Genomic DNA, 55,884 nt, shown 5'->3' on the forward strand with positions numbered 1-55,884 from the left:
ACCTCTGCTGGGGGGCGTCGTCGGCGGGTTTGCTCTTTGCCCCGCCGCCCCCCCCCCCTGACCCCCACCATCTCCACCGGGGGCGCCGCCCGCCCCGGGGGGGGCCCCCCCCCCCCCTGCCGGTGTCTCCAGTCTGCGCCCGGACCGGGGCGCGGTCACCTAGGGTGTCCGCGCCCCGGACCGCTCCGCCGGGACTCAGCCGGGGCTCAGCCCTGGGTGCGGGCCACCCCGATCGGGCAGGAGGCGCCGGTGCCGCCCAGGCCGCAGTAGCCGTTGGGGTTCTTGGCGTCCGACAGGTACTGCTGGTGGTACGGCTCGGCCGGGTGGAACGGGCCGGCCGGGGCGATCTCGGTGGTGATCGGACCGTGACCGAGCGCGGTCAGCGCGGGCTGGAAGGCGTCCCGGGTGGCGAGCGCGGCGGCGGCCTGGGCGGGGGAGTGGGTGTACACCGCGGAGCGGTACTGGGTGCCCACGTCGTTGCCCTGGCGGTTGCCCTGGGTCGGGTCGTGGGCCTCCCAGAAGGTCTTCAGCAGCCGCTCGTAGGAGATCACCGCGGGGTCGAACACCACCCGCACGGCCTCGGTGTGCCCGGTCAGGCCGCTGCACACCTCCTCGTACGTCGGGTTGGGGGTGTGGCCGCCCTGGTAGCCGACCAGCGTCGTCCAGACGCCGGGCAGCCGCCAGAACGTGCGCTCGGCGCCCCAGAAGCAGCCCAGCCCGAAGTCGGCCACCTCCAGCCCCTCCGGGTACGGGCCGGTGAGCGGGTGGCCGAGCACGGTGTGCGGCTCGGTCAGGGTGAAGGCCGCGGCCGGGCGGCCGGGCAGCGCCTGGTCGGCGGGAACGAGCGAGGTCTTGTGGCGGCGATCGAACAGCACGGCCTGCTCCAGCGGGGTAGGGAGGGTTGCCCCGTCTTCAACGCACCGGGCGGTCCGCGGATTCCGGCGGTGCCGGTTCGCGGCGGGCGACGGCGGTTTACGGCCGCCGTTCCGGTTCCGGCGGGCGCACCGCCGTACGGCCGTTAGGCTCGGAGCCATGACCGAGCACCAGCTTCCCCAGGGCTTCGAGACCCTCGCCATCCACGCGGGTCAGGAAGCAGACCCCCAGACCGGGGCCGTCGTCACGCCGATCTACCAGGTGTCCACCTACAAGCAGGACGGGGTGGGCGGCCTGCGGGGCGGCTACGAGTACAGCCGCAGCGCCAACCCGACCCGCACCGCGCTGGAGGAGTGCCTCGCCGCGCTCGAAGGCGGCGCCCGCGGCCTCGCCTTCGCCTCCGGCCTGGCGGCCGAGGACACCCTGCTGCGCACCATCCTCAAGCCGGGCGACCACATCGTGATCCCCAACGACGCCTACGGCGGCACCTTCCGGCTGTTCGCCAAGGTGCTGACCCGCTGGGGCGTCGAGTTCTCCGTCGCCAACACCCAGAAGCTGGACGACGTCCGCGCCGCGCTGCGCCCCAACACCCGCGCGGTGTGGGTGGAGACCCCGTCCAACCCGCTGCTGGGCATCACCGACCTGGCCGGGCTGGCCGAGGTCGCGCACGGCGCCGGGGCGCTGCTGGTGGTCGACAACACCTTCGCCAGCCCGTACCTGCAGCAGCCGATCGCGCTCGGCGCGGACGCGGTGGTGCACTCCACCACCAAGTACATGGGCGGCCACTCGGACGTGGTCGGCGGTGCGCTGGTGCTGGCCGAGGCGGGCCTCGGCGAGGAGGTGGCGTACCACCAGAACGCGATGGGCGCGGTCTCCGGGCCGTTCGACGCCTGGCTGGTGCTGCGCGGCATCAAGACCCTGGGCGTCCGGATGGACCGGCACAGCTCCAACGCGGAGAAGGTCGCCGAGCTGCTGGCGAGCCACCCCAAGGTCAGCCAGGTGCTCTACCCGGGCCTGCCCGAGCACCCCGGCCACGACATCGCGGCCAAGCAGATGAAGGCCTTCGGCGGCATGGTCTCGTTCCGGGTCGCCGGTGGCGAGGAGGCGGCGGTCGAGGTCTGCAACCGCGCGCAGCTGTTCACCCTGGGCGAGTCGCTGGGCGGCGTGGAGTCGCTGATCGAGCACCCGGGCCGGATGACCCACGCCTCGGCGGCCGGTTCGCCGCTGGAGGTGCCGGCCGACCTGGTGCGCGTCTCGGTCGGCATCGAGTCGATCGACGACCTGCTGGCCGACCTCAAGCAGGCGCTGGGCTGAGGGAGTTGCCGGTCACTGCCCCTGCTGGTCCGCCGTGTACGACTCCATCGCGAGGTTGAAGCGGGCCAGCAGGGCGCAGAACGCCTGCTGTTCCTCGGGTGGCCAGCCGGCCACCAGGCGGCGGGTCAACTCGGCCCGGCCGTCCCGGACTTCGGTGAGTCGGCCGGCGCCGCAGGAGGTCAGTGCGAGCCGCACCGCGCGGCGGTCGGCCGGGTCCTGGACCCGGCCGACCAGCCCGGCCGCGACCAGCGGGGCGACCTGCCGGGTCACCGTGGAGGAGTCCACGCCGAGCGCCTCGGCCAGCGCCTTGACGTTGGCCGGCCCGTGCCGCTCCAGGCGGTCGAGCAGCAGGTAGGCGGCCCGGTCCAGTGCGGCGACGCCGCCGCCGGAGGTCCGGACCTGTTCCATCCGGCGGGCGAACAGCGCCAGCTGGTACTGGAGTTGGGTGTGCACGGGCTCGGTTCGGTCGGTGGCCTGGGGCGAGGTCGTCGTCATCGCGGCTCACGATCGTCATGCGGTGAGAGAAGCTCAGAAGCAGCAGCGTACGCGGGCGGGGCGGGCCCGGGAACAGCGCGGACGTCCCGGATTGCCGGTGTCGCGCGCCGGGGGGTACCCCCGCCTGACGGGCCCTAGGCTGGGATCATGCACAACTGGCCGATCACCCTCGACGACGTCCGCGGCGCCCAGAAGATGCTCGCCGGGGTCGCCCGGGTCACCCCGATGGAGGGCAGTCGGCACCTGTCCGGGCTGATCGGCGCGCCGGTCCACCTGAAGTGCGAGAACCTGCAGCGCACCGGCTCCTTCAAGCTGCGTGGGGCGTATGTGCGGATCGCGGGCCTCTCGCCGGTGCAGCGGGCCGGCGGGGTGGTGGCGGCGAGTGCCGGGAACCACGCCCAGGGGGTGGCGCTGGCGGCCTCGCTGCTGGGGGTGCGCTCGACCGTGTTCATGCCGGTCGCGGCGCCGCTGCCGAAGGTCGCGGCCACCCGGGAGTACGGCGCCGAGGTGCGGCTGCACGGCGCCACCGTGGACGAGGCGCTGCAGGCCGCGCAGCGGTACTCGGAGGCGACCGGCGCGGTGTTCATCCACCCCTTCGACCACTGGGACGTGGTCACCGGCCAGGCGACCGTCGGGCTGGAGATCCTGGAGCAGTGCCCCGAGGTGCGCACCATCCTGGTCGGGGTGGGCGGCGGCGGGCTGCTGGCCGGGATCGCCGCGGCGGTCAAGCCGCTGCGGCCGGACGTCCGGGTGGTCGGGGTGCAGGCGGCGGCCGCGGCCGCGTACCCGCCCTCGCTGGCGGCCGGGCGGCCGGTCTCGCTGGAGCACTTCGCCACCATGGCCGACGGGATCATGGTCGGGCGGCCCGGGGACATCCCGTTCGAGGTGGTGAACACCCTGGCGGACGGCATCCGGACGGTCTCCGAGGACGCGCTGTCCCGGGCCCTGCTGCTCGGGCTGGAGCGGCTGAAGCTGGTGGTCGAGCCGGCCGGGGCGGCGCCGATCGCGGCGCTGCTGGAGCAGCCGCACTCCTTCGAGGGGCCGGTGGTGGCGGTGCTGTCCGGCGGCAACATCGACCCGCAGCTGATGCAGCGGGTGCTGCGGCACGGGCTGGCGGCGGCCGGGCGCTACCTGTCGCTGCGGGTGCGGCTGGCGGACCGGCCCGGCGCGCTGGCGGACCTGCTGGGGGTGCTGACCAGGGTGGACGCCAATGTGCTGGACGTCGCGCACGTGCGGATCGACCCGCGACTGGGGCTGACCGAGGTCGAGGTGGACCTGCACCTGGAGACCAAGGGGCCGGAGCACTGCGCGCTGGTGACGGGCGAGCTGCGGGAGGCGGGGTACGTGGTCTCCGGGTGAGGGCTTCGGGCCGTCCGCCCCGGTCCGCCGAGGGCCCGTCGACAAATCCCCTTGACGCGATGTATCGCGAGTTGCCAGACTCGCGATACATCGCGTTCTGTGTCGGTGCTGGGAACCGAGTCGCCCACGTGCGCCCATGGGGGGCAAAGTGGGACAGATCGCTCACATTCGTCCAAGGAGATGAGGCAGGCCATGGCGCCAGCCATCCAAGCCGAGAACCTGGTGAAGACCTTCGGCGACGTACGGGCCCTGGACGGCGTCAGCCTCGACGTCCCCGAGGGCACGGTGCTCGGGCTGCTCGGCCCGAACGGCGCCGGCAAGACCACCACCGTGCGCGTCCTCACCACCCTGCTCCGCCCCGACTCCGGCCGCGCGGTGGTGGCCGGCGTGGACGTCCTCAAGCACCCGAACCGGGTCCGCAGCCTGATGGGGCTGTCCGGCCAGTACGCGGCGGTCGACGAGTACCTGACCGGCTTCGAGAACCTCACCATGGTCGGCGAGCTCTACCAGATGCGCACCCGGGACGCGAAGGCCCGCGCGCTGGAACTGCTGGAGTGGTTCAACCTCACCGAGGCCAAGGACCGCACCGCCAAGACCTACTCCGGCGGCATGCGCCGCCGCCTCGACCTCGCCGCCGCGCTGGTCGTCCGGCCGCCGGTGATGTTCCTGGACGAGCCGACCACCGGGCTCGACCCGCGCAACCGGATCGCGCTCTGGGAGGTCATCGAGACCCTGGTCGAGCAGGGCACCACGCTGCTGCTCACCACCCAGTACCTGGAGGAGGCCGACCGCCTCGCCCACGACATCGCGGTGGTCGACCACGGCCGGGTGATCGCCCGCGGCACGGCCGACCAGCTGAAGGCGCAGATCGGCGGCGAGCGGATCGAGGTCGTGGTGCACGACCCGGGCCTGGTCGCCGACGCGGTCGCGGCGCTGTCCGGGTACGCGCTGGGCGAGCCCGCGGTGGAGCGGAACACCCGGAAGATCACCGTGCCGGTCAGCGGCGGCGCCCGGATGCTCGCCGACGCGATCCGCGAACTGGACGGCCGGGGCATCGAGATCGACGACATCGGCCTGCGCCGCCCGACCCTGGACGACGTCTTCCTCACCCTCACCGGCCATGTCGCCGAGACGGCCGAGGAGGGCGACGGCGCCGGCGCCAAGGGCCGCGGCCGGGGCGGCCGGGGCCACGGGCGGTCCGGCGGCGAGGGCGACGGTCAGGATCCCGACCAGCAGCAGGCCGTCACGGCCGGAACGGAGCGCTGAGATGACCACCGCCACCGAGCACGCCATCGGCCCGGCGATGCCCACGCAGCGCCGGGGCCTGTCCGCGACCCTGCACGACTCCTGGGTGGTCGCCAAGCGCAACCTGCGCCGGATGTCCCGGATCCCCGAGATCGTGGTGTTCGGGCTCATGCAGCCGGTCATGTTCGTGCTGCTGTTCTCGTACGTCATGGGCGGGGCGATCAAGATCCCCGGGACGAACTCCAGCTCCCACACGTACATCCAGTTCCTGATGGCCGGCATCTTCGCCCAGACCGTCACCTTCGCGGTGGCCGGCGCCTCGGCCGGCATCGCGGAGGACATGACCAAGGGCCTGGTGGACCGCTTCCGCTCGCTGCCGATGGCCCGCTCGGCGGTGCTGGTCGGCCGCACCCTCGCCGACCTGTGCCAGACCGCGTTCACCCTGGTCGTGCTGGCCCTGGTCGCGCTGCTGGTCGGCTGGCGGATCCACGAAGGTCCGCTCAAGGCGCTCGGCGCCTTCGCGCTGCTGCTCCTGCTCGGCTACGCCTTCTCCTGGATCGGCGCGCTGATCGGGCTGTCGGTGCGCAGCCCCGAGGCGGCCACCTCGGCCGGGCTGATCTGGCTGTTCCCGCTGACCTTCATCTCCAACGCCTTCGTACCGGTCAGCTCGATGCCGGGCTGGCTGCAGGGCGTCGCGTACTGGAACCCGTTCAGCGCGACGGTGCAGGCCTGCCGGGACCTCTTCGGCAACCAGGTCGGGCCGGTGGACAGCGCCTGGCCGATGCAGCACGCGGCGCTGGTGTCGGTGCTGTGGTCGGTGGTGATCACGGCGGTGTTCTCCTGGCTGTCGGTGCGCAAGTACCGCTCGGCCGCGGGCTGAACCGTTTCGGCCGCCGTTTCCGCTGGCGTTTCCGCCGGAAACGCCCGAGGGCGGTCGCCCGGTCCCAGGACCGGGCGACCGCCCTCGGCGGTGTCATGCGGTGTCGTGCGGTGTTCGGGGGCCGGTCAGCCGGCGTGCGGGACGACCTTGACGATCTTCACCATGGCCGGCTTGCCGTTCGGCAGCTCGTAGGTGGCCTCGTCGCCGATGGTCTTGCCGTCGATCGCGCGGCCCAGCGGCGACTGCGGCGAGTAGACGTCCAGGTCGGCGGCGGACGCCACCTCGCGGGAGGCGAGCAGGAACTCCATCAGGTCGTCCTCGTCACCGTCGAAGGCGACCGTGACGATCATGCCCGGGGCGACCACACCGGAGTCCGCCGGGGCCTCGCCGACCTTGGCGCGCTCCAGCAGCTGGTTCAGCTGGCGGATGCGGAGCTCGTACTTGCCCTGCTCCTCCTTCGCCGCGTGGTAGCCGGCGTTCTCCTTGAGGTCGCCCTCCTCGCGCGCCGCCTCGATCTTCTGGGCGATCTCGATGCGCCAGGGCCCGGTCAGGTGGTCCAGCTCGGCCTTGAGCTGGTCGTAGCCGGCCTGAGTGAGCCAGGTCACGTTCTCACTGGTCTGGGTCACAGGTGCTCCTCGTAGGTGCTGGGGCTGTGCTGAGGGTGTGAGTCGTCAGCAGGGTCGACGGTGATGACGGTGATAACGGTCTTAACTACAAAGCAACGCCCGCTCCCGTGCCATCCGGTACGGAAGGGGCGAAACCACGAGCCTAACAAGTCCTGCCGACAAGCGGGAGAGGTGTTGTCGCGCCATTGACGCGGGCGTTACGCCACGGTGTACGGCAACCGGGTACGGGACTCCCTACGGATGCCCGTTCTGCCGAACGAGTATGCGCCCTCGGGGCGTTCCCCGGTGGTTTCGCCGTGGTTCTCCGGCGGGTTCCCGGTGGTTCTCCGGTCGCGGCCGCGCCCCGCGCGTCACTTCGCCGGGGTGCAGCCCAGCAGCTCGGCGGTGGTGCCCCGGGCGGTGGTGCGCAGGGTGACGGTGGCCTCGTAGCTCGACCCGGCCGCCGGAACGGGGAAGTCGGCCACCCCGACCACCGCGTGGTCGTCGCTCTGCGAGCGGACGGTGCAGGTGCCGGCCGTCCCGTCGCTCTTGCGCACGGTCAGGTGCAGCTGCACCTCGGAGTCGGAGAGCACCTGGAAGGTCGGCACCGAACCGTTGATCTTCGACTCGCGGAGGATGTAGGAGCCGCCCAGCCAGGCGACCAGGCCCAGGCCCAGCACGCCGCAGACCGCGCCGATCACCTTCAGCCGGCGGTCCGACTCGCCGTTGCCACTGCGGCCGTAACGGCCCGCGGGAGGCTGCGTGGCGGTGCTCTGTGCGGTCATCGGACTCCGTCCTTTCCTGGGGAGGGGCCGTGCGGGCGGTGCGGGGAATGCGACGGTCCTCCAGTCCGTCACTATAGGAGGGGCACGCCCGCGGCCGGTCCGGCGGGGGCGGGGCCCGGCCGCGCCGGAGACCGGCGCGAGCCGGCCTCGCGGCGACGTGGTCCCGAAGTGAGCGGTTCGTACGGTGGGCAGACCGGACTTCGCGGAACGCCCGACAATGTGGAAGGAACGCAAGGCGTTGACTGAGCAGTTGCGACTGATGGCGGTGCACGCTCACCCGGACGACGAGTCCAGCAAGGGCGCGGCCACCATGGCCATGTACGTCGAGCAGGGTGTGGACGTGCTCGTGGCCACCTGCACGGGGGGCGAGCGCGGGTCGGTTCTCAACCCCAAGCTGCAGGGGGACCCGTACGTCGAGGAGAACATCCACGAGGTGCGCCGCAAGGAGATGGACGAGGCGCGGGCGATCCTCGGCGTCGAGCAGGCCTGGCTGGGCTTCGTCGACTCCGGCCTGCCGGAGGGCGACCCGCTGCCCCCGCTGCCCGAGGGCTGCTTCGCCCTGGAGGACGTCAAGGAGGCGGCCGAGCCGTTGGTCCGGCTGATCCGCGAGTTCAAGCCGCAGGTCATCACGACCTACGACGAGAACGGCGGCTACCCGCACCCGGACCACATCATGACCCACAAGATCACCATGCTGGCCTTCGACGCCGCCGGTGACCCGGACGCCTACCCCGAGGCCGGCGAGCCCTGGCAGCCGCTCAAGCTCTACTACAACCACGGCTTCCCGATGGGCCGGATCCGCGCCCTGCACCAGTACCTCACCGAGCACGGCCACGACTCCCCGTACGGCGAGTGGATCGCCGGCTGGGAGAAGAGCGGCCGCACCGAGCGCGAGATCACCACCCGGGTGCGCTGCGACGACTGGTTCGAGACCCGCGACCGCGCGCTGATCGCCCACGCCACCCAGATCGACCCGGACGGCCCCTGGTTCCGCGTCCCGCTGGACGTCCAGCGCGAGGTCTGGCCCACCGAGGACTACGAGCTCGCCCGTACCCTGATCGATGTGGACCTCCCGGAGGACGACCTGTTCGCCGGACTGCGCACCCCCACCCTGGCGGCCGAGGCCGCCGACACGCGCGACTGACCCACCCCCGACGGTCCGGCTCGGCGTGAGCCGGGCCACCATAGAGATATGAGCGCCCCCGTGAACCTCATCCACCTCGCCGCTGACCTCGCCGTCGACGACGCCAAGGTCACCCCCGGTCTCCTCGGCTTCGTCGTCTTCGCCGCCCTCGGCGTGGCGACGTGGTTCCTGGCCAAGTCGATGAACCGGCAGTTCAAGAAGGTCGACTTCGCCGAGGAGCCGGAGGCACCCAAGGAGTGACCCCACCCGCCCGCGGGTGAGGACACGAGGGCCCGACGACCGCCGGACCGGCTTCCCGTGAGCCGGTCCGGCGGTCCGCGCGCCCTCCCGGGTCCCGGCTCGGCCGGCGGGCCCCGCCCGGCGCGTGCGGGCGCCCGACGGACCGTCCGATGCGGGAGGATGGGCGCATGCCGAACCGTCTCGCGGACGCGACCTCGCCGTACCTGCAGCAGCATGCCGAGAACCCGGTCGACTGGTGGCCCTGGGGGGTGGAGGCCTTCGAGGAGGCGCGGCGGCGGGGGGTGCCGGTGCTGCTGAGCGTGGGCTACGCGGCGTGCCACTGGTGCCATGTGATGGCGCACGAGAGCTTCGAGGACGCCGGGCTCGCCGGGTACCTGAACGAGCGGTTCGTCGCGGTCAAGGTGGACCGGGAGGAGCGGCCGGACGTCGACGCGGTGTACATGGAGGCCGTGCAGGCGGCGACCGGGCAGGGCGGGTGGCCGATGACGGTGTTCCTGACGCCCGAGAAGGAGCCGTTCTACTTCGGGACGTACTTCCCGCCGGAGCCCCGGCACGGGATGCCCTCGTTCCGGCAGGTGCTGGAAGGGGTGGACGCGGCCTGGCGGGACCGGCGGCAGGAGGTCGGGGAGGTCGCCGCGCGGATCAGGGCGGACCTGGCCGAGCGGGCCGCCGTCTACTCGGCCGGCGCCCACCACCCGCCCGCCGACGGGGACCTGCACCAGGCACTGGTCACGCTCAGCCGGGACTTCGACCAGACCCGCGGCGGCTTCGGCGGGGCGCCCAAGTTCCCGCCGGCCATGGTGATCGAGTTCCTGCTGCGCCACCACGCCCGGACCGGCTCCGAGGCGGCGCTGGAGATGGCCGTCCGCACCGGCGAGGCGATGGCCCGCGGCGGCATCCACGACCAGCTCGGCGGCGGCTTCGCCCGGTACGCGGTGGACGCCGGCTGGGTGGTGCCGCACTTCGAGAAGATGCTCTACGACAACGCCCTGCTGCTGCGCGCCTACCTGCACCTGTGGCGGGCCACCGGGACCGGCCTGTGGCGGCGGGTCGCACTGTCCACGGCCGACTTCCTGCTGCGCGAACTCCGCACGCCCGAAGGCGCGTTCGCCTCCGCGCTGGACGCCGACAGCCTGGACGAGGAGACCGGGGCGATGGCCGAGGGCGCGTACTACGCCTGGGAGCCCGGCCAGTTGGTCGACCTGCTCGGCCCGGCCGACGCGGCCACCGCCGCCCGGCTGTTCACGGTGACCGCCACCGGGACCTTCGAGGACGGCAAGTCGGTGCTCCAACTCCTCGCCGATCCCGAGGACTTCGCCGAATTCGAGGAGCTCCGGCGACGGATGTCCGAGGCCCGGGCCGCCCGCCCCGCACCGGCCCGGGACGACAAGGTGGTCGCCGCCTGGAACGGCCTGGCCATCGCCGCCCTCGCCGAGACCGGCGCCCTGCTGGAGCGCCCCGACCTCGTCGAGGCCGCCGAACGCGCCGCCGACCTGCTGCTCGCCGTCCACCTCACCCCCGACGGCCGGCTGCTGCGCACCTCCCGGGACGGCCGGGCCGGCACCAACGCGGGCGTGCTGGAGGACTACGCCGACACCGCCGAGGGCTTCCTCGCGCTGTACGCCGTCACCGGTGCGCCGGAATGGCTCCAGCTGGCCGGCGGCCTGCTCGACACCGTCCTCAAGCACTTCACCGACGAGGCCTCCGGCGCCCTGTACGACACCGCCGACGACGCCGAGGAGCTCATCCGCCGCCCCCAGGACCCGACCGACAACGCCACCCCGTCCGGCTGGACCGCCGCCGCCGGCGCCCTGCTCGGCTACGCCGCGTACACCGGCTCCGAGCGGCACCGCAGCGCCGCCGAACGCGCCCTCGGCGTCGTCGGCGCGCTCGCCGGGCGGGCCCCGCGGTTCATCGGCTGGGGCCTCGCCGTCGCCGAGGCGCTGCTGGACGGGCCGCGCGAGGTCGCCGTCGTCGGCCCGGCCGGGGACCCGGCCACGGCGGCGCTGCGGCGGGCGGCACTGCTGGGGACGGCGCCGGGGGCGGTCGTCGCGGTCGGCGAGCCGGGGCGCGAGCCGGGTGGGGAGCTGCCTGACGGGGACGGTGCCGAGGTGCCGCTGCTGGCGGACCGGCCGTTGGTCGGCGGTGCGGCGACGGCGTACGTGTGCCGGCACTTCGTCTGCGAGGCGCCGACCACCGATCCGGGGGTGCTCGGCGAGCGGCTGGGGGTCGTGGTCGAGTGACCCGGTGTGGGCGCGCGGTCGGTGTGGCCTGCGTGGTCGGGGCGGCCTGCGCGGCCTGCGTGGTCGGTGCGCTCGGATAATCGCTGGCGGGCGGGCGGCGCGTGGGGCGACGATGGGCCATGACCTGGACCTTCAGCACCTCGCTCGACGAGTTCCGGGCCCGGACGGGTCGCTTTCTGGCCGCCCGCCCGGCCGAGAACACCGTGCTGCTCACCATCGCCCACCGGCTCGCCGAGGCCGGGCTGGACGTGTTCGGGCAGCGGCCGCCGGTCTTCGGCTGGTGGCAGGCCGAACCGGGCGGCCCGATCGGCGGCGCCTTCCTGCGGACCCCGCCGTACGCCCACCGGCTCTCCTGCATGCCGGAAGCCGCGGCCGCCGAACTGGCGGCCCGACTGGCCACCGCCGAGGGGGAGTTCGCCGAGGTGACGGGCGTCGGCGGCGAAGCCGGGGTGGTCCGGGCCTTCGCCGCGGCCTGGACGGCCGCCACCGGGGCGGTCCGGGTCGACAGCGTCGAGGAACGGCTCTACCGGCTGGGCGAGTTGGCCAGCCCGCCGCGCCCGCCGCGCCCGCCGGCCGGCCGCCACCGGCTCGCCGAAGCGGCCGACCGGGAGCTGCTGATCCGCTGGTACCAGGAGTTCGCGGCCGAGGCGAGGGTCCCCGAACTCGCCGACGTGGCACGGGTGGTGGACGACCGGATCGCGGCCCGCGGCCTCCACCTCTGGGAGGACGGCGGCCGCCCGGTCGCGATGGCCGGCGCCAGTCCCGTCCTCGCCGGGATGTCCCGCATCGGCCCGGTCTACACCCCGCGCGAGAACCGCGGCCGGGGCTACGCGAGCGGCGTCACGGCGGCGGCGTCCGCCCACGCCCTCGGGCTCGGGGCGGCGGAGGCACTGCTCTACACCGACCTCGCCAACCCGACCAGCAACTCCATCTACCAGCAGATCGGCTACCGGCCGGTGGAGGACTGCCTGGTGCTGGACTTCCGGGAGGGGGAGGAGGGGTAGGGCGGTCAGGCATCCTTGGTCAGGTGGCCGCCGGTCACACCGACCACCTTCGTCCCGAAGGGGTCGGAGACCGTCCTCGCGGCGGTCGGCGCCGGCAGGTGGTCGGCGTTCTGGTAGCCCTGCGCGCAGGTGATCAGATTGCCCCCGGCCGTCTTCAGGTCCGTGGCGAGCCCGTCGAGCAGCGTCTTCCACGCACTGCTGCACCCCGTCAGCGCCGCCCCGCTCTGCCAGCCGGCCAGGCTCCCGGCGGCCGCACTGCTGGGCTCCGCCAGCTTCGCGGTCTCGTCGGGGATCTTCCCGGCGACCGTCAGCGCGTTGTTCCCGGCGGCGGTCAACTCGCCCGGCTTGACCGTGAATCCCTTGCCGTCCGCCATCATGTCCCCCCGGTGCCGTCGTGGCAGTCGTGGGCTATGGTAGCGCCGAGTAGTGGGGGGAACACTCATGGCAGATCCGGACCAGAAGGCGGGACTGGGCCGCCTCGACTTCGCCAGCCTGAAGAACGCCAAGCCGGCGGACCTGCATGCGGCGGGGGACGCCTTCGACGCGCTGCACAAGGCGTACGCGCAGCACGCCGCGGACTGGAAGAGCGGCACCACCGACCGGGTGCACGGCTCCGGCTGGAGCGGGCCGGCCGCCGATGCCGCGATCCCTTCGCTGGACGCCACCACCACCCAACTGCACGCCGCGGAAACGGAACTGGCCGCGATCGGCCAGACCGTCCGGGACTACGCGGACCTCTTCGCGCTCGCCCAGTCGAAGCTTCGGCAGGCCGTCGAGGACGCCGGTGCGAAGGGCCTGACGGTCGGCGACGACGGGGCGGTCGGCTGGCCGGCGGCGAGCGGTCCGGTGGACGCGGGCTGGGAGGCGCGACAGAAGTCAGCGGCCGACGAGATCTCCAAGCGGATCGGCGCCGCGATCACCGAGGCGGGCGCGGCCGACCAGGCGCTGGCCGGACTGCTCAACGGGTTCACCCGGCACGCCACTGACAAGTCCGGGCTCACCCTCGCGGTCGCCGAGGCCGATCAGAAGGCGGCGAGCGGGGCGAACGCGCCGTACCTGAAGGACATGCCGGCGGTGGGGGCACCCCCGACCGAGGTCAACAGCTGGTGGAACAGCCTCGGGCCGGACGGCCGGCAGTGGTTCATCGACCAGCACCCGGAGAAGATCGGGAACCTGGACGGGATTCCGGCGGAGGTGCGGGACCAGGTCAATCGGAAGTACCTGGACAGGCGGATCTCGGAGCTTGAGAAGCATCCCCGGAGTGCGGCGGAGGACGCCGAGTACAAGAAGCTGAAGCCGATCCAGGATCGACTCGACCAGGATTCCAGGGCGTCGGACGGCCGCCCTCACACCTACGTTCTCGGTATCGGCGCCGAAGGCCAGGGACGCGCGATCCTTTCCTTCGGCAACCCCGACACCGCCACCGACATCTCGTCCTACGTCCCCGGAATCACCACCGATGCCAGCTCACTCGGTAAGGCCGCTTCCGGTGACACGCCTGGCACCAACGAGTCGGAGAACGCGCTGAACGTCTGGCGGGAGGCCAACAAGAGGGTCAAGCCGGGTGGGTCGGTGGCTTCCATCGTCTGGCTGGGGTACGACCCGCCCGGGGTGGACACGCGCACGGCCTCACCGGAGCAGGCGATCAAGGGTGCGCCCGACTACGCGAGATTCGTGACCGGGCTCCGGGCGACCAACGCGAGCGGCCAGTGTGCCCACATCACGTCGATCGGGCACAGCTACGGTTCCGTCGTGGTCGGGCAGGCCACGAAGCTGGCCACCCACCAGGGGAACTACCAACTGCCGGACGATGTGGTGCTCATCGGCAGTCCTGGCGCCGGCGTGGACCGCGCCGCAGACCTTCGGCTTCCGGGTCACGTCTGGGCGGCAGCGGCGGACAACGATCCGGTCACCCACATCGTGTCGGGTCGGGGCATCATTCCCTGGCCTCTCGGGGCCCATCCGGACGAGAACTGGTTCGGACGGGATCCCGCGAGCGAGTCCTTCGGCGCCAAGCGCTTCACGGTCTCCGACTACAGCCAGGGAGCAAACCTCCTGGGAGCGCACACCAAGTACCTCACCCCGGAGTTCGGTGGTCCTTCGCTGGGCAACATCGCTTCCATCGTCACGGGCAAGGACAGCGACGTTCACCTGACCGAGGGCCGATGAGCGCCCGCTGGAAGGTGGCCGGTTCGATCGTCGTGGCCTCCGTCGTTCTGGTGGCCGTCGGCACGGCCTTGTTCTTCAACGGCTACGGGCCGCTCGCTCTGGCCGATCGTCGGGGTCGGGTGAATGCCGGTGAAGCGAAAGGCCGGATCGACAACGCCCTGCGCACCACGATGGGGGCGATCTCGCCGTCGTTGACGTATGCGGGTGCCGACTTCGAGGTGGAGCGGGAGCGTGACCGCTGGGACGGCGAGCCGAGCATGGTCTCGGACGTCACCGAGATCGTCACGGTTCGGACCACGATCTCGAAGGCGAAGCTGCCGGCTCTGATGGATCAGGTGACTCAGGCCTGGACGGCACTCGGAAGCCGGTCCGTCGACAGGTCGGACCCCACGGATGACACCGGGGAGCTGCGGGGGGTGGGACAGGCGGGGGGTGAGACCTACCTGACGTTCTATGCGAGGGCGCAACAGGACTCGACCTACCTGGTGACGTTCAGGGCGGAGGCCGGTGGAGTGCTCTACCGGCCCGCCCACGAGTACCAGCCCGTGCCCCCGCTCGCCAGAGCACCGTTCGGCGCCAAGTTCGACCCCCTCGACGATCCGTACTGGTCGCACTGACCGCCCCACGCCTCACTCCCAGTCCCACCGGATCCCCAGGATGCACGGCCGTAGGGCCGTCGCCACCAGGTGTACGCAGTGGTGTCCGTCGAGGGTCAACTCCTCGGTCTCGTAGGGGGCTTCGCCCGGGGAGTGGAGGGCGAAGCGGTGGCAGCGGACCGGGAGGGCGGTGGGGTGGAAGGTGATCTGGAGGACGTACTGGCCGGCGCCGGAGTTGAAGCCGCGGACGTATTCGCAGCTGGGTTCGGGCGAGGGGGCGTCGTCGAAGCCGTAGCCGAGGAGGTGGGTGTCGCCGGCGCGGAGGCGGCGGTCGAGGAGGAGTTCGGCGGCGAGCAGGTGGTGGGTGTGGTCGCGGCGGATGCGGCCGGGGCGGCAGTTCTCCTCGGCGCGGACGCCGACGCGGGTGATGTCGCTGCCGGGGTCGCCCTGGTAGAGGGCGAGGTAGCGGTCGATGCCGTCCCGGTGGGCGCGGAGGGCGTGTTGGGAGTCGCGGCGGGTGAGTTGGCGGTCGGGGCCGATCCGGATGCGTTCGATGTGGGTGATGGTGTGCAGGCCGGTGTCGCGCGGGCCGGCGAGGGTGGCGAGGAGGTCGTCGACGGCGGTGGGCGGGGAGATCAGGTCGCGGTAGGGGCGGACGGGCGGTCCGGGGGTGGGGGTGGTGGCGGTGCGGCGGGGGCCGAGCAGTCGGGTGAGGGAGTGTTCGGGGAGTTCGAGGACGTCTTCGAGGGCGGCGACGGCGCGCAGTGATTCGGGGCGTTCGGGGCGGCGTCGGCCCTGTTGCCAGTAACTGAGGCTGGTGAGGCCGACGTTGACGCCGCGCAGGGCGAGGCGGCGGCGGATGCGGTGCAGGGCGAGGCCGCGGGCGGTGATGGCGGTGCGCAGGGCGAGGTGGAAGGGGCCGGTGCGCAGGGCGGCGGCGAGGTCGGCTGGGTCGCTTCGGTGGATGGCGGCCTCCTGGCTGGTACCGGCCGGTCGCGGACCGGGTTTTGACCGTGAATATTCACATCCGTACGGCGGTTTGTCACCGGTCCGGGCAGCTCGCGCGGTGGTTTCCGGGGTGCCGTTCACATTCACGCCGTCGCGTTCACACCGTGTTCCGGCCCGTTCCGGGGCCGTTGACCAGCCTCCGTCAACGGCGCGATGCTCGGGGCGCGATCCGGACCGCGTCCCCCACACGGCACTTCGCTCCACTCGTGCAAGGAGGCATTCCCCCATGCCAGTTCCACGGATACGGACCCGGGCGCGGACCGCGCCCGGGGTCCGGCTGCGCCGCGCGGTCTCCCTGCTGGCCCTCGGTGTGCTGGGCCCGGCGCTGACCGCCGCGACGGCCACCCCGGCGCTCGCCGACCCGGCCGGCGCCCAGGGGCGACCCGCCCAGGTCCGCCCGGCGGCCGCGCCCGGCAGCACGGCCGACCTGGCCGGCACGTTCAAGAAGCTCAACATCACCATGCAGCAGCAACAGCAGACCAACTGGTGCTGGGCGGCGAGCGGGAACACCATCGCCACCTGGTTCGGCTACAACTACAGCCAGAACCAGTTCTGCAACGCCGCGTTCGGCCGCTCGGTCGACTCCAACTGCCCGAACAGCCAGGCCTCGCTGGCCGATGTGCAGAACGGGCTGAGCTGGGTGGGCATCACCCCCGGCTCGTACGTCACCGGCTACCTGCGCTACAGCACCGTGCAGTCCGAGGTGGACGCCAACCGGCCGGTGGAGACGCGCATCCAGTGGAGTTCGGGCGGCGGGCACATGCACGTCCTGTACGGCTACGACACCGGCAACAACTGGGTCTACTGGGGCGACCCGTGGCCGTCCAACTACCGCTACAACTGGGCGGACTACTGGTACTACGTGAACAACGACACGTTCTCCTGGACCCACTCCCTGTACCGGATCGGCGCGTGAGGACGACCATGACCGAGCTCAGCAAGGCCCGTCGGGCCGCCGTCACCGTCCTGCTCGCCGCCGGCCTCGGACTGGGGCTCGCCCCGGTCGCCCAGGCCGACGCCCGAGCCGACGCCCAGGCCGCGCCGGGTGCCCCGGTACCGGTGCCCGCCGGTGAGCTGGCCCAGGCCCGCAGCGCGGTCCAGGACCCGTCGGTGCTCGACAAGGTGGGCCACTTCTTCGCCCGCAAGGGCGTCCCGCCGACCCAGCAGCTGACCATCGGCGCCGCCGAGGAGGCGAAGGCGGCCGGTGACGCGGCGCCTCGGCTGGCCGGGGACACCGTGCCGGTCTACACCCTGGACGCCGGTTTCGTGGCCGGCACCCCGGGCGCACCGGTGGCCGAGGCCGAGTTCACGGCGAGCAAGGTGGTCGCGGCGGACGGGCAGAGCGCCTCGGTCTGGACGGTCCGCCAGGGTGACGCCTGGCGGGTGGTGAACATCGCCTCCGGCGGCGACGAGAGCGACTACGCGGCGAAGGCGGCGGACGGCGGCGGTACGGCCTTCCGGGAGCCGCAGGTCAACGCCTGGTACGTGCTGCGGGACGGCCGGGTGCTGCCGCTGGACGACGAGGCCCGGCGCTCGGTGGGCGCGGGTGGGGTGTCGCTGGCCGCGTACCAGAAGCTGGTGCACCAGCGGTACGGGGACAAGCTGCCCGGCTCGGCGTACGACCGGGCGGGCAAGGGCGGCGGGTACGACGTGAACGCCGCCGGGGAAGCCGGGCAAGCCGGGCAGGCCGCGAACGCCACGGTGACCACGGCGACCGGGTCGGGCAGGTCGGACGGAGGCTCGACGCTGCCGGCCGTGACGGCGGCCGCGGCGCTCGGGGCCACCGCGCTGGTCGGCGCGGGGGCGGCGCTGCGGCGCAGGCGGAGCGCCGGCTGACGGACGGAGCACCACGCAGGGGCCCGGCTCACCAGAGCCGGGCCCCTGCGGCGTCCGGGGCGCCCCGATAGGGCCGACCGAGCGATCACGCTCCGTGATGTGTCCTGGAAGTGCGGCTTCCGCACAAGGAATTGACGCAACGTTGATCTGTCGTTCGCCGCCCCGGGGCGGTGACGGGTGACTGACGGTAGATAGCATGTGGCAATCGGTCAGTGCTGACCGGACGCGTGCCGAGAGCGGAGAAGGGGTGGGGCGGCAGGAGCCGACCACGAGCCCGGCGCCGGGAAAGGGGAGCCGAAGTGGCCGACAGTGACGACAGGCAGGCGATGGCCCAGATGTGGGGCGCGGTCGTGGTGGTGGGGTCCGCGCTGGCCGTGGTCGCGGCCTATCTGATCAAGGGTGCGCCGCTGGTCCTCGCGGTCGCCGGGGTCGAGACGCTGCTGCTCATGGTGTACGTCGGCCGGCGTTGGCGGGCGATGCACCGGCAGGCCTCCCCGGCCGGGCACCGGTCCCGGCGGGGCATCCCGGACGCCGCCCACTGCGAGCGCTGCCGCCGGGCCCGCGAGGCGCTGGACGCCCGGCAGGCGCGCGGGCGGGGCGGGTCGGCCGCCCGGGCGGTGCGTCCGGAGATCGAGTCGGAGCTGCCGGAGGCGTTGGAGCCGCTGGAGTCGGCCGACGCGCTGCACTTCCCGGATGCCCGGTCGTCGGCGCGGTCGGTGCAGTCGGCCTCGGACGGTGCCGAGCACCCGTCCCTCCCGTACCGCCCGCAGGGCCGGGCCGGGTACGAGCGGCCCTGGACGGCGGAACGGGCGACCGCCCGGTCCGTGGACCGGACGACCGCCCGTCGGGGTGCGCCGGGTTCAGCCGGTCGCGCTGTACGCCACCAGTGAAACGCCGACGTACTGCACGATGAAGGCGCCGAGGGTGAAGGCGTGGAACACCTCGTGGAAGCCGAACCAGCGCGGTGAGGGGTTGGGCCGCTTGAGCCCGTACACCACGCCGCCGATGCTGTAGAGCACCCCGCCGACGATCATCAGCACCAGGACGGCCACCCCGCCGGTGCGCAGGAAGTCCGGCAGGAAGAACGCGGCGGCCCAGCCCAGCGCGATGTACACGGGGGTGTAGAGCCAGCGCGGCGCGCCGACCCAGAACACCCGGAAGGCTATGCCGGCCAGTGCTCCGCCCCAGGCGACCCAGAGCAGGATCTGCTGGTCGGCGCCCTTGAGCAGCAGCATCGTGAACGGCGTGTAGGTGCCCGCGATGATCAGGAAGATGTTCGCGTGGTCCAGCCGGCGCAGCACGGCGTCCCCGCGCGGGCCCCAGGTGAAGCGGTGGTACACCGCGCTGACGCCGAACAGCAGCCAGGCGCTGACCGAGTAGATCGCGCAGGCGATCTTGGCCGGCGTGGAGTCGGCCAGGCAGATCAGCACGATCCCGGCGGCGACGGTGGCGGGGAACATCCCGGCGTGCAGCCAGCCGCGCCACTTCGGCTTGTCCTCCCGGTGTCCGGCCGGGCCCTCCCCAGTGCTCTCCGCGAGCGCAGCAGCAGTCATGGGCAGCATGCTACCCGTGACCTACGGAACCGTAGGTTACTAGCGCGTAATGAAGTGGCGCTCATCACTCTTAGACGTTTTGGAGCAATTGGAGTGTGGCGCCGCGCACTCTGGCTCCGGTGCGGACGGCTGGTTACCGATCAGTAATCGTACTTAGTGTAGTAAAAGATGCGTCAATTTCGCCGCAGTGCCGCGTTGAGGGCTCAGACCCGGAGCTACGCTGCAAGCACCCTCAGACCCCCGCAACGCCATCTCCCCGCCGGGATGGCGTGAAACGGAGCGATCGTGTCGTACGAGATCTCTGCTCTCAGCGCATCCGCGCCCACCCGCCACAAGCAGCTGCTCGCTTGGGTGAGCGAGATCGCCGAGCTCACCCAGCCGGCCCGCATCGAGTGGTGCAACGGTTCCGACGAGGAGTACCAGCGCCTCGCGGACCTGCTGGTGGCTCAGGGCACCTTCAGGAAGCTGAACGAGGAGAAGCGCCCCAACTCCTACTACGCCGCCTCGGACCCCTCGGACGTGGCGCGCGTCGAGGACCGCACCTTCATCTGCTCCGAGCAGGAGAAGGACGCCGGCCCGACCAACCACTGGAAGGCCCCCGCCGAGATGCGGGAGATCTTCCGTGGCGAGCAGGGCCTGTTCCGCGGCTCGATGAAGGGCCGCACGATGTACGTCGTGCCCTTCTCGATGGGCCCGGTCGGCTCCCCGCTGGCCGCGTACGGCGTCGAGATCACCGACTCCGCCTACGTCGCGGTGTCGATGCGCGTGATGACCCGGATGGGCCAGGCCGTGCTCGACCAGCTCGGCGAGGACGGGGAGTTCGTCAAGGCCGTGCACACCGTCGGCGCCCCGCTGGCCGACGGCCAGGCGGACGTGCCGTGGCCGTGCAACAGCACCAAGTACATCTCGCACTTCCCGGAGACCAAGGAGATCTGGTCCTTCGGCTCGGGCTACGGCGGCAACGCCCTGCTCGGCAAGAAGTGCTACGCGCTGCGCATCGCCTCGACCATGGCCCGCGACGAGGGCTGGCTGGCCGAGCACATGCTGATCCTGAAGCTCACCCCGCCGTCCGGCGAGGTCAAGTACGTCGCGGCGGCCTTCCCGTCGGCCTGCGGCAAGACCAACCTGGCCATGCTCCAGCCGACCATCCCGGGCTGGAAGGTCGAGACCATCGGCGACGACATCGCCTGGATGCGGTTCAACAAGGGGGACGGCCGCCTCTACGCGATCAACCCCGAGGCCGGCTTCTTCGGCGTCGCCCCCGGCACCGGCGTGGACACCAACGCCAACGCCATCGACACCCTCTGGGGCAACACCGTCTTCACCAACGTCGCCCTCACCGACGACGGCGACGTGTGGTGGGAGGGCCTCACCGAGGAGCCCCCGGCGCACCTGACCGACTGGCGCGGCAACGACTGGACCCCCGAGTCCGGCACCCCGGCCGCCCACCCGAACGCCCGCTTCGCCGTCCCGGCCGCGCAGTGCCCGACCATCGCCCCCGAGTGGGAGGACCAGGCGGGCGTGCCGATCTCGGCGATCCTGTTCGGCGGCCGCCGGGCCACCGCCGTCCCGCTGGTCACCGAGTCCTTCGACTGGCAGCACGGCGTCTTCCTGGGCGCCAACATCGCCTCCGAGAAGACCGCCGCCGCCGAGGGCACGGTGGGCGAGCTGCGCCGCGACCCGTTCGCGATGCTGCCGTTCTGCGGCTACAACATGGGCGACTACTTCGCCCACTGGCTGAAGGTCGGCGCCGAGGCGGACGCCGCCAAGCTGCCGAAGATCTACTACGTCAACTGGTTCCGCAAGAACTCCGAGGGCAGCTTCGTCTGGCCCGGCTACGGCGAGAACAGCCGCGTGCTCAAGTGGATCGTCGAGCGCCTGGAGGGCACCGCCGAGGGCGTCGAGACCCCGATCGGCGTCCTGCCGAAGGTCGACGGCTTCGACCTGGGTGACCTGAAGCTGTCCGAGGAGGACCTCGCCCTGCTCTTCACCGTGGACGCCGACATCTGGCGCCAGGAGGCCGCGCTGGTGCCGGCCCACCTGGAGCTGTTCGGCGACCACACCCCGAAGGAGCTGTGGGACGAGTACCGGAGCCTCGTCGCGCGCCTCGGCTGAGCCTGAGCCTCAGTCGAGCGAGAGGTCGGCGCGCCGCACGAACGGCGCGCCGACCGAGTGACAGGACGGCCGGAGTTCCGCCGGGCGGTCTTTCCCCGACCAAGGAGACCGCCCGGGCCGGGACTCCGGCCGTAGTGCTTTCCCCTGGACCCTCGCCGGGTGTTCCCCCTCCGGCGAGGGGGTCAGGGCTGGGTGTAGCCGCTGAGGAAGTCGCCGATCCTGGTCACCGCGTCGGTGATCTCCTCCGGCCGGGGCAGCGTGACCAGCCGGAAGTGGTCCGGCTCGGGCCAGTTGAAGCCGGTGCCCTGGACCAGCAGGATCCGCTGGGAGCGCAGCAGGTCCAGCACCATCTGGGCGTCGTCCTTGATCTTGTAGACCTTCGGGTCCAGCCGGGGGAAGGCGTACAGCGCGCCCTTCGGCTTGACGCAGCTCACCCCGGGGATCTGGTTCAGCAGCTCGTACGCCGCGTCCCGGGAGGCCAGCAGCCGGCCGCCGGGCAGCACCAGGTCCTTGATCGACTGCCGTCCGCCGAGCGCGGCGGCCACCGCGTGCTGGGCGGGCATGTTGGCGCACAGCCGCATCGAGGCGAGCACGGTCAGGCCCTCGACGTAGCTGCGGGCGCGCTGGCGGTCGCCGGAGAGCACCATCCAGCCGGAGCGGAAACCGGCGACCCGGTAGGACTTGGACAGTCCGTTGAAGGTGACGCAGAAGAGGTCCGGGGCCAGGGTGGCCAGCGGGACGTGCTCGGCGTCGTCGTAGAGGATCTTGTCGTAGATCTCGTCCGCGTAGACCACGAGTTGGTGCCGGCGGGCGATCTCTGCGATGCCCTCCAGCACCTCGCGCGGGTAGACCGCGCCGGTCGGGTTGTTCGGGTTGATCACCACGATCGCCCTGGTCCGGTCGGTCACCTTGGACTCGATGTCGGCGAGGTCCGGGTACCACTCGGCCTGCTCGTCGCAGCGGTAGTGCACCGCGGTGCCGCCGGCCAGTGAGACCGAGGCGGTCCACAGCGGGTAGTCCGGCGCCGGGACGAGCACCTCGTCGCCGTCGTCCAGCAGCGCGGTCATGGCGAGCTGGATCAGCTCGGAGACGCCGTTGCCGAGGAAGACGTCGTCGACGGAGAGCCCGTGCAGCCCGCGGTCCTCGTAGTGCATCACCACCGCGCGGCGGGCCGAGAGCAGACCCTTGGAGTCGCCGTACCCGTGCGCGTTCGAGAGGTTGCGGAGGATGTCCTGGAGGATCTCCGGGGGCGCCTCGAAGCCGAAGACGGCCGGGTTGCCGGTGTTGAGCTTGAGGATGCGGTGGCCCTGTTCCTCCAGCCGCATCGCCTCGTCGAGCACCGGGCCGCGGATGTCGTAGCAGACGTTGGCGAGCTTGCTGGACTGGATGACCTGCATGCCTGCCTACTTTAGGGGCACCTTGGCACCCCGCGCGGGGAGTCCGGGAGGGTGGCTCGCCGGGCCCGGAAGGGCCTCCTTGGATCGACAGGTGGGGGCGTCGAACCGCCTTCCAAACCGCTGGCCGAATGTCCGGAATGCTCATGTATGTGAGGAAGGCCGGCGAATCCTCGGATGGAATCCGGCCCCGAACGAGACGGACGGCACACCGTCCGTCCGGACGGGACGGGAAGATGGGGCCCGGTGCGTCGACGAGGAGGGGGTGCGCCGGTGGTGGTCGTGGTGGTGACCGGGGCGGTGCTGGTCGGGCTCCTGCTGGCTCCGCTGCTGCGCGGACTGATCGCCCGCTTCGCCGTGCCCGAGGGCGAACCCCGGTGCGGGGCATGCCCGTTGTGCGACCGGGCGGTCGGGTTGCTGCTGCCGCCGAGCGGTCGCTGCCCGGGCTGCCGGGGGCGGCTGGGCGCGGGCGCGGGAACGGTGGAGGCGGTCACGGCGGCGGTCGCGGTCGGGGTCGCGTACGCGGCGGACGGGGCGGTGGTGGCGGCGCTCGCCTGGGCCGGCGCGCTCGGCGTGGCGCTCGGCTTCACCGACGTCCGGGTGCGCCGGCTGCCGTACCGGCTGACCGGGCCGCTGCTGGCCGGGGTGGCCGTGCTGCTGACGGCGGCGGCGCTGGCCGAGGGGCGCCCGGGCGTGCTGCTGCGCTGCCTGCTGGTCGCGCTGGCGGTCGGGGCGCTGCTCGAAGTCGCCGTCCAGATCGGGGCCCTGGGGCCCGGCGACTCCCCGCTCGGGTTCGTCCTGGGCGGACTGCTCGGCTGGTACGGCTGGTGGGTCGCGATCGGCGGGCTGGTCGCCGCGGTGGTGCTGGCCGGGCTGTGGGGCACCCTGCGGGCGCTCGCCCTGCTGGTCCGCCGCCGCCCGTGGCGGGGGCTCGACGTTCCGGTCGGCCCGTTCCTGCTGCTCGGCGCCCTCACGGCGGTGCTGGCCCGCTGACGCGCAAGGGGCCGCTGACGCACAAGGGCCCGCTGACGCACAAGGGCCCGCTGACGTGCAAGGGTTCGCCGACACCCAAGGCCCGTTGACGCGGAAGGGGCCCGCCGTACCGGTTCCGGTACGACGGGCCCCGCCGTCGGCGCGCGAGCCCCACCCTCAAGGAGCGGCGCGCCGAAGGGAGTTGCGGATCGGGGAGCGGGTTACGGCATCTTGTGGACGAACGGGCCGACCGCGTTGGAGAACGCGTTGCCGTTGTTGGCGTCCCAGTTGGTGGACCAGGTCATCGCGCCGCGGATGGTGGGCCACTTGGCCGGCGGCACGAAGCTGCCGCAGTTGTTGCCGGTGGCCAGGCAGTTGAGCGCGTTGTTCACCACCGAGGGGTCGACGTAGCCGCCGCCCGCCGCCTTGCCGGAGGCCGGGACGCCGATGCCGACCTGGTCGGGCCGCAGGCCGCCCTGGATGTGGGTGCAGACCTGGGAGGTGATGAAGTCGATCGTGCCCTGGTTGTAGACCTTGCCGTCGCAGCCGTTCATGCCGCCCGAGTTGTAGAACTGGGTGTTGACGACGGTCAGGATGTCCTTGGTGTTCAGCGCCAGCTGGAAGTAGGCGCCGGCGGTGCTGTACATCCCGATCGTCTCGGGGGCCATGGTGAGCACGAAGCCGGGGCCGACCTTGGCCTGCAGGGTGTGCAGTGCGTCGCCGAGCGGGCCGGCCTGGACGCCGTTCTCCAGGTCGACGTCGATGCCGTCGAAGCCGTAGTCCTTGATGATCGAGTAGGCGCTGTTGGCGAAGTTCGCCCCGGCGGTGCCGTCGCCGACGCTGATCGCGCCGTTCTGGCCGCCGATGGAGAGGACGACCTTCTTGCCGGCCGCCTGCTTGGCCTTGATGTCCGCGCGGAACTGGGCGTCGGTGTAGCCGCCGAGCGCCTTGGACAGGCCCGGGTCCAGGGTGAAGCTGATCGCGCCGGTCTGGGTCGGCACGGCGTCGGCGAAGGAGACCGCGATGATGTCGTACGCGTTCTGGACGTCGCTCAGGCGCTGCGGGGTGGAGCCGTTGTCGAAGTTCTGCCAGTAGCCGGTGAGCGCGTGCGCGGGCAGCCCGGTGGCCGGCGGGGTGCCGGTCGGGGTCGCGGTCGGGGTGGCCGTGGGGGTCGGGGTGGAGGTCGGCGTCTGGGTGGGCGTCGCCGTGGGGGTGACGGTGGGGGTGACCGTCGGGGACGGGCTGGCCGTGGCCGTCGGCGTCGGGGTGGAGCTGGGGGTGGCCGTCGGCGAGGGCGTGGAGCCGCCGCCGCCCGGGCCGACCAGCGCGACGTCGTCGGCGAGGTAGGCGCTCTGCCCGTACCAGCCGTGCAGGTAGACCGTGACGCTGGTGGTGTTGGCCCCGGTGGTGAAGGTGCTGGACAGCTGGTTCCAGCTGCTCTGGTTCGACCAGCTGGACGGGTCGGTGCCGCCGGTGCCGCGCGCGCCGAGGTAGACGTACGGGCCCTGCACCCAGGCGCTCAGCGAGTAGCTGGTGTTGGGCAGCACGCTGACGGTCTGGGTGCACTCGGCGGTGTCGCCCGCGCCCGGGGTGGCCTGCAGCGCGCCGCTGCCGGAGTGTGCCGGCGAGGACACCGCGGCCGCGCCGCCGGTGCAGGACCAGCCGCTCAGACCGGACTCGAAACCGCCGTTGGTGACCAGGTTGCCGTCCGCCGCGCTGGCGCCGCCGGCGAAGAGCGCGAGGCCGCCGCCGGCCAGGGCGAGGGCGGTGGCACCGGCCGCGAGGGCCGGGAGGGGGATGCGCCGGCGCCGGTGCGCGGGCTGGTTCGGCGTACGGGCCATGGGGTGACGCTCCTGGGGAAGGAGCGGCCGCCGCGGTGGGGGGCGCGGCGGCCGCGTGTGGGGGAGGGGTCCGCAGGTGACTCACGGGGCGGTTCGGGTTTCGTTCCGCCCCGGGTCAAAAGCTGGACTAGACCATTGCCGGCCGTCAAGCATCGGTGGACCGGTTTACGGCTCCCTTAAGGAACCGGAGACCGTTCCGTGTCCACGACAGGAGCCCCGCCCCGGAGGCCCGGACACGCCCGTCGGGACAGACTTCGTACAGGACCGTGACCAGACCGCTACCTGCTGCTTTACCCAGTACCCGCACGCGGGAGTAGGCTGCGCCGGGGCGGTGCCGCACCAGCCCGAACGAGCACGGAGGGGCCGGGAAAAGCATGGGTCTGCGCGATGTCGCCGAACGGACGCCGGGGCTCCGCACCCTGCTGGGCGGGATGTACGGGCTCTACGGCCGCCGGGTCGAGGTCCACCTCGCGCGCACCCCGCACCACATCGGCGTGATCCTGGACGGCAACCGCCGCTGGGCCAAGGCCGCCGGCGGCTCCACCGCGTACGGCCACCAGCGCGGCGCCGACAAGATCAGCGAGTTCCTCGGCTGGTGCGACGAGACCCACGTCAAGGTCGTCACCCTGTGGATGCTCTCCACCGACAACCTGGACCGCCCGGCCGACGAGCTGGTCCCGCTGCTCGGCATCATCGAGGACGCCGTCACCGGCCTGGCCGCCGCCCGCCGCTGGCGGGTCAACCCGGTCGGCGCGCTGGACCTGCTCCCGCAGCACACCGCCGACGTGCTCAAGCGCGCCGCCGACGAGACCGCCGGGATCGACGGCATCACCGTCAACGTCGCGGTCGGCTACGGCGGCCGGCACGAGATCGCCGACGCCGTCCGCTCGCTGCTCCAGGAGCACGCCGGGCGCGGCACCGCGATCGAGGAACTGGCCGAGATCCTGACCGTCGAACACATCTCCGAGCACCTCTACACCCGCAACCAGCCCGACCCGGACCTCATCATCCGCACCTCGGGCGAGCAGCGGCTGTCCGGATTCCTGCTCTGGCAGAGCGCCCACAGCGAGTTCTACTTCTGCGAGGCGTACTGGCCGGCCTTCCGCAAGGTCGACTTCCTCCGCGCGCTGCGCGCCTTCGAACAGCGGAACCGGCGGCTCGGCCTCTGACCCGGGGCGCCCGTCCGGGCATTCCGGGCGGCGCATCCGGGTGGAATGACCGCCGTTGGGATGGCCTACCCGGGCCCCGCGCGAGGCCAAACGTTCACCGGCAATGATCCGTCAGTTCGCCGGGGGCGCGAATGCACCGCCCCCCGCCTGGGAATACTCCAGTCAGTCCGGTCCCGAGGCCACCGGGGCAGCGGGGGCCGGCATGCCGCGGATGACGCAGGGTCATCCGCTCTGGAGGCCTAGTGGTCAGTTCCAAGAGCCGCCGGACACCAGACCGGCGCACGTACGTTCTCGACACCAGCGTGCTGCTGGCGGACCCGCTCGCCATGACGCGCTTCGAGGAGCACGAGGTCGTCCTCCCGGTGGTGGTCGTCACCGAGCTGGAGGCCAAGCGCCACCATCCCGAGCTGGGCTACTTCGCCCGCCAGGCGCTGCGCCTGCTCGACGACTACCGCATCCGGCACGGCCGGCTCGACGAGCCGATCCCGGTCGGCGAGCTGGGCGGCACGATCCGGGTCGAGCTCAACCACTCGGACGTCTCGATACTGCCGGTCGGCTACCGGGCGGGCGGCGGCGAGGCGGACACCCGGATCCTGGCGGTCGCCCGCAACCTACAGGCCGAGGGGTACGACGTCACCGTCGTCTCCAAGGACCTCCCGCTGCGGATCAAGGCCAGCTCGGTGGGCCTGCTCGCCGAGGAGTACCGGGCCGAGCTGGCGATCACCTCCGGCTGGACGGGGATGTCCGAGCTGCACGTCGCGGCGGACCAGGTGGACGCGCTGTTCGCGGCCGGCCACGACGCCGCGGTGGACGTCGAGGGGGTCGAGGAGCTGCCGGTGCACACCGGACTGGTGCTCACCTCGGAGCGCGGCCGGGCACTCGGCCGGGTGACCGGCGACGGGCGGGTCCGGCTGGTGCGCGGTGAGCGCGAGGCGTTCGGGCTGCGCGGTCGCAGCGCCGAACAGCGGGTGGCGCTGGACCTGCTGCTCGACCCGGAGATCGGCATCGTCTCGATGGGCGGTCGGGCCGGCACCGGCAAGTCGGCGCTGGCGCTGTGCGCGGGACTGGAAGCGGTGCTGGAGCGGAGGCAGCACCGCAAGGTGATGGTCTTCCGGCCGCTGTACGCGGTCGGCGGCCAGGAGCTCGGCTACCTGCCGGGCTCCGAGGCGGAGAAGATGGGCCCCTGGGCGCAGGCGGTCTTCGACACCCTCTCGGCGGTCACCACCCCGGACGTGATCGAGGAGGTCATCGCCCGCGGGATGCTGGAGGTCCTGCCGCTGACCCACATCCGGGGGCGCTCGCTGCACGACGCCTTCGTGATCGTGGACGAGGCGCAGTCGCTGGAGCGCAACGTCCTGCTGACGGTGCTGTCCCGGATCGGCCAGGGCTCGCGGGTGGTGCTCACCCACGACGTGGCGCAGCGGGACAACCTCAGGGTCGGCCGGTACGACGGCGTGGTGGCGGTGGTGGAGAAGTTGAAGGGGCACCCGCTCTTCGCCCACATCACCCTCACCCGCTCGGAGCGTTCGCCGATCGCGGCGCTGGTCACGGAGATGCTGGAGGACATCAACCCGTGAACTGCCCCTGATCGGGGCATAGTCGGACAATAGGGTCAACTCGCGGCGCGGGGCCTGCTCCTGACGGGGCAGGCCCCGTCCCTTTCATCACATCGAGTGCTTTCTGTCCGGAGAACTCCCGCACGGTGAATGTGACATGCGCCACGCAGGCGGGAATTGCGTCGACAGTGCCCGGTGCGGCATGGTGAGGGTTCTGTCAGGCCCCGCGTACGGCGCGGCAGGGCTTCCGGACTCCGGGAGTCCGGCCCCGGAAGGTCCGCCAACTCCGGTCGGTGGACGCACAATTGAAGACCGAGAGCCGTACGCCGCCCGATTCCAACGCCCGGTCGCCTCAACCGACCGGACGCCGGGTCAGCACCTCCCGTGACCAGAGCACCTACGGAGGTCCGTGCCAAGGGGCATGTTGCGTCCGCACGGTCACGCGTGGGCGATGCTGGAAGGAAACCATGTGACTCGGATCTCGGTCCGGGGAGTTGCTGTGGCCTCCGCCACCGCCGTCACCGCTGTCGGTGCCGTCGTGGGTATGGCCTCGGGCAGCGAGGGCAAGACCACGCAGACGGTCGACGTCGCCGGCGCGACCCTGCTCGCCGAAGTCCCCTCAGGCGCCCAGGCACAGACCGCCAGTGACAACATCGGACAGCAGGCATCCGCCCAGCAGGCTTCCGCCGACGCGGCCGCCAAGGCCGCCGCCGAGCAGAAGGCCGCCGAGGAGGCCGCGCGCCAGAAGGCCGCCGCGGACGCCCAGGCCAAGGCCGACGCGCAGGCGAAGGCCGACGCGGACAAGGCCGCCAAGGCCGCCGCCGACCAGCGCGCCGCCGCCGACGCCGCCGCCAACCGCTCCAAGGCGCGTTCGGCGATGTCCGCGGTCGACAACAGCGCGCCGCCGGTCTCGGTCAGCCCCGGCTCCGTCCAGGACATGGCCCGGCAGATCGTCGGCAACGACGCCCAGTTCCAGTGCTTCAGCCAGATCGTGAAGCGCGAGAGCGGCTGGGACTACACCGCGACCAACAGCGGTTCCGGTGCCTACGGCCTGGTCCAGGCGCTGCCCGGTTCCAAGATGGCCTCGGCCGGTGCCGACTGGCGCACCAACCCGGCGACCCAGATCAAGTGGGGTGTCGGCTACATGAACAGCCGCTACGGCAGCCCCTGCGGTGCCTGGTCGTTCTGGCAGGCCCACAGCTGGTACTAGGAGGGACCGCCGCCCCCGGGCGGCGCACCCTTCCGCACGGCCCCCGGCCGCTCGTCCCGTTCGACGGGCGGCCGGGGGCCGTGGCGTTCTCCGGCGGACGCCGGAGCAGGGCGGGCCGCGCCGCCCGGGCTGCGCTGACCAGTGCGCCCGCGGGCGGTGCGGTCCTGGGTGCGGACGCGGGGCGCGGGAAGGGGTCCTGGATGCTTCCCGCACCGGCCGGTCCGCCGACGGTTGGTCCGACGGGGACGAGTGGTTCCGCAGGAACGACTCGTCGTCCCGTTCGGACTCCTCCCCAGCGAAACCTGGGCGAAACCATCGTGAATCCGGCGATTTGTCCCACTTTGTGGAAAGAACCCGTCGAGTCGAACACCCCTGGCGGGCGGACTCGCCCCACCCCTGCCGGGTAGCGTCATCCCTGACGGCCGTGGCGGGACCCACGGCGTACCGCCGGACTCGGCGGGTCCGGCAGGGAAGCGGTGGTAGTGCGGATGGCGCGGGGCGGAAAGGCCTTGAAGGCCGTGGCCAAGGGCATGGCCGTGGTGGCGAGCGCGGCCGCCGTGATCGAACGGCGCCGACGCGCCGGGATGGCGGCCGATCCGCACGAGCTCCCGGTTCCCGTCCACGCGGAGGTGCCGGGCCCGGTGCCGGTCCCGCGCGCCGACCCGGCTCCCGCTCCCACTCCCGTCCCTGCCGCCGTCCCCGCCACTCCCGTTCCTGTGCCGGTCGCCGACGCGGCCCCGGCGCCCACGGCCCCCGCACCCGCCGCGCCCGGCGGACTCGGCCGGGAGCACCACCCCGGACGGCCCGCCACCCCCGCCGAGGCGGTGCCCTGGGGCCTGCGGGTGGCCGCCGAGTCGACCTGGCGACTGCTGCTGCTCGGCGCCGCGCTCTACGTCCTCTTCTACGTCGTCGACATGCTGCGCCTGGTCGCCTTCTCGGTGCTGGCCTCGCTGCTGATCACCGCACTGCTGGAGCCCTCGGTCTCCTGGCTGCGCCGGCGCGGGGTGCCGCGCTCGCTGGCGGCCGGCGGGGTGTTCCTCAGCGGTCTGGCCGGGATCGGGCTGGTCGGCTGGTTCGTGGTCTGGCAGGTGTCCACCAACCTGCCGGACGTCACCAACCAGGTGAAGACCGGCGTCAACCAGCTGCGCGACTGGCTGATCACCGGGCCGTTCCACCTGACCCAGCAGCAGATCACCGACTTCGCCAACCAGATCACCAAGGCCATCACCACCAACACCGACCAGATCACCTCGGCCTCGATCACCGGCGCGCAGATCGCCGTCGAGATCCTGACCGCGCTGCTGATGACCTTCTTCACCACCTTCTTCTTCCTCTACGACGGCGCGAAGATCTGGAACTGGGCGCTGCGCGGCCTGCCCCGGCAGTCCCGGTTCGCGATGGCCGGGGCCGGCCCGAAGGCCTGGATCACGCTCACCGCGTATGTGCGCGGCACCGTCTGCGTGGCCTTCATCGACGCGGTCTGCATCGGCGTCGGCATCGACCTGCTGGGCGTGCCGCTGGCCATGCCGCTGGCCGTGATCATCTTCCTCGGCGCCTTCGTCCCGCTGGTCGGCGCCCTGGTCACCGGAACGGTCGCGGTGCTGATCGCGCTGGTCACCCAGGGGCCGTGGACGGCGCTGATGGTGCTGGTCGTGCTGATCGCGGTGATGCAGGTGGAGAGCCACATCCTCCAGCCGCTGATCCTCGGCCGGGCCGTCCGGGTCCACCCGCTCGGCGTGGTCCTCGGCGTCGCGGCCGGCGGCATCATCGGCGGCATCGGCGGTGCGGTGGTCGCCGTCCCGCTGATCGCCGTCATCAACACCGTGGTCGCCCATCTGCGGCGCCGCAACGAAGCCGGCCAGGCGGTGTTCACGGCCCTCGAAGCCGCCCGCGAGGCCGCCGAACGCACCGCCGCGGCCCAGCCGACACCGGCGACAACGGCCCAGCCAACGGCGGCCCAGCCGGTGGTGGACTAGGGCGTCGGTCCGTCACCGGGGGTCGTCCGGGCTGATCCGGTCGCCGTGGCCGCTGACGATCCGGCCGATGTTGTCGATCGAGGTGCGGTCGTCGCCGGGGCCGTCGTCCCAGTAGGACGAGTGCGCGGTGAAGTCGGGGGAGCCGCCGTCCACGGCGAAGCGGCGGGCGCCGAAGTCCGCGCCGGCCGGGTCCCGGGCGTACCAGCCGAGGTGCGAGACGTGGTCCCAGGCGGCGGCGCCGACGTAGGTGTGACCGGCGCCCACCGAGAACTCCGAGGCGTGCGACGCGTCGGTGCCGGGGCTGCCGACCAGGATGACGTCGTCGGCCGCGATCCCGACCGGTCCCCGCGCGGCGAGGCCGACCAGCAGCGAACCGAAGCTGTGGCCCTGGGCCGTGACGTGGGCCGGCGGACCCCGGTGGGTGACGCGCTGTCCGTCGAGGAACCTGCGGTAGGCGTCGACGCCGCCCCGGGCGCGGGCCCGGTCGCCGGCCTCCGGGAAGGTGAGCGGGGCGTCGTAGCCCAGCCAGGCGATGGACGCCGTGCTGCGGGTCGGGTCGGCGCGCCGGGCCGCGTCGTACACGGCCTTCGCCCGGTCGGCGTCCCCGCCGCCGATCCGCCGCAGTGTGGTGCCCAGGCCGCCGACCAGGGTGGTGACGTCGTCGGCGGTGTCCGGGTCGCCGAAGGAGATGATCCCGCGGCCCTGCCCGCGCCCGCCGATGCCGAGCAGCAGGACCGGCGGGTCCGTCCCGTCGGTCCGGCGCAGCCGTTCGGCGATCCGGCGGTACCCGCTCAGCTTCAGATCGCCGTACGGGTCGGACGACGGCCCGCCGGGCCGGTACCCGGCGATGAGTCGCGGCAGGAGGATCCGGTTGGCCCGGTCCCGGGCCGCGGCGGGGACGCCGTCGCGGTCGCCGACCAGGTCCGGGTGCTCCTCGATCAGCCAGCGCTGCCGGTCGACGGGCAGCGCGTTCCACCAGGCGTTCACCTCGACGGGTGACGCTCCGTCCGCCGGGACGCCGCCGAGCAGCAGGTTGTCCGGGGCGAGGCCGAGGTCGAGCCGGTCGCCGAGGGCGCGGTGCGGGTCGAGGCCGGTGCCGTCGCGGGCGCGGGCGGTGTAGTGCCGGAGCCGGGCGGCGAGGGCCCGGTCGACGGTGTCGGCCTCGGTGAGGGCGGTGCCGATGCGGGCGGCGAGGGCCTCGGCGGTCCGGGCGCGGGCGCCCTCGTCCGCGGAGTCGTGCCGGTCGGCGGGGGAGGCGGCCGCCGGGTCGACGGCGCCGTGTTCGTCGACCGCTATGCCCGCGGCCCGTACGTCCTCCAGGGCCTTGCGCAGGGCCGACTGGGCGAGGACGAGGGCGTCGGCACCGGTCCGGAGGGCCTGGCCGATCTGCCCGAGTTCGGTGCGGGCCGCCGTCAGTCCGCCGGTGGTGCGCCGGAGGGCGGGGGCCGCCGCGTCGGCGGCGGGGCCGGTCCAGTCGGCGGCGGTCAGCCGTCGCTCGACGCCGTCGCGCCAGTTCTCCAGGTGCCGTCCGAAGTCGCCGCGCAGTCGCTCGTACGCGTCGGCGGTGTCGTGCAGCAGGGCGAAGTCGGTGTCGCGCAGCGTCGCGAGGTCCATGGCCGTCGGCCCCCTGCCCGCAGTGGTGTCGTGCACGGATCGCCTTGCACTGTAGCGGAGTTGGGCCCGCCCGCGGCCTGCGGAAACGCCGACGGGCCCCTCCGGCAAGCGGAGGGGCCCGTCAGGGAGTGCGGGGTGCGTCAGGCGCCGGCGGCGGCGAGGGCGGCCTCGGAGTCGAGGACACCGGCCACGGCCTGCAGGACGGCGGCGATCTTCATCGAGGCCTGGACGACCTCGCGCTCGACGCCGGCCTTGCGCAGCACGGCCTCGTGCGAGTCGAGGCACTGGCCGCAGCCGTTGATGGCCGAGACGGCGAAGCACCAGAGCTCGAAGTCGACCTTCTCGACGCCCGGGGTGCCGATGATGTTCATCCGCAGACCGGCCCGCATCGTGCTGTACTCCTTGTCGGAGAGCAGGTGCAGCGTCCGGTAGTAGACGTTGTTCATCCCCATGATCGCGGCCGCGCCCTTGGCGGCGGTGTACGCCTCCGGGGAGAGGTTGGCCTTGGCCTCGGGCTCCAGCTCGCGCAGCAGGCCGGGGCTGCGGGTGGCCATCGCGCAGGACAGCACGGTGCCCCAGAGCTGCTGGGCGGGGAGGTCGGAGTTGCCGATGACCGAGCCCAGGTTGAGCTTGAGGTCCTTGGCGTAGTCCGGGAGGGCGGCCTTCAGGTCGTCGAGGGCCATGGGTCAGCCCGCCAGCAGGGCCTGGGCGTCGAGGGTGTCCTCGCCCTTGGTCCAGTTGCACGGGCACAGCTCGTCGGTCTGCAGGGCGTCCAGCACCCGCAGGACCTCCTTGGGGTTACGGCCGACGGAGCCGGCGGTGACCATGACGAACTGGATCTCGTTGTTCGGGTCGACGATGAACACGGCGCGCTGGGCGGTGCCGTCCTCGCCCTCGACGCCGCAGGCGCGCATCAGGTCGTGCTTGATGTCGGCCAGCATCGGGAAGGGCAGGTCGCGCAGGTCCTTGTGGTCCTTGCGCCAGGCGTGGTGCACGAACTCGGAGTCGCCGGAGACGCCGAGGATCTGGGCGTCACGGTCGGCGAACTCGTCGTTCAGCTTGCCGAACGCGGCGATCTCGGTCGGGCAGACGAAGGTGAAGTCCATCGGCCAGAAGAAGACGATCTTCCACTTGCCCTCGTAGGTCTTGTGGTCGATGTCGGCGAAGGCGCTCGCGGCATCCAGGTCGACACAGGCCTTGAGGTCGAACTCGGGGAACTTGTCACCGATCGTGAGCACGTTCGCTTCTCCTGAAGTGAGACTGAGGGGAGTTTTGTCCGGATTCCGGACACCACCCACAATTCCACATCGTGGACTGATCAGGGAAATAGCTAGACTGGATGTGTCTGATCGGAGATTGCTATCAGTACCGAACCGCCCACGTCCCGTCCCCGCCCCCGCAGGGCCGCCGCCGGCAAACCCGAGCCGACTGTGGGGAGCGCCACATTCCGCAATCCGCGCACCCCGACGGTGGCCCAGCTCAGGGCCTTCGTCGCGGTGGCCGAGCACCGGCACTTCCGGGAGGCCGCCGCCGCGACCGGGACCAGCCAGCCGGCGCTGTCCGGGGCGGTCGCGGCGCTGGAGGAGTCGCTGGGCGCGCAGCTGGTCGAGCGTACGACGCGCAAGGTGATTGTCACCCCCCTGGGGGAGCGTGTGCACGCTCACGCGCGCCGGGTGCTCGCCTCCTTGCAAGCCCTCACCGAGGAGGTCGAGGCCGCCCGCCGCCCGTTCACCGGGCCGCTGCACCTCGGGGTGATCCCCACCGTCGCACCGTACCTGCTGCCCACCGTGCTGAGGCTGGTCCGCGACCGCTTCCCGGAGTTGGAGCTGCACGTCCACGAGGAGCGCACCCCCTCGCTGCTGGAGGGCCTGGCCGCCGGACGGCTGGACGTCCTGATGCTCGCCCTGCCGGCCGGCGGCTCCTCGCCGACCCGGGACATCCCGCTGTTCGACGAGGACTTCGTGCTGGTCACCCCGGCCGGGCACGCGCTCGCCGGGCGGGTCGACGTCCCGCGCGACGCGCTGCTCGACCTGGACGTGCTGCTGCTGGAGGAGGGCCACTGCCTGCGTGACCAGGCGCTGGACATCTGCCGCGAGGTCGGCGCCGACCCGGCCGGCTCCACCACCCGGGCGGCGGGGCTGTCCACCCTGGTCCAGCTGGTCGCCGGCGGCCTCGGGGTGACCCTGCTGCCCGCCACCGCGCTGGACGTCGAGGCCGGACGCGCCGACCGGCTGGCCGCCGTCCGCTTCGCCGCCCCGGCGCCCGGCCGCCGGATCGGCCTGGCCACCCGGCCCGGCTCGGCCCGCAGCGCCGAGTACGAGCGCTTCGCCGCCGCGCTGCGCGAGGTGCTGGCCGAACTGCCGGTCCGGATCGTCGACGGCGGCGAGGACCGGGGCGCGGATCAGGACCGGGCCGCGGACCAGGATCGGGCCGCGGACCAGGATCGGGCCGCGGACCAGGATCAGGACTGAGGACTAGGGCTGGGCCCGGGGTGCGGACCGGGCCCGGCCCTGGGCCTGCGGCCGGTCCTCGGCCGCCGGTTCGCCGAGGCAGAGCCCGACCGTGCTCGCCACCAGCAGGTCCAGCGCCTCCACGGTCTCCCGGTCGGGCTGTTCGCCGGGCTGCCGGCGGATCAGGTGGCGGGCGGTCAGGCCGTCGAAGCCGCTGAGGAAGTGGACGGCGATCCGCTCGGCGGGCAGTGCCGGGGTCAGCCCGTGGGCGGCGGCGAGGGTGGCGAGCATCTCGGTGGCGGTGCCCTCGATCGCGCACTGGAGCCCGAGCATGATCTCCCGGACGTCCGGGTCGCGCATCGCCAGCGTGCCGAACTCGCTCAGCAGGACGCAGCGCCCCTCCTCGCCGGTGGCGGCGTCCCAGAGCGCGTGCACCAGGGTGCGGACCTGCTCGCCGAACGGGCCGTCGCCCGGGGAGGCGGCGCGCACCTGGCCGATGAACTGGGCGGCGACCTCCTCGACGACGGCCCGGTAGAGGTCCTTCTTGGTGCCGAAGGTGTAGTGCACCGTCGCCTGTGCCACGCCCAGCTCGGCCGCGATCGCGCGGGTGCTGCCGGCGGAGACCCCTTCCCGGGTCATCAGGTCGATCGCGGCCCGGACCAGTTGGGGTCGGCGTTCGGAGGCGGGGACATGAGCCATTGGGCCAGGGTAGCGCCACGATCGGACAACTGTGTCGGTCGATCTTGTCACCCAACTTTGTCACCCGACAAACTTAGGTCTACCGTGGGAGGGGTTCGCTCAGGCATCCGCCTGTCCGCCGACCGCACCGCGAGGGGTCAGACCTTGGCCACGTACCTGTACCGACTGGGCCGCCACTGCTTCCGGAGAAGGCGCGCCGTGCTGGCCGTGTGGGTCGCGCTGCTGATCGCGATCGGCGGGGCCGCGGGCGCCTTCGCGGGCAAGACCAGCGACGAGTTCAAGGTCCCCGGCACCGAGGCGCAGGCCACCCTGGACCGGATCAAGGGCACCTTCCCCGAGCAGGGCCACGGCTCCGCCCAGGTGGTCTTCGCCGCCGACGCGCCCGGCGGTATCACCTCGCCCGCGTCGGCCAAGGCGGTCGGCGAGGCCGTCGCCCGGATCGCCCACGTCCCGGGCGTGGCCGCGGCGCCCGACCCGTACGCCACCGGCGCGGTCTCCCCGGACGGGAAGGTCGCGATCGCGCTGGTCTCCTTCGACCACAAGCTCGCCGAGGTCACCGACCAGCAGCGGGACGCCGTCCGGGCCGCCGCCGAACCGGCCCGCGCGGCCGGGCTGGACGTGGCCTTCGGCGGCGACGCCTACAACCGGTTCGCCCAGATCGAGGGCGGCTCCGAGGCGATCGGCCTGGTGGTGGCCGGGCTGGTGCTGGTGATCACCCTCGGCACCCTGGTCGCGGCCGGGCTGCCGCTGCTGACCGCGCTGATCGGGGTGGCCGTCGCGATGGCCGGACTGCTCGCGCTGACCGGCTCGTTCGAGATCATCACCACCGCGCCGGTGCTGGCGCTGATGGTCGGCCTCGCGGTCGGCATCGACTACGCGCTGTTCATCCTGTTCCGCTACCGCCGCCACCTGGACGAGGGCCTGGAGCCCGAGGAGTCCGCCGCCCGGGCCACCGCGACCGCCGGCAGCGCCGTCGTCTTCGCCGGGCTGACCGTGGTGGTGGCGCTCGCCGGACTCGCGGTCGCGGGCGTCCCGTTCCTCACCGTGATGGGCCTGGCCGCCTCCGGGGCCGTCGTGGTGGCCGTCCTGGTCGCGATCACCCTGCTGCCCGCGGTGCTGGGCTTCACCGGCCGGGCGATCGACCGGCTGCCGATCTGGAAGCGGGCGCTGACCACCAACGGCAAGGTCACCCTGGGCGAGCGCTGGGCCCGCTTCGTGGTCCGCCGCCCGCTGCCCGTGCTGCTGGTCGGCCTGGCCGGGCTGGGTGCCATGGCGGTGCCCGCCGCGAGCCTCGACCTGGGTCTGCCGGGCGGCGGTTCACAGGCCGTCGGGACGGACGCCCGCAAGGCGTACGACCTGGTCAGCGACGGCTTCGGGCCCGGTTTCAACGCGCCGCTGGTGGTGGTCGTGGACGCCCACGGCGCGCCGCACCCGGAGCAGGCGGTGAAGGAGACGGCCGGCCGGCTGCAGGGCCTGAAGGGCGTGCAGACCCTGTTGCCGCCGAAGGTCGACCAGGCCAGCGGCACCGCCCTGCTGCCCGTCATCCCGAAGACCGGCCCGGACGACCAGGCCACCGTGGCGCTGGTCGGCGAGATCCGCGACCAGCGCGCCGCGATCGAGTCCGCGACCGGCGCGAGCATCGCCGTCACCGGCACCGCCGCCGCCAACATCGACGTCTCCGACAAGCTCGGCCAGGCCCTGCCGCCGTTCGTCGCGGTGATCGTCGGCATCGCCCTGGTGCTGCTGGCGCTGGCCTTCCGCTCGGTACTGGTGCCGCTCAAGGCGGTGCTGGGCTTCCTGCTCAGCATCCTGGCCTCGCTCGGCGCGGTGGTCGCGGTCTACCAGTGGGGCTGGCTGGACGGCCTGATCGACGTGCCCAAGGTCGGCCCGGTGGTCAGCTTCGTGCCGATCCTGCTGATCGGCGTGCTGTTCGGGCTGGCCATGGACTACGAGCTGTTCCTGGTCTCCGGGATGAAGGAGCAGTACGTCCACGGCAAGGCGCCGCGCGAGGCGGTCGTCGGCGGGGTGAAGGGCGGCGCCCGGGTGGTGACGGCGGCCGCGCTGATCATGATCTCGGTGTTCGGCGCCTTCGTCCTCGGCCACGACCCGATCGTCCAACCGATCGGCTTCGCCCTCGCGGTGGGCGTGCTGGTGGACGCCTTCGTGGTGCGGATGGCGCTGGTGCCGGCCGCGATGGCGCTGTTCGGCCGGGCCGCCTGGTGGTTCCCGAAGCGGCTGGAGAAGGTCGTGCCGAAGGTCGACATGGAGGGCGAGCAGCTGATCGCCCGGCTGGAGCAGGACCGGGCCGAGGAGCCGGTGAAGGTGTGACCGGCGGCGGGCCCGGCGCACCCCGCCGGGCCCGCTCCGCTCCTGCGTCGGGCGCTGCGCGAAGCTCCCGCTCGTAGCTACTGCGGCAGCCGCTGCTCGAACCAGACCACCTTGCCGGTACCCAGCCGGGTGGCGCCCCAGCGGTCCGCGCACCGGGCCACTATCTGCAGCCCGCGCCCGCGTTCGTCCTCCGGACCGGTACGGCGCGGGCGCGGCAGCAGTGGGCTGTCGTCGCCCACCTCGCAGCGCAGCCGGGCGGTGCGCACCAGGCTCAGGGTGACCGGCCGGGTCGCGTGCTGGACGGCGTTGGTCACCAGCTCGCTGACCATCAGCTCGGTCGCCTCGCTCAACTCGTCCAGCCCCCACCGGCGCAGCGTGTGCGCGGCCAGCCGGCGGGCCCGGCCGGGCGTCTCGTTGCGCGGCTGCAGGTACCAGTGGGCGACGTCCCCGGCCGGGATGCCGTCGAAGCAGGCGCCCAGCAGGGCGATGTCGTCGCCGCGGTCCCCGGGCGGCAGGATCCGCAGCGCCTCCTGGCACAGCTGCTCGGGGGACTGCCAGCGGGCGGCCTCGATCCGCGCGCGGAGCACCTCCAGCCCGTCGCTGAGCGGGCGGGTGCGGGTCTCCACCAGGCCGTCGGTGAACAGCAGCAGCGCCGAGCCGGGCGGCGCGGGCAGCTCGACCGAGTTGAAGTCCACCCCGCCGACCCCGATCGGCGCCCCGGAGTCCAGCTCCACCAACTCGGCCGTGCCGTCCGGGCGGACCAGCACCGGTGGGACATGCCCGGCGTTGGCCAGCACCACCCGGTTGGCGATCGGGTCGTACACCGCGTACACGCAGGTGGCCAGGTGCTGTTCCCGGCCGAGCCGTTGGGCCTGTTCGTCCAGGTGGTAGAGCACCTCGTGCGGTGGCAGGTCGAGGGCGGCCAAGGTCTGGGCGCTGGTGCGCAGTTGGCCCATGATGGCGGCCGAGGTGAGCGAGTGGCCCATCACGTCGCCGACGATCAGGGCGACCCGGTTGCCGGGCAGCGGCACCGCGTCGTACCAGTCGCCGCCGACCTGGGCGCCGCGCTCACCGGGCAGGTAGCGCTGGGCGAGTCGGACGCCGTGCGACTGCGGCAGGCGCAACGGCAGCATGCTGCGCTGGAGTTCGTTGGCTATCTCCCACTCGCGGGCGTACCGCAGCGCGGTGTCCACGGCCAGTCCGGCCTGGGTCGCCAGGTGCGCGGCGGTCGCGGTGTCGGCCGCGTCGAAGGCCGGGCGGCCGGTGCGTTCAGGGGGACGGCGGATCAGCACCAGCAGGCCGAGGACGGCCTTGCGGCCGCGCAGCGGCAGGGCCACCACCGAGGTGCCGGCGGCCAGCCGGGCCAGCCCGCGGGTGCCGTACAGCTCGCGCAGCAGCGCCTCGGTGCGCTCGGCGGCGGGCGTGCCGAGGACGGCCGACTCGGCCGGGCGGCGGCTCAGCAGGATGTGCGCCAGCGGCCCGCCGCGGGTGACCGGGGTGGCCGGGCCGGTGTCGGCGGTCGAGCGGGAGCCGAACCGGGAGCGGTGCCGGTCGTCCGCGCCGCTCTTGCGGCCGCGCCGGCCGATCCGGGTACCGGTGCTGTGGTGGATCCGCAGCTCCTCCGGGAAGCCCGGCTCGCGCTCGACGTTGGGCAGCGGGTCGCGCAGATGGACGACCGCGGCGTCGGCGAGGGTCGGGACCAGCACCCGGCCGATGTTGCGCAGGGTCGCGGCCAGGTCGAGGGCGCTGTTGATCCGCCGGGTCGCCGCGTCGAGGTAGGCGAGGCGGTCAGCCACGCCCGCGGCCGGCTCCGCCGCCGACGCGGCCTGGTCCGGCCGGGCGGCCGGCGGCTTCACCGGGGCGTGCGCCCGGAACGGGACCGCACTGCGCTGGCCCGGGACGGCGGGCGGCTGCTCCGCCTCGGTCTTGAGCTGGTCGCGCACGGCTGCCTGTCCTGGATTCGGTGTGGTGGTCGGGCGGTCTGGTCGGTGGGCCTGCTGGTCGTGCGGCGGTCCTGCGGTCGGTCAGCCGACGCGTCGACAGCACAGGAACAGCTGTTCCTCCGGCGGCAGCGTGGTACTGGCCGGCGCGTACGGATGCCCCGAGCACTCCTCGACGGCGAAACCGGCCGCGACCAGAACCCGCTCCAGATCCTCCCTCAGATACCCACTGATCCGCAGCTCTCTGCCAAGGAACGGAAGCGGAACGTGATCCAGGTCCGCCTCGACCATACCGAGCACCAGCAGTCCGCCGGGCCGCAGGAGCTCGCGCAGCCGCCCGAGCACGGTCGGGATCTCGTCCTGCGGCAGCAGGATCAGCGAGAAGAACGCGGTGATCGCGGCGAACCCGCCCCGGCCCGTCGGGCCCAGCCCGGGGGCTCCCCAGACCCGGTCGGCCCGCTCGGTGGCCAGATCGTACAGGTCGATGCGGTGGAACTCGGCCGGATGCGGGCCGTCGATCCGGGCCTGCCGGGCCAGGGTGAGCATCCCGTCAGAGAGGTCTATCCCGGTCACCCGCAGTCCGCCGGCGGTCAGCTGGCGGACGGTCGGCTCGCCGGTGCCGCAGCCCACGTCCAGCACCCGGGCCCCGGGTTCGAGCTCGGCGAGCAGTTGCCGCCCGCACTCCAACTGGCCGTCCTTGGCCGGGAACGCCTCGCCGTAACAGGCCCCGATGGTGTCGAAGGCGACCGCCTGCAGGGCCCGGGCCGCCCGGCGTCGTCGCACGTCGGGGCCGTCGTCGCCGGCGTCCTCGCCGACCGGGAAAGCGTCGGATATCTGTCCGGTCGTCACGTTGAGGGACACCCTTCCACCCGTGGCCTCCGGTCGGCTCCTCCGCAGCCTCCTGGGCCGCTGCCGGTGGCGGTACGTCACGCTCCCCGCATCACACAGACGGCCTGCACCCCGACACGTTGCCGGCAGACACTCGTGTGCGTACTGGCATCTGAGAATATGCGTGATCACTGCGCCATGGGGTGCCTTTCCGGCCAACTCGTCATGCTTGGGCCGATCTGGACCGGGTCCGCGGAAGCACGGGGGTGCGGGCCGGGTGGTGCGTCCGGCCGCGCACGCCGCAGGGCGCGCCGGGGTGGCGGCGCTGACCTGCGGTTTCACCGGTCCGCGGGCTGACTATCGGACGTTTATCGAACGTCAATCGGCACGGTGCACAGTGGAGCCCAGCGCCGGGGAAGCGTTGAGGGCGCTCCCGCAGCCGGGGGGCTGCGGGAGCGCCGACGCGCGGATCGGGGGAGGTGCTCCGAGGGGGAGCGGAGGCCTCAAGGCGCGGGGGGAGATGAGAAGGGCTCGGTGTGCTGTCGGGAGATGAGGTCCGCTACGGGGGAGGCCTCCGGCACACCGAGCCGCGTGAAGATGGCGTGCGCCTCCTGGAGGCAGGCCAGGCCACGGGCCGGCTGCGCCAGGGCGAGCAGCGCCTCGCCGAGGGCGGCGTTGGCCAGGCCCTGGCAGTAGGCGGAGTCCATGTCCTGCCCGATCGCGAGTGACTGGCCGGCGGCCTCGGCGGCCTCGGCGTGCTCGTCGGCGGCGAGCAGGGCGGAGGCCAGACGAGCCAGGGTGTAGCCCTCCCAGAGGGAGTTCTGCTGGGCGTGGTACAGCTGGTGGGCCTCCTGGAGGTGGGGGACGGCCGCGCCGCCGGAGAGCACCACGCCGAGCTGGTAGAGGGTCTGGGCGAGCAGCGGCCCGTTCTCGGACGCCCGGGCGGCGGCGACGCCGTCGTTGGCGGACTTGATCGCCGTGTCGATCATGCCGAGCCGGTGCTGGACCCGGGCGATGTTGCTGACGATCCGTGCTTCGCTCATGGCCGTGCCGACCGCTCGGCTGGTGGCGCGGACCTGTTCCAGGACCGGCAGGGCCTCGCCGGGACGGTTGCCCATGCTGAGGATCACGCCCAGTGTGTTGGCCGTGGCCAACAGCAGGACGGTCGGCTTGTTCGGTGCCTGGTGGTCGAGGCTGCGGCGGAGCGACTGCTCGGCGCCCTGGAAGTCGCTGGTCACGTAGTGCAGGGCACCGAGCGCGAAGTGCACGCGGGCGAGAACGGCGGAGTCGCCGCGACGCTCGGCCTCGCGTCCGACGGTTTCCAGGATCGGGCGCACCCGGGGGCCGTGGGCGGGGACCGGGCCGATGCCGTTGAGCAGGATCAGCAGGTCGATCGCCGCGTGCTGCGAGGCGTGGGGCCCGTTCGCCGCCGCGGCGATGGCGCTCAGCAGCAGGGCGCCTTCGGTTCGGAGCCAGCTCTGAGCGGAGACGCTGGTCGGCAGGCCGATCCCCGGGGAGGAGGGCGTGGTCAGCAGCTCCGGCTCCGCGTCGTCCGGTTCGATGGTCCGGGACGCGTTGCGGACGGTCGGGATCAGCAGGTCGAGCAGTCGCAGGACGGCTTGTTCCTGCTCCTCGGTGTCCCCGATCCGCTCGTTCTTCCGCTGGGCGTAGAGCCGGAGGAGGTCGTGGTGGCGGTACCGGCCGGGCGTGAAGCACTCCAGCATGTTCGCTTCGACCAGCGACTCGGCGAGGTCCTCGGCGGTGCCCTCGTCCACGCCGAGCAGCGCCGCGACAGCTGCCAGCGGGACGTCCGGGGAGTCGATCAGGGCGAGCAGCCGAAAGGCACGGGCCTCGGGGCCGGACAGCTGTCCGTAGCCGAGCCCGATGGTGGTCTCCACGGCGAGGTTGCCCAGTTGGAGTTCGTCCAGCCGTCGGCGCTGGTCCGCTAACCGGCTGGCGAGATCGGAGACGCTCCAGCGCGGGCGGCTGGCCAGGCGGGCGGCGGCGATGCGGACGGCCAGCGGCAGGAAGCCGCAGGCGGTGATCACCTTCATGGCTGCCTCGGGCTCGGCGGTGACCCGGTGTTCGCCGACGATGGCCGCGAACAGCGCCAGGGCTTCGTCCGAGGTCAGCTCCTCGACGTCGAACAACTGGGCGCCCGGGATGCCGGCGAGTCGGGACCGGCTGGTGGCGAGCACGGCACAGCCGGAGACCCCGGGGATGAGCGGCCGGATCTGCTCGGCGTCGCGCGCGTTGTCGAGCAGGATCAGCATGCGTCGGCTGGCGAGCAGGGAGCGGTAGAGCGCGGCGCGCTGGTCGAGCGAGTCGGGGCTCTCGGTGACCCCGAGCGCGTGCAGGAAGTCACCGAGGACGGCCACCGGGTCGGCCGGGGAGACGCCGGCTCCGCGCAGGTCGACGTACAGCTGCCCGTCCGGAAACTCGGACCGGACGCGGTGGGCGACGTGCACGGCGAGAGTGGTCTTGCCGACGCCGCCGATGCCGGCCAGCGAGGTCACCACGACGGCCTGGCCGGTGGCGTTCATCAGGACCGCGGACAGGTCGCCCACCAGGTTCGAGCGACCGCTGAAGTCCGATACGTCGGCCGGGAGTTGAGCCGGAGCTGGCGGAGTGGCCGGGCCGTCCTCATGTGCCGCGAGAGCCGGGACGGCGGGGAGGGTGAGCGCCGGGTCGGCCGCGAGGATGCGGTTGTGCATCGAGGACAGGCCCACGCCCGGTTCGACTCCGAGCTCCTCGATCAGGAGCTTGCGGGTGTCGGTGTAGACGCCGAGTGCCTCCGCCTGGCGTCCACAGCGGTAGAGCGCCAGCATCAGCAGCTCACGCAGGCGCTCGCGCAGCGGGTGTTCGGTCGTCAGGTTGTTGAGTTCGACGACGATCTCGGCATGCAGGCCGATGTCGAGGGCGGCGGCGCACAGCTCTTCGGCGGCGGCGACCTGGCGCTCGGCCAGCCGCAGCCGCTGGGTATCGGCGTACGGACCGGGGATGCCGGTGAGCGGACGGCCGCTGAACAGGTCCAGCGCTTGGGCCAGCAGCCGGTGCGCCTCGTGCTTGTCGCCCGAGGTGCGGGCGGCCGCGGCTTCGGTGGAGAGCCGCTCGAAGACCGACAGGTCGAGGGCCTCGCCCGGGATGCGCAGGGCGTAGCCGTCGGCGACCGAGACCAGCAGCTCGGCGGGCCGGCGCACCTCCCGCCGGGGCTCGATGACCGAGCGCAGCCGGGAGACGTAGGTGCGCAGCGCCGCCACGGCCTGGGTCGGCGGGCGCTCGCCCCAGAGCGCGTCGACCAGGTCCTGGGTGGTCACCGGGCGCCCGGAGTGCAGCAGAAGAGTCGTCAGAACGGCCTGCTGCTGGGGGGATCCGAGGGAGAGGGGCTTGCCGTCGAGCCAGGCCTGGACCGGACCGAGGACTTGGAAGCGCAGCGCAGGGGTCTGCGGCGTCTCCCGAAACTGCATGAAGTCCCCCGATGGCCTGTGGTGTCGATTCCGCGAAAAGGGCGCTCGGCGGTCCGCCGTAGTGGTCCAGCTTAGGCGGACGTCCGACTCTGTCGGATCGCCTCGCAAGCCGCACGATGTTTATCGGACATTTAATCAACCCTACGATACTGTCGCCGCGCCCGCGCCACGGAGGTCGGGCCGAACACATTTGATGACCGAAAGGCGGCCGCCCAATGGCCAATGACCAGAGCGAGACCCCGGTGCCGTCGACGCCGCAGAACGCGACGCAGGCCGACACCCCGGCCGTCGCTGTGGAGGCGGGCAAGGCTGTCGAGGGTGCGGTGGCCGTGTCCTCGAACCCCTCCGAGTACGCCGCGCCTTCCGATGCGCAGAAGACGGCGATCGAGAACGACCTGTTCGGCGGCGAGGGCGCGGAGGACCCCGGCGCGCCGGCCACCGACACGCCGGCCACCGGTGAGCCCGGCAAGACGTACGAGCCGGAGAACATCATCTTCGGTCACCCGTAACCCGTTCCGGTCGATGGCCCCGCGCCTCCGTCCGGGCGCTCGGGCGTTTGGCGACAGCTCCGGATATCGGATCTGACGGCGCGTAGGATCGAACTTGAGTTCGCCAGCGGGCGGACCTGAGGAGTTGGAGGGGTTGCATGAGCAAGCTTCGTCGGGTTGCCGTGGTCGCCGTGTCGACCGTTGTCGTGACCGTCGGCTACGTGGCCACTGCCACGGGCGCCTTCGCGAGCATCATCCAGGGTCACCCGTAAGTCGTTCCGACCGAGTGCCCCCGCGCCCCTGCCTGGGCGCGGGGGCGCTGTCGTGATGTGCGCGCCAATTCGTGTGCGGGTCCATCGGGTGGCCGATTTCCGCCCCCGGTGCACGCTTGGTGACCGTCGGTATCCGTAACGTGCCCGGCGGCGCGCGCGGGGCGTTCCGGAATTCCGGATTCACCGGGGGGATTACCGGGTTCCGAATGCCATGGCTTGCGTGGATTCATCCGCAATTACCGGGGCTGATCGCATTCAGCCGAATCGCGGGGCTCGGGGGCAGGGGAGACGTCGTGCGGTTCGGCGGCCCATTCCAGACCGCCGTGCTCGGGGCGCAGGTAGTACTCGCCGCCGATGGTGTCCATGTAGATGCCGGTGCGTCCGGTCCTCCGGTCGAGGACGAGTTCACCCACGTGCGGCCGGTAGGCCGGGGCGTTGCGCTGTCGGGTGCTCACCGCACTGCTCCTTCGCTCGGTCAGCGACTGGCAGACATCTCTAGAGAAGCTAATATCTCTAGAGATGTCAACGGTCGTATCTCCTTATCAGCGACCGCGGGCGCGCCTACGATTCATCCGAGGGAGAGGGAGCGGCGATGAGCGGCAGCGGTGGCGACAAACAGCCCAAGTACCAGCGGATCGCCGAGTCCCTGAAGGCGGCCATCGACACCGGCCGCTACCGCGCGGGCGACCGGCTGCCCGGCGAGAACGACCTGATGGACGAGTACGGCGTGGCCCGGATGACCGCCCGTCAGGCGCTCGGCGTGCTGCAGAGCGAGGGCATCGCGGAGGCCCGCAGGGGCGCGGGGGTGTTCGTCCGGGACTTCCGGCCGCTGCGCCGGCGCGGCATCCAGCGGCTGGCGCAGGGGCAGTGGGGCTCCGGCCGGTCGATATGGTCCGCGGACATCGACAACCGCAGTCTGGTGGTCGACCAGGTGTCGGTCACCGAGCGGGGAGCCCCCGAACACGTGGCCCGGGTGCTCGGGGTGGAGCCGGGCGTCCCGATGTGCGTGCGGCACCGCCGCTTCGTCCTGGACGGCAAGCCGGTGCTGCTCTCCACCTCCTACCTGCCGGCCGTCCTGGTCGCCGGCACCGCGATCACCCGCGAGGACACCGGCCCGGGCGGCACCTACGCCCGACTGGCCGAGATCGGCGCCAAGCCGGTGCACTTCCGCGAGGAGGTCCGCTCCCGGATGCCCGCCGCCGACGAGGCCACCCGCCTCGAACTCTCCGCCGGCACCCCGGTCATCCTGATCTGCCGCACCGCCTTCGCCGACGAGGGCCAGGTCGTCGAGCTCAACGAGATGATCCTGGACGCCGCCTCCTATGTCCTGGAGTACGACTTCGACGCCTGACCGGCGGACCGCAGGGTTCCGGCTACTGGTGGTGGTAGCGGGCCTTGAGGATCTTCACTTCCTTCTCGTCGGCGCGGTAGACCAACCGGTGCTCGTCGTCGATCCGGCGGGACCAGTAGCCGGCGAGGTCGCCCTTCAACGGTTCGGGCTTCCCGATCCCGTCGAAGGGGTTCCGCTGGATCTCGCCGATCAGCCGGGTGATCCGCTGGGCCATCTTCCGGTTGGAGCCGAGCCGGAACAGGAAGTCCTCCCAGGCGTCGGGGTCGAAGTGGACGCTCCTCACACCTCACCCGCCAGGGCTTCCAGGTCCGCGACGGTCCTGGTGACGCCCGGGTGTCCGGCCCTGTCCCGGGCGACGGCCTCCATCAGCCGCTGGGCGTTGGCGGGGGAGCGCAGGAGGTAGATCGTCTCCTGCCACGAGTCGTAGTCCTCGGCGGACATGAGGACCGCGTCCCCGCCCTTCGAGGTGATCCTTATCGGGGCGTGGTCGTCGTTGACCTTCTTGATCAACGGGAAGAGCTGGGTGCGTGCCTCGCTCGCGCTGATGGCCATCGGGGTGCCTTCCATCCACGTACCGGTGATTCGTACCGCAATGGTACGGGTTTCCGGTACCGGATGCCCCTCGATATGCGACGAAGAACCGCCCCGGCCGCAGGGGCGGCCGGGGCGGTTCGGGGGCGTTCGGGAGTGTTCCCCCGGCGTGCGGGGGCGTTCCCCGGGCGGCTACTCCTTGGAGCGGATCCGAAGGTTGGTGATCAGCGGGCCCTCGGTGGTCTCGCGGAAGAAGTCGTTGCCCTTGTCGTCGACGACGATGAAGGCCGGGAAGTCCTCGACCTCGATGCGCCAGACGGCCTCCATGCCGAGCTCGGCGTACTCCAGCACCTCGACCTTCTTGATGCAGTCCTGGGCGAGGCGGGCGGCCGGGCCGCCGATGGAGCCGAGGTAGAAGCCGCCGTGCGCGGCGCAGGCGTCGGTGACCTGCTTGCTGCGGTTGCCCTTGGCGAGCATCACCAGGGAGCCGCCGGCCGCCTGGAACTGGTCGACGTAGGAGTCCATCCGGCCGGCCGTGGTGGGGCCGAAGGAGCCGGAGGCGTAGCCCTCGGGGGTCTTGGCCGGGCCCGCGTAGTAGACCGGGTGGTCCTGGAGGTACTTGGGCATGCCCTCGCCGGCGTCCAGGCGCTCCTTGATCTTGGCGTGGGCGATGTCGCGGGCGACGACCAGGGTGCCGGTGAGCGAGAGCCGGGTCTTGACCGGGTACTTCGACAGCTCGGCGCGGATCGCGGACATCGGCTGGTTGAGGTCGACGCGCACCACGTCGTCGTCCAGGTGCTCGTCGGTGGTGTCCGGCAGGTACTTCGCCGGGTCGGTCTCCAGCTGCTCCAGGAACACGCCCTCGGCGGTGATCTTGCCGAGCGCCTGGCGGTCGGCCGAGCAGGAGACGGCCATCGCGACCGGCAGCGAGGCGCCGTGGCGGGGCAGTCGGACCACCCGCACGTCGTGGCAGAAGTACTTGCCGCCGAACTGGGCGCCGATGCCGATCTTCTGGGTCAGCTCGGTGACCTTGGCCTCCAGCTCCAGGTCGCGGAAGCCGTGGCCGGTCTTGGCGTTGCCCTCGGTCGGCAGGTTGTCCAGGTAGTGCGCGGAGGCGTACTTGGCGGTCTTGAGCGCGAACTCGGCGCTGGTGCCGCCGATCACGATGGCCAGGTGGTACGGCGGGCAGGCCGCGGTGCCGAGCGAGCGGATCTTCTGCTCCAGGAACGAGAGCATGCTGGCCTCGTTCAGGATGGCCTTGGTCTCCTGGTACAGGTACGACTTGTTGGCGGAGCCGCCGCCCTTGGCCATGAAGAGGAACTTGTACGCGTCGCCGTCGGTGGCGTACAGCTCGATCTGGGCCGGCAGGTTGTTGCCGGTGTTCTTCTCGTCCCACATGGTCACCGGGGCCATCTGGGAGTAGCGCAGGTTGAGCTTGGTGTACGCGTCGTACACGCCGCGCGCGATGGCGGACTCGTCGGCGCCGGGGGTGAGCACGTTCTGGCCGCGCTTGCCCATGACGATCGCGGTGCCGGTGTCCTGGCACATCGGGAGGACGCCGCCGGCCGAGATGTTGACGTTCTTCAGCAGGTCGAGCGCGACGAAGCGGTCGTTCGGGCTGGCCTCCGGGTCGTCCAGGATGCGGCGCAGCTGGGCGAGGTGGGCGGGGCGCAGGTAGTGCGAGATGTCGTGCATCGCCTCGGCGGTGAGCAGCCGCAGGGCCTCGGGCTCCACCTGGAGGAAGGTGCGGCCGCCGGCCTCGAAGGTGGAGACGCCCTCGGAGGTGAGCTTGCGGTACGGGGTCGGGTCAGCGCCCAGGGGGAGCAGGTCGCTGTACTCGAAGTCTGGCGTGGGAGCCATCGGGGCGGTCCTTAGGTGTCCAGTTGGTGCGGCTGCGTCGGCGAAGCACCATCCAGGGTAGGACCCGGCCGCGGGACGCATGCGGACAGGTCGCCCTTGCGTGACGGGGCTCACTCGGGCAGCAGTACGACCGACTAGGCTTGGGCCGTGAACAACACGCCGGACAACTCGCCGTCGCAGGACGATCCGGGGCAGCCGCCGGTGCCGGCGCCCGTACCCCTGACCAAGCCCGAACCGATGCCCCAGCCGAAGCCCGTGGCCACGCCGCAGCCCGCGCACGCCCCGGTGGCGCAGGCGGAGATGCGGGTCTCGGACGCCGACCGCGAGCGGATCGCGGAGCTGCTCCGGGACGCCTACGCCGAGGGGCGGTTGGACGCGGACGAGCACGCCGAGCGGATCGAGGCCGCGTACGCCGCCAAGACCTTCGGTGATCTGGTCCCGCTGACCAGGGACCTGCCGGCGCACCGGTCGGTGTCCTTCGACAAGCCGCCGCTGGACGCCCCCGCGCAGGGTCCGTCGGGCGCCCGGCCGCTGCCGCCCGCGCGGCACGAGTCCCCGTCGGTGGTGGCGGTGTTCGGCGGCGCCTCCCGCAAGGGCCGCTGGCGGGTGGGCTCGCAGCTGACCGCCTTCGCCGCGTTCGGCGGGGTGGAGATCGACCTGTCCGACGCGGTCTTCGAGTCCCCGGAGGTGGAGATCACGGTGACGGCGATCTTCGGCGGGGTGGAGATCCGGGTGCCGGAGAACGTCAGCCTGCTCGGTTCCGGGGTCGGCATCTTCGGCGGGTTCGACGTCCGTGAGCAGACCGCGGCGGACCCGTACGCTCCGGTCGTGCGGGTCAAGGGCGTTGCGATGTTCGGGGGTTGTGACGCGAAGCCGCGCCGGGGCAAGAAGCTCAAGGAGTGGGTCCGTAAGCAACTCGGCACGGATTAGCCCGAATTGACCCGATGAACGCCCGGCCGTGGATCAACTCCCGGCCGGGCGTTCGGCGTTGTGATCGGTGCACTCCGTAGTCGATTGCGTGCAGTGTGCATGAATCGCGGCCGGGCGGGGTAGTTCCTTCCGCACATCGCTTCTTGAACGGCTGTGCACCGGACGCGGCCCCGTGGCCGTGTCGGGTGCTGGACAGCGGGGGCTCGCAGCCGTGCAGGGGAGCGGGGTTCCCCGTGTCCGAGAGCCTCGTCAGGAGTACGGCCGTGCTGCATCCGATCGAGTCCCGCACCACTTCGCCAGTCGCCGCCGCCCAGTTGCTGGAGCGTCGTCCGGCCGTCCGCCCCCAGCCGCAGCCCCCGGGCGGCACGGCGGGCACGGCCGCGGGCGAGGACAATCCGTGGCACACCGGTGCGGCCTGTCGACGGGACGAGGTGGGGCTGTTCTTCGCGCCCTCGAAGGAGCCGACGGCGGCCCGGCTGTCGCGGGAGGAGCAGGCCAAGCAGGTGTGCGCCCGCTGCCCGGTGCTGCTGGAGTGCCGTGAGCACGCGCTGGCCCAGCCGGAGCCGTACGGGGTCTGGGGCGGGCTGACGGCCGCCGAGCGCCGGGTGGTGCTGGCCCGGCGGCGCCGCCGGGACGCGGAGCTGCGCGAGGCGGCCCGGGTGGCCACGGCCGGGCGTCGGATAGCGGGTTGACGGCGGGCCGAAGACCCGCCCCGGCGGGCGGTCGGGCCGCGACCGTGGCCGGAACGCCACGAGGCCCCGGCGGAGGGGGATTCCGCCGGGGCCTCGTGCTGGGCCGGTCGTGGCCGGGTCAGTTGGCGCGGTCGAAGTCGATCGCGCTGTAGGCCCGCAGCTTCGACAGCTTGTGGACGGAGTTGATCTCGCGGATGGTGCCGCTCTTGGAGCGCATCACCAGCGAGCTGGTGGTGGCGGTCTCCGAGCGGTAGTGCACGCCGCGCAGCAGCTCGCCGTCGGTGATGCCGGTGGCGACGAAGAACACGTTCTCGCCGCTGACCAGGTCGTTGGTGGTGAGCACCCGGTCCAGGTCGTGTCCGGCGTCGAGGGCCTTCTGCCGCTCGGCCTCGTCCTTGGGCCACAGCCGGCCCTGGATGACGCCGCCCATGCACTTCATCGCGCAGGCCGCGATGATGCCCTCGGGGGTGCCGCCGACGCCCATCAGCAGGTCGATGCCGGTGCCCTCGCGGGCGGCCATGATGGCGCCGGCCACGTCGCCGTCGGAGATGAACTTGATCCGGGCGCCCGCCTCGCGGATCTGCCGGACCAGGTCGTCGTGGCGCGGGCGGTCGAGCACGACCACGGTGACGTCCTCGACGGCGCTGCCCTTGGCCTTGGCTACCCGGCGGATGTTGACGGCCGGCGGGGCGGTGATGTCGACGAAGTCGGCGGCCTCCGGCCCGGTGATCAGCTTGTCCATGTAGAACACGGCGCTGGGGTCGAACATGGTGCCGCGGTCGGCGACGGCCAGCACGGCCACCGCGTTGTTCATGCCCTTGGCGGTCAGCGTGGTGCCGTCCACCGGGTCGACCGCGACGTCGCACTCGGCGCCGGTGCCGTCGCCGACCCGCTCGCCGTTGTAGAGCATCGGGGCTTCGTCCTTCTCGCCCTCCCCGATGACGACCACGCCGTTCATCGAGACGGTCGAGACGAGGGTGCGCATCGCCTTCACGGCGGCACCGTCCGCGCCGTTCTTGTCGCCCCGGCCGACCCACCGGCCGGCGGCCATGGCGGCCGCCTCGGTGACCCGGACGAGCTCGAGTGCGAGGTTCCGGTCCGGAGCCTCGGGCGCGACCTCCAGGGCACTGGGAAGGTGGTGCGGGTACTGCGCGGTCATCGTCGTTACCTCTCTGTACGCGACGGCCAGTGAGCGCCCGACTACTGCCTGGTCGAACGCCGTGGTGAGGGTAGTGCGATCGTATCTGCCCACGAGATGACTGTCTGTGGCGCGGGTCGCCATCCCGGAGCGGAAACCACCGGTTCGTCCCGGTTCACCCGTACGTGCCCACCCCTGGTGGCCGGGCCGGGATGTGGATGAGTCACCATGTGGGGGTGGCTGCAAACAAGGGCATGAGGGGTCGGCAGACCGTACGGGACATGGTCCTGTCGATGCTGGCGGTCGGTTTCGTCGTCTGGATCGGGTACCTGTTCCTCCCGCACGACGCGGACGGCGACCCGGTGCACGTGGTCGGGTACAAGGTGGAGGCGGCCTCGGCGAGGCGCGCCGCACCCTACCCGCTGCTGTCCCCGGAGGGGCTGCCCGACAAGTGGCGGGCCACCTCGGTCAGCTACACCCCGGCCGCCATCAACAACGGCAAGGGCAACGCCTGGCACCTGGGCTTCGTGACCCCCTCCGGCCAGTACGCGGCGGTCGAGCAGGCCGACGTCCCGCGCGACCGGTTGCTCGCCGACAAGGTCGCCGGCGCCCAGCCGGACGGCAGCTCGGACGCGGCCGGGCACAGCTGGGACCGGGTGCAGGGCGACAAGTCCCGGGCGCTGGCCGCCCAGACCGGCTCGGCGACCACCCTGATCACCGGCACCGCCTCCTACGAGGAACTGGCCGAGCTCGCCCAGGCGCTCAAGTAGCGCCCGGCCGCCGCGCACGCGGAAGGGCCCGCACCGGACGAACCGGTGCGGGCCCTTCGCCGTCGCGGGGCGCGATCAGACGGTGGTGACGACCTCGTCGTAGGCCAGGCGCGGGGAACGCGGGAACCAGGCGTCCTCGCCCGGCTTGCCGATGTTGACCACGGCCAGCACCGAGTGGTCGCCCTCGCCGAAGAACTCCTTGTTGATGCCCTCGGCGTCGAAGCCGGTCATCGGGCCGGCGGCCAGGCCGGCGGCGCGCACGCCGATGATGAAGTACGCGGCCTGCAGGGCGCCGTTCAGCGCGGCGGAGGACTCACGGACCGAGCGCTCCGAGAAGAAGACGTCCTTGGCCTGCGGGAAGTGCGGGAACTGGGTCGGCAGCTCCTCGTGGAACTCGTTGTCCGCGGCGAGGATGGCGACCAGCGGGGCGGTGGAGGTCTTGGCCTTGTTGCCGTCCGCCAGGTGCTGGACGAGGCGCTCGCGGCCCTCGGTCGAGCGGACCAGGACGACGCGCAGCGGCTGCTGGTTGAAGGCGGTCGGGCCGTACTTGACCAGGTCGTAGATGGCCTGGACCTGCTCCTCGGTGACCGGCTCGTCGGTGAAGGTGTTCGCGGTGCGGGCCTCGCGGAACAGCAGGTCCTGAGCGGCGGCGTCGAGTACCAGGGCGTCGGTGGTCATGCTTCTGCACCTCATGCGGGAGGGGGGTTCGTCGGAGTGACCGGCGCGGCCGATCACACGATCCAACATAGGTGAAGATTCAACGATTCCCCAAGCCGTTGTGACCTGCCTCACGGGCAGCCGTGCGGACCCGCAGTGCTCACTCCCCGCCCGGGGCCGCGCCCTCCTCGGCCGCCAACGCGGCGTCCAGCCGGGCCCGGGCGCCGTCCAGCCAGCGCTGGCAGACCTTCGCCAGCTGCTCGCCGCGCTCCCACAGCGCCAGCGACTCCTCCAGGGAGGTGCCGCCGTTCTCCAGCTGCCGGACCACGTCCAGCAGCGCGTCCCGGGCGTGCTCGTAGCCCAGCGCGTCGTCCGGGGTCGGCGCCGCCGCGTCCTGCTGCTCCTGCTGCTCTGCCATGCGTGCCAGCGTAGGGGCTGGCGCCGACAGCGGCCGGTTCCACGGGCCGAAACCCGGGTGCGGCCGGGCACCGCCCGGCGCTAGCCTCCGCCGCATGACCGAGGTCCGCCCCGCCGTCCCGGACGACGCCCCCGAACTCGTCCGGCTGCGCAACCTGATGTTCGAGGCGATGCCCAGCATGGCCGCAGTGGCCGGCCCCGGCCCCTGGCAGGCCGCCGCCGAGCGGCTGCTGCGCGAGCGCCTGGCCGCCCCGCCCGGCGAGCTCACCATGCCCGCCTTCGTGGTCGACGACGCCGGGCGGCCCGGCCGGCTCGCGGCCTGTGCCGTCGGCACCCTGGAGCGCCGCCTGCCCTCGCCCGGCAACCCGGAGGGCCTGTTCGGCTTCGTCTTCAACATCTGCACCGACCCGGGCCACCGGCTGCGCGGCCACGCCAGGGCGTGCACCGAGGCGCTCCTGGACTGGTTCGACGACCGCCGGACCGGCCGGATCGACCTGCACGCCAGCAGCGGCGGCGAGGCGCTCTACCGCAGCCTGGGCTTCGGCGAGCACTCGACGGCGCTCTCCCGCCAGCGCTCCTACTGAGGCCCCACTACCGAGGCCCCACGGTCACGTCGAAGCCGCCGCCCGCCACCCGGGCGTGCAGCCCGTCCCCGGCCGCGACCTGCGCCGGGTCGGTCACCACCGTGCCGTCGGCCCGCTGCAGCACCGCGTAGCCGCGCTCCAGGGTGGCCGCCGGGGAGAGCGCGACCACCCGGGCCAGGGTGTGCCCGAGGTCGCTCTGGGCGTGGTCCAGCCGGTGCCGCAGCGTCCGGCGGGCCCGCTCCAGCAGGCCCTCCACCTCCTGGCCGCGCCCGTCCAGCATCCGGTGCGGGGCGGCCAGCGCCGGGCGGCTGCGCAGCCCGTCCAGCCCGTGCTGCTCGCGCTCGACCCGGGACTGCACGTGCCGACGGGCCCGGTCGCGCAGCTGACGGACCTTGGCCAGCTCCTCGCCGACGTCCGGAACCACCCGTTTGGCGGCATCGGTCGGGGTCGAGGCGCGCAGATCGGCGACGAAGTCCAGCAGCGGCTGGTCCGGCTCGTGCCCGATCGCGCTGACCACCGGCGTACGGGCGGCCGCGACCAGCCGCACCAGCCCCTCGTCCGAGAACGGCAGCAGGTCCTCCACGCTGCCGCCGCCGCGGGCCACGATGATCACGTCCACCTCGGGGTGCTCGTCCAGCTCCCGGACGGCCGCGCTCACCCGCTCCACCGCGCTGACCCCCTGCACCGGGACGTTGCGCACCTCGAAGCGCACGGCCGGCCAGCGCCGCCGGGCGTTCTCCAGCACGTCCCGCTCGGCCGCCGAGCCGCGCCCGGTGACCAGCCCGACGCACTGCGGCAGGAACGGCAGCCGCCGCTTGCGCTCGGCCGCGAACAGGCCCTCCCCGGCCAGCCGCCGCTTCAGCTGCTCCAGCCGGGCCAGCAGCTCGCCCAGGCCCACCGGGCGGATCTCCGAGGCCCGCAGCGACAGCTGCCCGCGCGCCGCGTACCACTCCGGCTTGGCGTGCACGACGACCCGCGAGCCCTCCTGCACCACCTCCGCGACCTGCTCGAACACCGAGCGGAAGCAGGTCACCGTGAGCGACACGTCGGCCTGCGGGTCGCGCAGGGTCAGGAACACCACGCCCGCTCCCGGGCGGCGGCTGAGCTGGGTGATCTGACCCTCGACCCACACCGCGCCGAGCCGGTCGATCCAGCCGCCGATCAGCGCGGAGACCTTGCCGACCGGGATCGGGGCTTCGGGGGAGCTGGAGTTGGCCATGCGTACGAGGCTAGCGGCGCCCGCCGACACCGGCCGCCGTACTGCCCTGGACACCCAGCACCACCAG

At 72.5% G+C, this 55,884-nt stretch carries 52 protein-coding genes (1 of these 52 running past the window's edge); 27 read left to right on the forward strand and 25 right to left on the reverse strand.

Annotated features, from left to right (window positions below; genetic code table 11):
• Positions 1-206: 206 nt before the first annotated feature.
• The gene (gene msrA / locus ABTZ03_RS23655) at positions 207-872 is read right to left on the reverse strand and encodes a peptide-methionine (S)-S-oxide reductase MsrA (protein ID WP_350515110.1); all 666 of its coding nucleotides are present in this window, start codon (positions 870-872) and stop codon (positions 207-209) included.
• 160 nt (positions 873-1,032) lie between these two features.
• Between msrA and ABTZ03_RS23660 the strand changes: the two genes are divergently transcribed.
• On the forward strand, positions 1,033-2,187 hold the full coding sequence (locus ABTZ03_RS23660; protein WP_188303140.1) for a cystathionine gamma-synthase: 1,155 nt from the start codon (positions 1,033-1,035) through the stop codon (positions 2,185-2,187).
• Positions 2,188-2,199: 12 nt separating this feature from the next.
• Here ABTZ03_RS23660 and ABTZ03_RS23665 read toward each other — a convergent pair whose 3' ends face one another.
• A complete protein-coding gene (locus ABTZ03_RS23665; protein WP_350515046.1) occupies positions 2,200-2,682 on the reverse strand; it encodes a MarR family winged helix-turn-helix transcriptional regulator in 483 nt (160 codons plus the stop codon).
• A 147-nt stretch (positions 2,683-2,829) separates the two neighbouring features.
• Between ABTZ03_RS23665 and ilvA the strand changes: the two genes are divergently transcribed.
• From ilvA to ABTZ03_RS23680, 3 genes are all read left to right on the forward strand, one after another.
• A complete protein-coding gene (gene ilvA, locus ABTZ03_RS23670) occupies positions 2,830-4,041 on the forward strand; it encodes a threonine ammonia-lyase (RefSeq protein ID WP_350515047.1) in 1,212 nt (403 codons plus the stop codon).
• A 192-nt stretch (positions 4,042-4,233) separates the two neighbouring features.
• Positions 4,234-5,307 (forward strand): ATP-binding cassette domain-containing protein, encoded by a 1,074-nt coding sequence (locus tag ABTZ03_RS23675; RefSeq protein ID WP_350515048.1) that lies wholly within the window; start codon positions 4,234-4,236, stop codon positions 5,305-5,307.
• Position 5,308: 1 nt separating this feature from the next.
• Positions 5,309-6,166 (forward strand): ABC transporter permease, encoded by an 858-nt coding sequence (locus ABTZ03_RS23680; RefSeq protein WP_400924910.1) that lies wholly within the window; start codon positions 5,309-5,311, stop codon positions 6,164-6,166.
• 125 nt (positions 6,167-6,291) lie between these two features.
• On the opposite strand, the gene greA is transcribed toward ABTZ03_RS23680, so the two are convergent.
• Positions 6,292-6,792 carry a transcription elongation factor GreA gene (gene greA / locus ABTZ03_RS23685; protein ID WP_350515049.1) on the reverse strand — a complete coding sequence of 167 codons (501 nt, stop codon included), beginning with the start codon at positions 6,790-6,792 and terminating at the stop codon, positions 6,292-6,294.
• Positions 6,793-7,142: 350 nt separating this feature from the next.
• Positions 7,143-7,556 (reverse strand): DUF4307 domain-containing protein, encoded by a 414-nt coding sequence (locus ABTZ03_RS23690; RefSeq protein ID WP_350515050.1) that lies wholly within the window; start codon positions 7,554-7,556, stop codon positions 7,143-7,145.
• A 238-nt stretch (positions 7,557-7,794) separates the two neighbouring features.
• Between ABTZ03_RS23690 and mca the strand changes: the two genes are divergently transcribed.
• From mca to ABTZ03_RS23710, 4 genes are all read left to right on the forward strand, one after another.
• Positions 7,795-8,700 (forward strand): mycothiol conjugate amidase Mca, encoded by a 906-nt coding sequence (mca, locus tag ABTZ03_RS23695; protein ID WP_350515051.1) that lies wholly within the window; start codon positions 7,795-7,797, stop codon positions 8,698-8,700.
• Between the two features lie 48 nt (positions 8,701-8,748).
• Positions 8,749-8,940, forward strand: coding sequence for a hypothetical protein (locus ABTZ03_RS23700; protein ID WP_350515052.1), 192 nt, complete (start codon positions 8,749-8,751; stop codon positions 8,938-8,940).
• 167 nt (positions 8,941-9,107) lie between these two features.
• Positions 9,108-11,183: a thioredoxin domain-containing protein gene (locus ABTZ03_RS23705; protein WP_350515053.1), complete on the forward strand. Its 2,076-nt coding sequence runs from the start codon at positions 9,108-9,110 to the stop codon at positions 11,181-11,183.
• 119 nt (positions 11,184-11,302) lie between these two features.
• The gene (locus ABTZ03_RS23710) at positions 11,303-12,187 is read left to right on the forward strand and encodes a GNAT family N-acetyltransferase (RefSeq protein ID WP_350515054.1); all 885 of its coding nucleotides are present in this window, start codon (positions 11,303-11,305) and stop codon (positions 12,185-12,187) included.
• Positions 12,188-12,192: 5 nt separating this feature from the next.
• Here ABTZ03_RS23710 and ABTZ03_RS23715 read toward each other — a convergent pair whose 3' ends face one another.
• Positions 12,193-12,561, reverse strand: coding sequence for a hypothetical protein (locus tag ABTZ03_RS23715; RefSeq protein WP_350515055.1), 369 nt, complete (start codon positions 12,559-12,561; stop codon positions 12,193-12,195).
• Between the two features lie 229 nt (positions 12,562-12,790).
• Here ABTZ03_RS23715 and ABTZ03_RS23720 point away from each other — a divergent pair, with 229 nt between their 5' ends.
• Positions 12,791-14,356 (forward strand): alpha/beta hydrolase, encoded by a 1,566-nt coding sequence (locus ABTZ03_RS23720; protein WP_350515056.1) that lies wholly within the window; start codon positions 12,791-12,793, stop codon positions 14,354-14,356.
• Entirely contained in the window at positions 14,353-14,973 is a 621-nt protein-coding gene (locus ABTZ03_RS23725; protein ID WP_350515057.1) for a hypothetical protein, read from the forward strand. The genes ABTZ03_RS23720 and ABTZ03_RS23725 overlap by 4 nt, the downstream gene beginning before the upstream one ends.
• A 12-nt stretch (positions 14,974-14,985) precedes the next feature.
• On the opposite strand, the gene ABTZ03_RS23730 is transcribed toward ABTZ03_RS23725, so the two are convergent.
• On the reverse strand, positions 14,986-15,918 hold the full coding sequence (locus tag ABTZ03_RS23730) for a hypothetical protein (protein ID WP_350515112.1): 933 nt from the start codon (positions 15,916-15,918) through the stop codon (positions 14,986-14,988).
• A gap of 268 nt (positions 15,919-16,186) precedes the next feature.
• On the opposite strand from ABTZ03_RS23730, the gene ABTZ03_RS23735 reads away from it, so the two are divergent.
• From ABTZ03_RS23735 to ABTZ03_RS23745, 3 genes are all read left to right on the forward strand, one after another.
• Positions 16,187-16,876 carry a papain-like cysteine protease family protein gene (locus ABTZ03_RS23735; RefSeq protein ID WP_350515058.1) on the forward strand — a complete coding sequence of 230 codons (690 nt, stop codon included), beginning with the start codon at positions 16,187-16,189 and terminating at the stop codon, positions 16,874-16,876.
• Between the two features lie 8 nt (positions 16,877-16,884).
• Positions 16,885-17,796, forward strand: a complete 912-nt coding sequence (locus ABTZ03_RS23740; RefSeq protein ID WP_350515059.1) for a hypothetical protein — start codon at positions 16,885-16,887, stop codon at positions 17,794-17,796.
• A gap of 299 nt (positions 17,797-18,095) precedes the next feature.
• Entirely contained in the window at positions 18,096-18,686 is a 591-nt protein-coding gene (locus tag ABTZ03_RS23745; protein ID WP_350515060.1) for a hypothetical protein, read from the forward strand.
• On the opposite strand, the gene trhA is transcribed toward ABTZ03_RS23745, so the two are convergent.
• Positions 18,657-19,349 carry a PAQR family membrane homeostasis protein TrhA gene (gene trhA, locus ABTZ03_RS23750; protein WP_350515061.1) on the reverse strand — a complete coding sequence of 231 codons (693 nt, stop codon included), beginning with the start codon at positions 19,347-19,349 and terminating at the stop codon, positions 18,657-18,659. The genes ABTZ03_RS23745 and trhA overlap by 30 nt on opposite strands.
• A 285-nt stretch (positions 19,350-19,634) precedes the next feature.
• On the opposite strand from trhA, the gene ABTZ03_RS23755 reads away from it, so the two are divergent.
• The gene (locus ABTZ03_RS23755) at positions 19,635-21,464 is read left to right on the forward strand and encodes a phosphoenolpyruvate carboxykinase (GTP) (RefSeq protein ID WP_350515062.1); all 1,830 of its coding nucleotides are present in this window, start codon (positions 19,635-19,637) and stop codon (positions 21,462-21,464) included.
• A 182-nt stretch (positions 21,465-21,646) separates the two neighbouring features.
• Here ABTZ03_RS23755 and ABTZ03_RS23760 read toward each other — a convergent pair whose 3' ends face one another.
• On the reverse strand, positions 21,647-22,861 hold the full coding sequence (locus ABTZ03_RS23760; protein ID WP_350515063.1) for a pyridoxal phosphate-dependent aminotransferase: 1,215 nt from the start codon (positions 22,859-22,861) through the stop codon (positions 21,647-21,649).
• 270 nt (positions 22,862-23,131) lie between these two features.
• Between ABTZ03_RS23760 and ABTZ03_RS23765 the strand changes: the two genes are divergently transcribed.
• Complete coding sequence (locus tag ABTZ03_RS23765) at positions 23,132-23,851, forward strand: prepilin peptidase (protein WP_350515064.1); 720 nt, start codon at positions 23,132-23,134, stop codon at positions 23,849-23,851.
• Between the two features lie 200 nt (positions 23,852-24,051).
• Here ABTZ03_RS23765 and ABTZ03_RS23770 read toward each other — a convergent pair whose 3' ends face one another.
• The gene (locus tag ABTZ03_RS23770; RefSeq protein ID WP_350515065.1) at positions 24,052-25,671 is read right to left on the reverse strand and encodes a chitinase; all 1,620 of its coding nucleotides are present in this window, start codon (positions 25,669-25,671) and stop codon (positions 24,052-24,054) included.
• Between the two features lie 374 nt (positions 25,672-26,045).
• Here ABTZ03_RS23770 and ABTZ03_RS23775 point away from each other — a divergent pair, with 374 nt between their 5' ends.
• From ABTZ03_RS23775 to ABTZ03_RS23790, 4 genes are all read left to right on the forward strand, one after another.
• Positions 26,046-26,840 (forward strand): isoprenyl transferase, encoded by a 795-nt coding sequence (locus ABTZ03_RS23775; protein WP_350515066.1) that lies wholly within the window; start codon positions 26,046-26,048, stop codon positions 26,838-26,840.
• A gap of 242 nt (positions 26,841-27,082) precedes the next feature.
• Positions 27,083-28,417 (forward strand): RNA 5'-3' helicase PhoH2, encoded by a 1,335-nt coding sequence (phoH2, locus tag ABTZ03_RS23780; RefSeq protein ID WP_350515067.1) that lies wholly within the window; start codon positions 27,083-27,085, stop codon positions 28,415-28,417.
• Positions 28,418-28,865: 448 nt separating this feature from the next.
• A complete protein-coding gene (locus ABTZ03_RS23785) occupies positions 28,866-29,606 on the forward strand; it encodes an aggregation-promoting factor C-terminal-like domain-containing protein (protein ID WP_350515068.1) in 741 nt (246 codons plus the stop codon).
• A gap of 518 nt (positions 29,607-30,124) precedes the next feature.
• Positions 30,125-31,582, forward strand: coding sequence for an AI-2E family transporter (locus tag ABTZ03_RS23790; RefSeq protein ID WP_350515113.1), 1,458 nt, complete (start codon positions 30,125-30,127; stop codon positions 31,580-31,582).
• Between the two features lie 12 nt (positions 31,583-31,594).
• Here the strand turns inward: ABTZ03_RS23790 and ABTZ03_RS23795 are convergent, their stop codons facing one another.
• The 3 genes from ABTZ03_RS23795 to ABTZ03_RS23805 form a co-directional block, all read right to left on the reverse strand.
• The gene (locus ABTZ03_RS23795) at positions 31,595-33,196 is read right to left on the reverse strand and encodes an alpha/beta hydrolase (protein ID WP_350515069.1); all 1,602 of its coding nucleotides are present in this window, start codon (positions 33,194-33,196) and stop codon (positions 31,595-31,597) included.
• A gap of 140 nt (positions 33,197-33,336) precedes the next feature.
• Positions 33,337-33,879, reverse strand: a complete 543-nt coding sequence (locus ABTZ03_RS23800; protein ID WP_224283643.1) for an alkyl hydroperoxide reductase — start codon at positions 33,877-33,879, stop codon at positions 33,337-33,339.
• A gap of 3 nt (positions 33,880-33,882) precedes the next feature.
• Positions 33,883-34,434 carry a peroxiredoxin gene (locus tag ABTZ03_RS23805; RefSeq protein ID WP_350515070.1) on the reverse strand — a complete coding sequence of 184 codons (552 nt, stop codon included), beginning with the start codon at positions 34,432-34,434 and terminating at the stop codon, positions 33,883-33,885.
• A gap of 192 nt (positions 34,435-34,626) precedes the next feature.
• On the opposite strand from ABTZ03_RS23805, the gene ABTZ03_RS23810 reads away from it, so the two are divergent.
• Positions 34,627-35,667, forward strand: a complete 1,041-nt coding sequence (locus tag ABTZ03_RS23810) for a LysR substrate-binding domain-containing protein (RefSeq protein ID WP_350515071.1) — start codon at positions 34,627-34,629, stop codon at positions 35,665-35,667.
• A gap of 3 nt (positions 35,668-35,670) precedes the next feature.
• Here the strand turns inward: ABTZ03_RS23810 and ABTZ03_RS23815 are convergent, their stop codons facing one another.
• A complete protein-coding gene (locus tag ABTZ03_RS23815) occupies positions 35,671-36,345 on the reverse strand; it encodes a TetR/AcrR family transcriptional regulator (RefSeq protein WP_350515072.1) in 675 nt (224 codons plus the stop codon).
• A 144-nt stretch (positions 36,346-36,489) separates the two neighbouring features.
• Between ABTZ03_RS23815 and ABTZ03_RS23820 the strand changes: the two genes are divergently transcribed.
• On the forward strand, positions 36,490-38,673 hold the full coding sequence (locus ABTZ03_RS23820) for an MMPL family transporter (protein ID WP_350515073.1): 2,184 nt from the start codon (positions 36,490-36,492) through the stop codon (positions 38,671-38,673).
• Between the two features lie 77 nt (positions 38,674-38,750).
• On the opposite strand, the gene ABTZ03_RS23825 is transcribed toward ABTZ03_RS23820, so the two are convergent.
• The 3 genes from ABTZ03_RS23825 to ABTZ03_RS23835 all read right to left on the reverse strand — a co-directional run bounded on the left by ABTZ03_RS23825 (position 38,751) and on the right by ABTZ03_RS23835 (position 44,908).
• The gene (locus ABTZ03_RS23825) at positions 38,751-40,616 is read right to left on the reverse strand and encodes an ATP-binding SpoIIE family protein phosphatase (RefSeq protein WP_350515074.1); all 1,866 of its coding nucleotides are present in this window, start codon (positions 40,614-40,616) and stop codon (positions 38,751-38,753) included.
• Positions 40,617-40,697: 81 nt separating this feature from the next.
• Positions 40,698-41,462 carry a class I SAM-dependent methyltransferase gene (locus tag ABTZ03_RS23830; RefSeq protein WP_350515075.1) on the reverse strand — a complete coding sequence of 255 codons (765 nt, stop codon included), beginning with the start codon at positions 41,460-41,462 and terminating at the stop codon, positions 40,698-40,700.
• 482 nt (positions 41,463-41,944) lie between these two features.
• A complete protein-coding gene (locus ABTZ03_RS23835; protein ID WP_350515076.1) occupies positions 41,945-44,908 on the reverse strand; it encodes an AfsR/SARP family transcriptional regulator in 2,964 nt (987 codons plus the stop codon).
• A gap of 215 nt (positions 44,909-45,123) precedes the next feature.
• Between ABTZ03_RS23835 and ABTZ03_RS23840 the strand changes: the two genes are divergently transcribed.
• Positions 45,124-45,417, forward strand: coding sequence for a hypothetical protein (locus ABTZ03_RS23840; protein ID WP_350515077.1), 294 nt, complete (start codon positions 45,124-45,126; stop codon positions 45,415-45,417).
• 487 nt (positions 45,418-45,904) lie between these two features.
• On the opposite strand, the gene ABTZ03_RS23845 is transcribed toward ABTZ03_RS23840, so the two are convergent.
• Positions 45,905-46,123, reverse strand: coding sequence for a hypothetical protein (locus ABTZ03_RS23845; RefSeq protein WP_350515078.1), 219 nt, complete (start codon positions 46,121-46,123; stop codon positions 45,905-45,907).
• A 137-nt stretch (positions 46,124-46,260) separates the two neighbouring features.
• Here ABTZ03_RS23845 and ABTZ03_RS23850 point away from each other — a divergent pair, with 137 nt between their 5' ends.
• On the forward strand, positions 46,261-47,019 hold the full coding sequence (locus ABTZ03_RS23850; protein WP_350515079.1) for a GntR family transcriptional regulator: 759 nt from the start codon (positions 46,261-46,263) through the stop codon (positions 47,017-47,019).
• Between the two features lie 22 nt (positions 47,020-47,041).
• On the opposite strand, the gene ABTZ03_RS23855 is transcribed toward ABTZ03_RS23850, so the two are convergent.
• The 3 genes from ABTZ03_RS23855 to ABTZ03_RS23865 form a co-directional block, all read right to left on the reverse strand.
• Entirely contained in the window at positions 47,042-47,302 is a 261-nt protein-coding gene (locus ABTZ03_RS23855; protein WP_350515080.1) for a Txe/YoeB family addiction module toxin, read from the reverse strand.
• A complete protein-coding gene (locus ABTZ03_RS23860) occupies positions 47,299-47,571 on the reverse strand; it encodes a type II toxin-antitoxin system Phd/YefM family antitoxin (RefSeq protein WP_350515081.1) in 273 nt (90 codons plus the stop codon). Before ABTZ03_RS23860 ends, ABTZ03_RS23855 begins: the two co-directional genes overlap by 4 nt.
• Positions 47,572-47,742: 171 nt before the next feature.
• A complete protein-coding gene (locus ABTZ03_RS23865) occupies positions 47,743-49,410 on the reverse strand; it encodes a fumarate hydratase (protein ID WP_350515082.1) in 1,668 nt (555 codons plus the stop codon).
• 237 nt (positions 49,411-49,647) lie between these two features.
• Between ABTZ03_RS23865 and ABTZ03_RS23870 the strand changes: the two genes are divergently transcribed.
• Positions 49,648-50,340, forward strand: coding sequence for a DUF1707 SHOCT-like domain-containing protein (locus tag ABTZ03_RS23870; protein ID WP_350515114.1), 693 nt, complete (start codon positions 49,648-49,650; stop codon positions 50,338-50,340).
• 314 nt (positions 50,341-50,654) lie between these two features.
• Positions 50,655-51,032, forward strand: a complete 378-nt coding sequence (locus ABTZ03_RS23875; RefSeq protein ID WP_400924940.1) for a WhiB family transcriptional regulator — start codon at positions 50,655-50,657, stop codon at positions 51,030-51,032.
• A gap of 118 nt (positions 51,033-51,150) precedes the next feature.
• Here ABTZ03_RS23875 and glpX read toward each other — a convergent pair whose 3' ends face one another.
• Positions 51,151-52,191 carry a class II fructose-bisphosphatase gene (gene glpX, locus ABTZ03_RS23880; RefSeq protein ID WP_350515084.1) on the reverse strand — a complete coding sequence of 347 codons (1,041 nt, stop codon included), beginning with the start codon at positions 52,189-52,191 and terminating at the stop codon, positions 51,151-51,153.
• A 215-nt stretch (positions 52,192-52,406) separates the two neighbouring features.
• On the opposite strand from glpX, the gene ABTZ03_RS23885 reads away from it, so the two are divergent.
• A complete protein-coding gene (locus tag ABTZ03_RS23885) occupies positions 52,407-52,940 on the forward strand; it encodes a DUF4245 domain-containing protein (RefSeq protein WP_350515085.1) in 534 nt (177 codons plus the stop codon).
• Positions 52,941-53,015: 75 nt separating this feature from the next.
• Here the strand turns inward: ABTZ03_RS23885 and ABTZ03_RS23890 are convergent, their stop codons facing one another.
• Together ABTZ03_RS23890 and ABTZ03_RS23895 are read right to left on the reverse strand one after the other, a co-directional pair.
• Entirely contained in the window at positions 53,016-53,618 is a 603-nt protein-coding gene (locus tag ABTZ03_RS23890) for a malonic semialdehyde reductase (RefSeq protein WP_350515086.1), read from the reverse strand.
• A 139-nt stretch (positions 53,619-53,757) separates the two neighbouring features.
• Entirely contained in the window at positions 53,758-54,015 is a 258-nt protein-coding gene (locus ABTZ03_RS23895; RefSeq protein ID WP_350515087.1) for an exodeoxyribonuclease VII small subunit, read from the reverse strand.
• A 94-nt stretch (positions 54,016-54,109) separates the two neighbouring features.
• Here ABTZ03_RS23895 and ABTZ03_RS23900 point away from each other — a divergent pair, with 94 nt between their 5' ends.
• Entirely contained in the window at positions 54,110-54,598 is a 489-nt protein-coding gene (locus ABTZ03_RS23900) for a GNAT family N-acetyltransferase (RefSeq protein WP_350515088.1), read from the forward strand.
• 7 nt (positions 54,599-54,605) lie between these two features.
• Here ABTZ03_RS23900 and xseA read toward each other — a convergent pair whose 3' ends face one another.
• Both xseA and ABTZ03_RS23910 read right to left on the reverse strand, forming a co-directional pair.
• On the reverse strand, positions 54,606-55,817 hold the full coding sequence (gene xseA / locus ABTZ03_RS23905; protein WP_350515089.1) for an exodeoxyribonuclease VII large subunit: 1,212 nt from the start codon (positions 55,815-55,817) through the stop codon (positions 54,606-54,608).
• 10 nt (positions 55,818-55,827) lie between these two features.
• Positions 55,828-55,884, reverse strand: the final stretch of a protein-coding gene (locus ABTZ03_RS23910) for an APC family permease (protein WP_350515090.1). The gene runs 1,302 nt beyond the window's last position; only the last 57 of its 1,359 coding nucleotides appear in the window; the start codon falls outside the window, past its right edge; the stop codon is at positions 55,828-55,830.

The organism is Kitasatospora sp. NPDC096077 (assembly GCF_040303245.1).
In the GTDB taxonomy this organism is placed as follows: Bacteria; Actinomycetota; Actinomycetes; order Streptomycetales; family Streptomycetaceae; genus Kitasatospora.

Bases quoted from the DNA above. Each gene is read 5' to 3' on its own strand.
- ABTZ03_RS23660 (WP_188303140.1), top strand. From the start codon at position 1,033: ATGACCGAGCACCAGCTTCCCCAGGGCTTCGAGACCCTCGCCATCCAC.
- ABTZ03_RS23665 (WP_350515046.1), bottom strand. From the start codon at position 2,682: ATGACGACGACCTCGCCCCAGGCCACCGACCGAACCGAGCCCGTGCAC.
- ilvA (WP_350515047.1), top strand. From the start codon at position 2,830: ATGCACAACTGGCCGATCACCCTCGACGACGTCCGCGGCGCCCAGAAG.
- ABTZ03_RS23675 (WP_350515048.1), top strand. From the start codon at position 4,234: ATGGCGCCAGCCATCCAAGCCGAGAACCTGGTGAAGACCTTCGGCGAC.
- ABTZ03_RS23680 (WP_400924910.1), top strand. From the start codon at position 5,309: ATGACCACCGCCACCGAGCACGCCATCGGCCCGGCGATGCCCACGCAG.
- ABTZ03_RS23690 (WP_350515050.1), bottom strand. From the start codon at position 7,556: ATGACCGCACAGAGCACCGCCACGCAGCCTCCCGCGGGCCGTTACGGC.
- ABTZ03_RS23700 (WP_350515052.1), top strand. From the start codon at position 8,749: ATGAGCGCCCCCGTGAACCTCATCCACCTCGCCGCTGACCTCGCCGTC.
- ABTZ03_RS23705 (WP_350515053.1), top strand. From the start codon at position 9,108: ATGCCGAACCGTCTCGCGGACGCGACCTCGCCGTACCTGCAGCAGCAT.
- ABTZ03_RS23710 (WP_350515054.1), top strand. From the start codon at position 11,303: ATGACCTGGACCTTCAGCACCTCGCTCGACGAGTTCCGGGCCCGGACG.
- ABTZ03_RS23715 (WP_350515055.1), bottom strand. From the start codon at position 12,561: ATGGCGGACGGCAAGGGATTCACGGTCAAGCCGGGCGAGTTGACCGCC.
- ABTZ03_RS23725 (WP_350515057.1), top strand. From the start codon at position 14,353: ATGAGCGCCCGCTGGAAGGTGGCCGGTTCGATCGTCGTGGCCTCCGTC.
- ABTZ03_RS23735 (WP_350515058.1), top strand. From the start codon at position 16,187: ATGCCAGTTCCACGGATACGGACCCGGGCGCGGACCGCGCCCGGGGTC.
- ABTZ03_RS23740 (WP_350515059.1), top strand. From the start codon at position 16,885: ATGACCGAGCTCAGCAAGGCCCGTCGGGCCGCCGTCACCGTCCTGCTC.
- trhA (WP_350515061.1), bottom strand. From the start codon at position 19,349: ATGACTGCTGCTGCGCTCGCGGAGAGCACTGGGGAGGGCCCGGCCGGA.
- ABTZ03_RS23760 (WP_350515063.1), bottom strand. From the start codon at position 22,861: ATGCAGGTCATCCAGTCCAGCAAGCTCGCCAACGTCTGCTACGACATC.
- ABTZ03_RS23770 (WP_350515065.1), bottom strand. From the start codon at position 25,671: ATGGCCCGTACGCCGAACCAGCCCGCGCACCGGCGCCGGCGCATCCCC.
- ABTZ03_RS23775 (WP_350515066.1), top strand. From the start codon at position 26,046: ATGGGTCTGCGCGATGTCGCCGAACGGACGCCGGGGCTCCGCACCCTG.
- ABTZ03_RS23795 (WP_350515069.1), bottom strand. From the start codon at position 33,196: ATGGACCTCGCGACGCTGCGCGACACCGACTTCGCCCTGCTGCACGAC.
- ABTZ03_RS23800 (WP_224283643.1), bottom strand. From the start codon at position 33,879: ATGGCCCTCGACGACCTGAAGGCCGCCCTCCCGGACTACGCCAAGGAC.
- ABTZ03_RS23815 (WP_350515072.1), bottom strand. From the start codon at position 36,345: ATGGCTCATGTCCCCGCCTCCGAACGCCGACCCCAACTGGTCCGGGCC.
- ABTZ03_RS23835 (WP_350515076.1), bottom strand. From the start codon at position 44,908: ATGCAGTTTCGGGAGACGCCGCAGACCCCTGCGCTGCGCTTCCAAGTC.
- ABTZ03_RS23840 (WP_350515077.1), top strand. From the start codon at position 45,124: ATGGCCAATGACCAGAGCGAGACCCCGGTGCCGTCGACGCCGCAGAAC.
- ABTZ03_RS23850 (WP_350515079.1), top strand. From the start codon at position 46,261: ATGAGCGGCAGCGGTGGCGACAAACAGCCCAAGTACCAGCGGATCGCC.
- ABTZ03_RS23860 (WP_350515081.1), bottom strand. From the start codon at position 47,571: ATGGCCATCAGCGCGAGCGAGGCACGCACCCAGCTCTTCCCGTTGATC.
- ABTZ03_RS23865 (WP_350515082.1), bottom strand. From the start codon at position 49,410: ATGGCTCCCACGCCAGACTTCGAGTACAGCGACCTGCTCCCCCTGGGC.
- ABTZ03_RS23870 (WP_350515114.1), top strand. From the start codon at position 49,648: ATGCCCCAGCCGAAGCCCGTGGCCACGCCGCAGCCCGCGCACGCCCCG.
- glpX (WP_350515084.1), bottom strand. From the start codon at position 52,191: ATGACCGCGCAGTACCCGCACCACCTTCCCAGTGCCCTGGAGGTCGCG.
- ABTZ03_RS23890 (WP_350515086.1), bottom strand. From the start codon at position 53,618: ATGACCACCGACGCCCTGGTACTCGACGCCGCCGCTCAGGACCTGCTG.
- ABTZ03_RS23895 (WP_350515087.1), bottom strand. From the start codon at position 54,015: ATGGCAGAGCAGCAGGAGCAGCAGGACGCGGCGGCGCCGACCCCGGAC.
- ABTZ03_RS23900 (WP_350515088.1), top strand. From the start codon at position 54,110: ATGACCGAGGTCCGCCCCGCCGTCCCGGACGACGCCCCCGAACTCGTC.
- xseA (WP_350515089.1), bottom strand. From the start codon at position 55,817: ATGGCCAACTCCAGCTCCCCCGAAGCCCCGATCCCGGTCGGCAAGGTC.